The sequence below is a fragment of the Ruegeria sp. Alg231-54 genome (assembly GCF_900143525.1).
In the GTDB taxonomy this organism is placed as follows: domain Bacteria; phylum Pseudomonadota; class Alphaproteobacteria; order Rhodobacterales; family Rhodobacteraceae; genus Ruegeria.
On record NZ_FREZ01000002.1, the window covers coordinates 343,949 to 400,323 of the forward strand.

Consider the following 56,375-nt stretch of genomic DNA (forward strand, 5'->3'; position numbering starts at 1 on the left):
TGGTGTCGAATAACGCTGTGGCGGTTGTGGTGACACCGATTGCCATCGGTTTGGCGCAGGCAGTGGGCGTTGATCCGCGCCCTCTGGTCGTGGCGGTCATGGTGGCAGCCTCGGCTTCATTTGCGACGCCGATCGGATATCAGACCAACATGATGGTTTACGGCCCCGGTGGGTACAGGTTCACAGATTTTCTGAGAGTTGGCGTGCCGCTGAATCTGACCGTGGGTTTGCTGGCTTCGCTGTTGATCCCTCTGATCTGGCCGCTTTGAGTTTGGCACGGAACCGCTGGTTTTCCGGCGAAGTCCTTGTAAAATCAAAACCTCATACAATGTTTTGAATAAGTGATTTTGCGAAAAGGAGCACACCAATGCTCAAGAACGGATACACCGCACTTACGGTTGCGGCCACATCAGCCATGCTGAGCAGCGCGGCCATCGGCGGAACGATCGAAGGTACAGCCGCATATCGCGAACGCATCGCAGTTCCTCCGGATGCGACACTTTATGTGCAATTGCAGGACGTCTCGCGCGCAGACGCACCGTCGGTGACCCTGTCGGCAAAGCGCTATGCGCTGACCGGAGTGCCATCACAATTCGAGCTGAGCTATGACGACGCCCTTATTCGAGAAGGGATGCGCTATGTGGTGCGTGGTTCGATCTTTCAGGGCGACAAGCTGTTGTTCACAACCGATACTGCCTATCCTGTTTTGACCAATGGGGCCGGGAACACGACCGATCTGATGCTGGTCAAAGTACAGCCGCCCGGGGCAGCCGTGCTGGAGAACACCAACTGGACCGCAACCGGCCTGAATGGCGCAGCACTTGAGACGGAAAAGCGCCCCGCGCTTTCATTCGCCAAGGATGGCGCGTTCTCGGGCAGCGGTGGATGTAACCGGTTTTCCGGCCAAGCCGAGATTGCGGGCAATAATATTGAATTCCCCGACAACATGGCTGCCACCCTGATGGCTTGTCCGCCGCCACTGGATGAAGTTGAGCGGCAGTTTCTTAAAGCCCTGCAAGGGGTGACAGCATATGCCTTCAAAGGCGATACGCTGGTGTTGCTGGACAGTGCAGGGCAATCCGTCGTGCAGTTTGCCCGTGAACAGTAAAGCTTAAAGGGCCGTCACGCGACGGCCCTTGAGCGCCCTGCATTGCGTCCCGAGAAAATGCAGCCGCCCAGAAATGAACCTTCGAGCGCGTTGTAGCCGTGATAGCCGCCGCCGCCAAAACCCGCAACCTCTCCGGCTGCGAACAGGCCGGGAACGACCTGACCGTCTGCGCCCACCATCTGACTGTCCAGATTGGTCTGAAGCCCACCCAGCGTTTTGCGCGTCAGCACATGCAGTTTCACCGCGATCAGCGGGCCATTGGCCGGATCAAGGAACTTGTGCGGCTTGGCTGTCCGGATCAGCTTGTCACCACGGTAGTTGCGCGCGGCCAGAATGGCGGCCATCTGCGCATCCTTGGTGAACGGGTTGTCGATCTGGGAATCTCGCGCCTCGATCTGGGCGCGCAAATGCGCCTCATCGATCAGCCCTCCGCCCAGATGGTTCATCCCGTTAACAAGCTCGGTCAAGGTATTGGCGACGATGAAGTCTTCGCCGTGCTCCTTGAACGCCTCGACCGGAGCGGTGGCCTTGGACCCGGTCAGAATGCGTTGGAACAGAACCTCTTTCCAACCACCGTCCGTCATGTCGGGGTTCTGTTCAGACCCGGACAGGGCGAACTCTTTTTTGATCACCTTCTGGGTCAGAACGAACCAGCTGTATTCATAACCGGTTTTCAGGATTTCCTTTAACGTCCCTAGCGTATCAAAACCCGGCAGGCATGGCGGTTTCAACCGGTTTCCCTCGGCGTCGAACCACATTGAGCTTGGGCCGGGCAGAATGCGAATACCGTGCGATGGCCAGATCGGATTCCAGTTACGCACGCCTTCGTTGTAATGCCACATCCGGTCGCCGTTGATCACATGACCGCCAGCCTTTTCGCTTATGCCGACCATGCGACCATCGACGTGGAATGGCACACCTGCGACCATGTCCTTTGGCGGCTCGCCCAGACGGTCGCGTGGCCAGTTTTTGCGCACCATTTCAAAGTTGCCTCCGATGCCGCCTGATGTGACGATGACGGCTGGGGCGTAAAATTCGAACTCGCCGACCTCATCACGGTTGGTCTTGGCGCCCTGGGGTGCGGTGTCGTCTGCCAGAACTTCGCCCGAGACGCCTTTGGCAGCGCCGTTCTGCATGATGATGTGGCTAACTTGATGGCGGAATTTAAGCTCGATCAACCCGTTGCTGACATGGTCACGCACCCGGCGTTTGAAATGCTCCAGAACACCTGGGCCGGTGCCCCAAGTGATATGAAAGCGGGGCACAGAATTGCCGTGACCATCCGCATATGATCCACCGCGTTCGGCCCAGCCGACAATCGGAAACCAGCGCAGGCCCATGTCATGCAGCCAAGGGCGCATCTCTCCGGCGGCGAATTCAACATAGGCCTCGGCCCATTTCCGGGGCCATGCGTCCTCGTCACGATCGAACTGCGCACTGCCCGTCCAGTCTCGCAAGGCAAGGTCGTAGCTGTCCTTGATGCCCATGCGCCGCTGTTCCGGCGTGTCGACCATGAACAGGCCGCCGAGACTCCAAAACGCCTGACCACCGAGGAAATGCGCGGGCTCCTGATCGACCACGATAACCTTCTTGCCACGGTCACCCAGTTCGGCGGCTGCGGCCAACCCGGCAAGCCCAGCCCCCACGACGATGGCATCAGCGGTATTATTGGTCATGTCATGTCCTTTCAGCGGCGGCGGAACCAAAGGATGAAGGGCAGGGCCACAACATACATCGTAATTCCGTATACAGCCGACGGCAGGGCCAGCGGGCTGAACCCGCTTTCCGTCCCGGTGATCAGTGCGGCCAGTGTAATCCCAAGTGTCGAGTTTTGTATGCCGGTTTCGATGGAAACAGTCTTGCTTTCGTTCCACGACAGGTTTGCGGCACGTGCCAGCCCCAACCCGATAAGCAAAAGCGCGACGTTCAATGTAATCAACCCACCGCCCATGACGCCGAGGTTGTCGACAAACAGTTGCCAGTTTCCAGCCAAAGCAGCCACAACGATCAGCACGAACAGAAGGGTCGCAAGCTTGGACAGCGCGGGCTCGATCCGCTTTGCAAAATCTGTTGCAAAGCGGCGAAGTGTGACGCCAAGCGCCACGGGTAACGTGGTGATCAGAAACATGGCGATGGCAAGCCCTGAGATGGACACCTCGGGTGCTGCATCGCCCATGAAATAGGTCACTGACCAAGCGGCAAGAAAGGGCACGGTGACCATCGAAAACAGGCTTATGACGGCCGTCAAACTGACCGAAAGGGCGACATCACCTTTGGCCAGTTTCGACAGGATGTTGCTGGTCACACCGCCGGGGCAAAAACTGAGGATCATAAAGCCGACCGCGATCTCGGGCGGCAAAGCAAACACTATGACCGTGATGAAGGCTGCGACCGGCAGCAGCACAATCTGACACAACGCGCCGATGGCGAAAGGATAGCGCCGGCTGAGTACGCGGCGGAAATCAGCGACCTCGAGCCCAACGCCCAGAGACAGCATAATAATGGCCAGCGACAACGGCAGGCCGACATTAATTAGAAGATCCAAGAACAACTCCTCCCAAAGCCGTTCGGGCCACCCTAAGCGAGCGGTCGCGGATCAGGCAATAACGTCGTTGGGTCACCCATAGCGTTCGGCAAATCTGCGGAGGATTTCGGCCGGTTGCGTAACGTCCGCCGCGTGACAAATGTCGATCAGGCGCTGGGCGTCTTCGGGCGGAAAATAGCCGTGGTTCTTGTAGATATTGATGCGCTGCTCAAAATCGCGCGCGTCCGCCTCGGGGTGGAATTGCGTGGCATAAACATTCTGCCCCCAGCGGATCATCTGAAACGGGCAGGGGTCCGAGGCCAGCAGGTGGATGCACCCGTTCGGCAGCGCCTGCACGGCCTCTTTGTGGCCCACAAAGGCGTCGAATGTTCCGGTCAGCCCTGCCGTTAGCGGGTCTTGCGCTCCGTCTGCAGTCAGGTGGCAGGTCGAAGGTCCGACAGGTTCACCGTATTTCTCTTTGCCGACGTCACCGCCAAGATGGGCGGCCAGAATGCCCAGCCCATAACAACAGCCCATGAAGGGATGATCCTGTGCGATGATCTGCGGCATCAATCCCATTATGGCGCCTTCAATTCGCGCGTCGGCTTCGGATTTGGTTGCGGGGTCGTCACTGACGCATCCCGGTCCACCACCAACAATCACCCCAGCATAGTCAGTGACATTTAAATCGTCGGGCAAAGCCTCACAATCCAAACGGATTCGATGGGTCTGGTCGGGAGTCAGCCCCGTTTTGTCTAGGATCGAGGCATATTCGGCATCCGACGCATCGGTTTCCGGGCGCAGTTGCAGGATCAGAAAGCGTTTCATGAAAGGCCTTTATCCGTCACAGTGGCCAGAACACAAGGATGGCGGGAACGGAAACCGCAATGATCAGGATTTCCAGCGGCAGCCCCATGCGCCAATAGTCGCCAAATTGATACCCTCCGGGTCCTAGAACCAGTGTATTGTTCTTGTGCCCAATCGGTGTCAGGAACGCGGCCGAGGCTGCGACGGCGACGGTCATCAGAAAAGGGTCGGGCGAAACCTCAAGCGTGCGGGCCATCTGGATACCGACCGGAGCTGCAACAATGGCTGTGGCCGTGTTGTTCAGCACGTCTGACAGGGTCATGGTGACCACCATCAAAACGGTCAGAATGGCCCACGCCGGCAGCCCGTCGGTTAATTGAATCAACGCATTCGCAATCAGTTCTGTACCGCCTGACGTCTCCAACGCGCTGCCTAGCGGGATCATCGAGCCCAGCAGAACGACAACGGGCCACTCGATATGATTGTAGATATCGGCAATCGGCATGATCTTGGTCAGAACGTAGGCGACAACGACCAGCCCCAAAGCGATGGGCAGGTAGATCAGCCCGACACTGGCCGCCAGAACAGCTGCACCAAACAAGCCAATGGCAAGCCACGCTTTTTCGTTGGCGGTGACGTTCAGACCGCGTTCAGCAAGTGGCAAACACCCCAGCCATTCGGTCACATCGGCACTGCGGTCACGTGGGCACAGCAGCAACAGAATGTCGCCTGCCTCAATCTGAGTTTTGCGGACCTGTTCGGTGATGCGACGGCCCTGACGTGAAATCCCCATCAAAACGGTGCTTTGACGCCAGGCCAGCCCCAACCCTTGCGCAGTGCGACCGGTGACGCGTGCGTTTAGCGGCACAACTACCTCAATCACTTCAAGACCGTCCCCTTCGGCGGTCAGCAATTCCTGACGGCGGGTATCCGAGAAATCGAGGTTCAGCGCGGTGCGAAATTCGTCTAGCGCCTCGGGGCGGGCCTCCAACACCAAAGCGTCGCCCGGTTTGATTGTAGCATGGGCCGACCGGCCATAGCGCCGTTTGCCATCTCGAATAAGGCCGATGATGGCCACGTCGGATTTCTCGGCGGCCTCATAAAGCTCGCTGACACGTTTTCCGATTTGCGGCGACTCTGGCGGGACCGTCAGTTCCGCGATGTATTCGGCAAGGGTTTCCGAGGCCTCTTCCTGTGTTCCGCGATTGGGAATCAACCGCCAGCCGACCAGTGCGACAAATGCCAGCCCGGCAATCGCTGCCAATCCACCAACGGGGGCGAAATCGAACATTCGGAACGGTTCACCCAATGTCTCAGCCCGGATCGATGCGATGATGATGTTAGGGGGCGTTCCAATCAACGTGGCCATGCCGCCCAGAATAGTGGCAAAACTCAGCGGCATCAGGGTCAGGCCGACCGGTCGCCCCGCCTTGCGCGCGGTTTGGATATCGACCGGCATCAGCAGCGCCAGCGCGGCCACGTTGTTCATAAAGGCCGACAGAACAGCGCCAATCCCGCCCATCAGTGCGATGTGCGCGCCAAGCCCGCGCGAGGCATCGACCAGTGTGCGGGTGATTAGGAAAACAGCGCCGGAGCGCACCAACCCGGCCGAAACAACCAATACCAAAGCGACGATGATCGTGGCGGGGTGTCCGAACCCGGCAAAGGCGTCATCGACCGGCACAACACCCAGCGTAACTCCGATCAATAGCGCGGTGAAGGCCACAAGGTCGTATCGAAACTTCCCCCAAAGCAGCATTCCAAACACAGTGGCGAAAAGGGAAAAAAGAATAATCTGGTCTGTCGTCATGCGGCCACCATACCCTTCGCGGCGACTGTCGCAAGCCGCTCTCTTGATCCTTGGCCCCGCAAACGTCTATATGAGCGCCGAATACGCAATCACGATGACGAGGACGCAACATGGCAGGCCATTCCAAATGGGCCAACATCCAGCACCGCAAGGGGCGTCAGGACGCCGCGCGGTCCAAACTGTTTTCCAAACTGTCGAAAGAGATCACCGTCGCTGCCAAGATGGGCGACCCAGATCCTGAAAAAAACCCTCGGCTGCGTTTGGCCGTGAAAGAAGCCAAGTCACAGTCGGTTCCAAAAGATGTCATCGACCGCGCGATCAAGAAATCGACGGCGGGCGAAGGCGATGAATACGAAGAGATCCGGTATGAGGGCTATGGCCCGAACGGTGTGGCGGTGATCGTCGAGACGATGACCGACAACCGCAATCGCACAGCATCGACCGTGCGTTCGACCTTTTCCAAGAACGGCGGCAACCTGGGTGAAACCGGTTCAGTTGGCTTCATGTTCGAACGCAAGGGCGAAGTGGTTTATCCGGGTTCCGTCGGCGACGCGGACACCGTGTTCGAAGCCGCAATCGAAGCCGGCGCTGAAGATGTCGAAAGCTCGGAAGAAGGGCATATCATCTGGTGTGCAGATACCGACCTAAACGAAGTGTCGAGCGCCCTTGAAGCTGCGCTGGGGGAAACCGATTCCACCAAGCTGATCTGGAAGCCTATGACGACAACCGAGTTGGGTCTGGAAGACATGCAAAAGCTGATGAAGCTGGTAGATGCGCTGGAGGACGACGATGACGTTCAACGCGTGACGACGAATTTCGAAGCCACGGACGAAGTCATGGCTCAGCTCTGATCCGCATTGCAAGAAAAGCACGAAAAACCCGGTCTTTGGCCGGGTTTTCATTTTTGACGCAGGGGGTTCTTGGCCGGTTGCGTGGAACTGATTACCATGGATTGATCAAACCCAAGTGGCGCGCCCTTTTGCGAGCCGAGGAACCCAAGCGCGCATATGACTGACAAGTCACTGGACACATCGAAAAGAAACGTTCCGGTCCTGGCTGGGCAAAGCATTCTGTCTCAGGTGGCGTGGACCCTAGGCAGCCCATCCGTGGTCTTGCCATTTCTGGCCGTGTCGCTTGAGCTTCCGATGTACATAGCCGGCGCGCTGGTGTCGGTGCGGATGGTTGGCAGCATGATCTCGGATGTTTTCCTCGCGTATCCCATCGCAGCGCGTGACCGCAAGAAACGTGCAATCGCGATGACTGAGGTCGCAATCGGTGCCTGCCTGATTTTGGCTTTGTTGGTGGCCTCAACAGGTGTCGTTCCGGTCATAGGTGTGGCCTTTGTCGCGGCATTTTTCATGATCGGTTTGATCGAAGAAATTCAGTCGCTGATGTATACCGATCTGCTGGGCGATCAGGTGCGCTCCAAATCGCGGATGATCATGCATTATCTGCAGCTGGGGGTGGGTGGATTGGGCGCAATCGGATTGGCGTTGCTGATTCACGAGATCACCAAAGAAAACCCACCGTTTTCGCGCCATTCCGCAGTCATCGCCGTTTCGGTAACATTCTTTGTCCTATCCGGCCTGTCGATTCTAATGATGTCCGAAACCGCTGGTCCCACCCAGGAACAGGGCGCGCAACGGGTCAAGAAGCGAAAGTTCCAGGATAACTTCACCGATATCGCCGCAATGTTCGATCAGCACTGGTTCCGCCGTTACATGATCATGCGCATGCCGCTTGTCGTCGTATCCCTGTCCGTACCGTTCTTTGCGCTGATCGCAGCCGAAGCGCACCACGATTCGGCCAGAGGGCTGACGGCGATGATCGTTTCGTCGGCGTCGGGGTATCTTGTATCTGCGCCTCTGTGGCAATTGGTGAACATGAAATCGCATCGCGCTGTGATGGTCACTGGGAACCTGATGGTGGCACTGACGGGCGGCGCGCTTTTGTCCGTGCACTTTCTGGGCATGGACCATGACGTTCACCTACACGCCATTGCCTTGTTCGTTGTCACTGTTGCGGTGACAGGGATCAGCAGTGCCCGCAAGCTGTACTTCCTGGACGTTGCCCCAAAAGATCAGAGGGTCAAAGGTGCCGCAGCGGTCAAGAGCATTTGCCGGATCTCTGGCGTATTGCTCTCGGCCGCGTTGGCAGGCGTTGCGCATTTGCACGAGGTCGCCTGGGCAATCGCCTTCATCGTCGCCACAAGCGTTTTCGCGGCGGTCGCCTGCTACCGTGTGGTTGTACCCAGTGAGAAAAAAGCGGTTCAGTCCTAGTCTGCCGTGTCAACTGGAAGCAGGGCACCATTGGCGGCGCGCTTGACTGCGTCAGTCAGCGGGGCCAACGCCGTGGAGAGCACACGACCCACCTGCCAGGTTAGCCCTACGTCAAGCCGCGCGCCCGGTACCAAAGGGCATAACCGGCCGTCTTCCAGCGCTGGGCGCGCAAGACTTTCCGGATTCATTCCCCAGCCAATCCCCGCAATAGCCGCTTCTACAAATCCCTGAGAGGACGGCAGGAAATGCGAAGGGGGTGATAGCTGTTGACCTGTCTGCCGGGTAACCCAAGCTTTTTGCAGGCCATCCTTGCGGTTGAATGTCAAACAGGTGGCGCGGGACAATGTGTCGATATTTACACCGCCCGTGAACCATTTGCGCATGAAATCGGGGCTGGCCGTGGGGATGTATCGCAGGGCGCCAAGGGCTACGGCGTCGCTGCCTGGCACTGTATCACCTCCGACCGTTATGGCGGCGCTGACCTCTCCGCGCCTCAGCCATTCCGCCGAATGATCCTGATCATCAACGACCAGATCGAACAGCAGGCCGTCGACCTGAGACATGACATTGATGAACCACGTCGCCAGGACGTCGGCTGGCACGGCGACGCGCACGCGCGCGGGGCCGTTGGTTTGATCAAGCGTCAGTTCGCGGGCCAGATGCGTCTCAAGTAACCCGATGTCCTCGGCGTGTTGAGCGATGCGCAAACCCATCGGAGTACCCGTGCAGGGCGTTCCCCGATTGATCAGGGTTGCGCCGACAAGGTCTTCCAGCGCTTTGATCCGCTGTGAAACCGCGGAAGGCGTAACCGCAAGTTCTGAGGCGGCCGCGTCAAAACTGCCATGACGCAGGATGGCAGACAACGCAGTCAGGTGGTTTGGATCCAGCAGCATTAGACAGACTTAATTCAGGTCAGTTTCTTTAATTTGATAGATGCCTGGTAAGCAAGTAGTCAACGCCTCAGACTATTGGAGGTTTCATGTCCACATCCTTGATCGCAGGCTTTGTGCTTGGCTTCAGCCTGATCCTCGCCATTGGCGCGCAAAACGCCTTTGTTCTGCGTCAGGGATTGCGGCGTGAGCATGTGTTCCCATTGTGCCTGACTTGCGCGGTGTCTGATGCCATTCTCATAGCCGCGGGCGTTGCGGGTTTCGGAACATTGGCGCATGCAATACCTTGGTTCGAGACTGTCATGCGATATGGCGGGGCGATCTTCCTGATATGGTACGGTTTGCGCAGCCTGAATTCGGCCTGGCGCGGCGGAGCGGTGATGGAGATCGGCGAGGGTAAGCGCGTAAGCCTGAAATCTGTTTTGCTGACCGTTCTTGCGTTCACATGGCTGAACCCGCATGTCTATCTGGATACAGTTGTGCTGATTGGGTCGATCTCGGCGCAGTATGATGACCGGCTGGCATTTGCGCTTGGGGCAATGACGTCCAGCTTTGTGTTCTTCTTTTCGCTGGGCTATGGGGCAGGGATGCTGTCCCCGATTTTTACAAGACCACGGGCGTGGCAGGTGCTGGATTTAATAATCGGCGTGGTCATGCTGGCAATTGCTGCAAAGCTCGTATTGATGTGACGGGTTGCCTCTGCCAAGTATTCGGTGTTCAACCGTTAACATGTCAACTTTAACCGCCCAATACCGCCCCATGGCTGGCATGCTCTGGATGTTTTCGGCAGGCCTGTCGTTTGTGGTCATGACGGCATTAGTGAAGTCGCTGGGCTCCACGATGGACCCTACGCAAGCTGCGTTCCTGCGCTTTGCCTTCGGCTTGATCTTTCTGTTGCCTGCGTTGCGCCTGGTGTTGAAAACCCACCTTACACGCAGCCACATCATATTGCTGGGGACGCGCGGTGTCGTCCACGCATTTGCAGTGATGCTGTGGTTCTTCTCGATGACCCAGATCCCGCTGGCCGAGGTTACGGCGATGAACTACATGACGCCGGTCTATGTCACGCTGGGGGCCGCGTTGTTTCTGGGCGAGAAGCTGGCCATCCGTCGGATCGCCGCGATTGGCGTGGCACTGGTTGGCGTTCTGATCATCCTAAGGCCGGGTTTTCGTGAGATTTCGCCTGGTCACCTCACCATGTTGGGCACGGCCCTGACATTGGGTGGGTCTTATCTGATCGCCAAAGTGCTTGTGCGTGATCTACCGCCGTCGGTCGTTGTGGCGCATATGTCGATCTGGGTGACCATAGCCTTGATCCCCTTTGCGATTGCAGTTTGGACCACGCCCAGCTTGCGCGACCTTGGCGTGCTGTTTCTGGTGGCCAGTTTTGCCACGGCGGGCCACTATTTCATGACGATCGCACTTAAGGCGGCCCCGGTCGCGGTCACACAGCCGGTTACGTTCCTGCAGCTGATCTGGGCCACCTTGTTGGGCGCGCTGGTTTTCAATGAAAGCATCGACATCTGGGTAGTCGCGGGTGGTACGGTGATTCTGCTAGCGGTCAGTTTCATTGCCTGGCGCGAAGCGGTTTTGAACCGCAGCAGCTTGACGACCCCCAGTATCGCACCCAAACTCTGACCGTTGACGGTCGCGTGAAACGTTATTGATTGACGGGTCAATAAAAACCCCTTAGCGTTTTCTCACTATACGTAGTGAGGGGATAGCGATGCCGAAACTCGGAATGGAGCCAATCCGCCGTGACGCGATCGTCAAGGCAACAATTGCCGAGCTCGGGTCGAAGAAATCCCTTGATGTAACTGTCAGCCAGATTGCCAAACGGGCAGGTATGTCCAGCGCGCTGGCTCATCACTATTTCGGTGGCAAAGATCAGATCTTTCTGGCTGCCATGCGCCGCATCCTATCGGACTTTGCCGACGAAGCCAGGCAAGAGCTGAAGAATGCCGTCCCGCAGGAGCGCGCGCAGGCCATTATCCGGGCCTGTTTTGCACCATCATGTTTCACACCGGATGTCATCGCTGCGTGGATGACGTTCTACGTGCTGGCCCAAACCAATGACGACGCCTTGCGCCTGTGGCAAATCTATCAGGCGCGTATCCGGTCGAACCTGACACACGCCCTGCGCCCATTGCTGGGCGATCCGGCCGAGGCGGCCGAAAACATGATCGCCCTGATCGATGGGCTGTATATCCGCGCCGCACTCAGCGCGCCGGAAGAACCGCAACTGGCGGTCAATCACGCGATGCGTGTCCTCAACACTCTGCTCGAGGCTGAAAAATGACAAAACCGAACATTCTGATCCTGATGGTGGATCAGCTGAACGGGACCCTCTTTCCAGACGGTCCCGCTGACTGGCTTCACGTTCCGAACCTGAAGAAGCTGGCTGAGCGGTCGACCCGGTTTGCCAATGCTTATACGGCTTCGCCTCTGTGCGCGCCGGGGCGGGCCAGTTTCATGTCCGGCCAGTTGCCCTCGCGCACGGGTGTCTACGACAACGCCGCCGAATTCCGCAGTGATATCCCAACATATGCGCACCATCTGCGGCGCGCGGGCTATTACACCTGCCTGTCCGGTAAGATGCACTTTGTCGGCCCTGACCAGATGCACGGGTTCGAGGACCGCCTGACCACTGATATCTATCCAGCTGATTTCGGTTGGACACCGGATTATCGCAAACCGGGCGAGCGTATTGACTGGTGGTACCACAATATGGGTTCGGTGACGGGTGCAGGTGTGGCCGAAATCTCCAACCAGATGGAGTATGACGACGAGGTTGCCTACAACGCCAAGGCCAAGCTTTATGATCTGGCGCGCGGCAAGGATGACCGCCCGTGGTGCGTGACCGTCAGCTTTACCCACCCGCACGACCCTTACGTGGCGCGCCGCAAGTATTGGGATCTGTACGAAGACTGCGAGCACCTGCAGCCCGAGATTGCGGACGTTGGTTATGACAATCAGGACCCGCACTCCAAGCGTATCTTTGATGCCAATGATTGGCGCAGCTTCGACATCACAGAAGAAGACATCCGCAAGTCGCGCCGCGCGTACTTTTCCAATATCTCGTATCTGGACGACAAGATCGGTGAAATCCTAGAGGTGCTGGAAACAACCCGGCAAGAGGCGATCATCATGTTTGTCTCGGATCACGGCGACATGCTGGGTGAACGGGGTCTGTGGTTCAAAATGAACTTCTACGAGGGATCGGCACGCGTGCCGTTGATGATTGCCGCGACGGATATGCCGGCAGGCCGTATCGACACACCGGTTTCGACAATCGACGTCACGCCAACCCTTGGCGCACTGGCGGGTGTAGATATGGCCGAGATCGCGCCGTGGACCGATGGCGAAGACCTTGTACCACTGGCCAATGGCACCGAACGGACTGCTCCGGTGAAGATGGAATACGCGGCCGAAGGCTCGTATGCGCCGCTGGTTTCGCTGCGCTACGGCAAGTGGAAATACAATCGCTGCGCATTGGACCCTGATCAGCTGTACGATCTTGAGGCTGACCCGCATGAGTTGGAAAACCTTGCGGAAAACCCCGAACACGCAGGTACGCTGGAAACTCTACGCGCGAAATCTCAGGCGCGTTGGGACTTGGATCAATTTGACGCGGATGTCCGCGCCAGCCAGGCGCGCCGTTGGGTTGTTTACGAGGCGCTGCGGCAGGGCGGGTATTACCCATGGGATTACCAGCCACTGCAGAAGGCATCCGAGCGCTACATGCGCAACCACATGGATCTGAATGTCGTCGAGGAAAACGCCCGCTTCCCACGCGGCGAGTAACCTCTTCACCTTTTTGAAAATACTCCTGCCGAACGGTTCAAAACGCAGTTCGGCAGGATATGGAGACCTGAAAATGGAAGCAGATTTCGTCATCGTCGGCGCAGGATCAGCGGGTTGCGCAATGGCGTATCGCCTGAGCGAGGCCGGGGCCTCGGTACTGGTGATCGAACATGGCGGGACCGATGCGGGTCCGTTCATTCAGATGCCAGCGGCATTGAGCTATCCGATGAACATGCCGATGTATGATTGGGGTTACAAGTCCGAGCCTGAGCCGCACCTGAATAACCGGGAACTGGCTTGCCCGCGCGGCAAGGTTATTGGTGGATCGTCATCGATCAACGGCATGGTTTACGTACGTGGCCACGCGCGTGATTTTGACACCTGGGCCGAGATGGGTGCCGATGGCTGGTCCTATGCGGATGTGCTGCCCTATTACAAACGCATGGAGACCTGGCATGACGGTGGGCATGGTGGTGATCCGACATGGCGCGGCACCGATGGCCCGCTGCATGTCTCGCGCGGACCGCGCGAGAACCCGCTGTTTCAGGCTTTCGTCGATGCAGGTCAGCAGGCGGGATACGAAGTTACCGGCGACTATAACGGTGAAAAGCAGGAAGGCTTCGGCCCGATGGAGCAAACCGTCTGGAAAGGACGGCGTTGGTCGGCGGCGAATGCCTATCTGAAACCTGCGCTCAAGCGCGACAACTGCGATATCGTGCGCGGACTGGCCACAAAGGTGGTCATGGAAAATGGCCGCGCAATTGGAGTGGAATTGATCCGAGGTGGCAAGACTGAGGTCATCCGCGCCCGGCGCGAGGTGGTTCTTGCCGCGTCCTCCATCAACTCTCCCAAGCTGCTGATGCTGTCAGGCATCGGTCCGGCAGCGCATCTGGCCGAGCATGGAATCGACATCGTGGCGGATCGCCCGGGGGTCGGTGCGAACCTTCAGGACCATCTGGAGCTTTACATCCAGCAGGCATCCCTACAGCCTATCACGCTGTACAAACACTGGAACCTGATCAGCAAAGGTCTGATCGGGGCGCAGTGGCTGTTCACAAAAACCGGTCTGGGTGCATCCAACCAATTCGAAAGTGCGGCTTTCATTCGGTCCAAACCGGGCGTGGAATACCCAGATATTCAATATCACTTCCTGCCAATTGCCGTTCGCTATGATGGCCAGGCGGCGGCCGAAGGTCATGGGTTCCAGGCGCATGTCGGACCGATGCGCTCGCCGTCGCGCGGGGCGGTGACGCTGCGGTCAGCCAATGTCGAAGACAGGCCAGTGATCCGATTCAACTACATGAGCCATGAAGAGGATTGGGCAGATTTTCGCACCTGTATTCGCCTGACGCGTGAGATTTTCGGACAGGATGCGTTCAAACCTTATTCCGGTAAAGAAATACAACCGGGTGCAGATGTGCAATCTGACGAAGCGCTTAATGCCTTTATCGCCGAACATGCTGAAAGTGCTTATCACCCCTGTGGAACCTGCCGTATGGGCCGGGCGGATGACAAAAATGCTGTGGTCGATCCGCAGGGACGCGTGATTGGTGTGGATGGCTTGCGTGTTGCCGACAGCTCGATCTTTCCGCAGATAACCAACGGCAATCTGAACGCGCCGTCGATCATGGTGGGTGAGAAGATGTCCGACCATCTGTTGGGCAAGGAAGCCTTGCCTTCCGCCAATGACCGCCCTTGGATTCACCCGCAATGGGCTGTTGCCCAACGGTGAAAGACGGCATGATTTGATCCGCGTCAAAGCTTGACGGGGTCGGGGCGAATAGACTTGAATCGTAACGACATATTTTCAGGAGCGAACAGGAATGTCCCACACCCCGCACGAACTGGCCGAAGAGTTTCCGGACAAGGTTGAGCTGATGAGCCAGCTTAAGCAAACGGACGCTCATTTTTCGCGGCTGGCGGACGAGTATCATGAGATCAACCGCGCGGTTCATCGTGCCGAAACCAATGTCGAACCGATGGATGATATTGCTGAGACAGATCTGCGTAAAAGACGTGCGGTTCTGAAAGACGAGATCTGGGCGATCTTGTCTAAGTCCTGAGAAATGGCGGGGGCTCTGCCCCCGTCGCGGCAAGCCGCGCCTCCCCCAGGATATTTTTTGGCCAGGTGAAGATCAGGTGACTTCATAGGGCAAGGTGCCGCGGGTATGGGCGTCGATCGTCAGGCGTCTTTCCAATGGCGGGACCGATCGCTGATGACAATTCGGCCGCTCGCAGATGCGGCAGGATATGCCAATTGGTTCGTAAGCGCTGGCGTTGTTGAAATCCAGATTATCGGCATAAACCAACGCCTCGGCGTGGCGCACCTCGCACCCCAAGGCAATGGCATAGCGACGGACTGGTGCGCCGTATGAGCCGCCCGACTTCGACACGTCCCGAGCCAAAGATATGTACTGAACACCATCGGGTGTTTCTGCCAGCTGCCGCAGGAAGTGGCCGGGCGTTTCGAAAGCGCGGTGGACGTTCCATAGGGGGCAGGCGCCGCCGAACCGGGCAAATTGCAGGCGCGTGGCCGAGTGTCTTTTGGTGATCGTTCCGGCCTGATCGACGCGAACGAAAAAAAACGGAATACCTTTTGCGCCAGGGCGTTGCAGGGTCGACAACCTGTGCGCCACCTGTTCGATTGATGCGCCAAACCGGTTGCTAAGCAGTTCAAGGTCGTGACGGTATTCCTGTGCTGTAGCCAGAAATTTGGCATAAGGCATCAACGATGCGCCGGCGAAATAATTTGCCAGCCCGATCTTGGCAATGGCGCGGGCTTCATCACTGTGAAATTTGGCAAAATCTAACGTTGCTTCAAGAAGTTTGTCCTGGCTGATCAGTGCAACCTGCAACAACAACTGAAACACCTGAGTTTGTGGTGCGGTTCTGGACGAAAGCTGCAGTGTTTTGTTTTCTGGGTCGTACTTTCGGGTTTCATCGATATCCGGGAATTGGACCCGGATGCCGCGCTCCGCGAGGCTGTCCAAGGCTGCAGCGCGTATGCCACCGGCATCCTCGGCGCGCCCGGCAAATCGTTCAGCTGCGCGGTCCATCGCGTCGATATAGTTGTCGCAATAGTGGAAGAAGTCCCGCACTTCCTCCCATGGGCTAGCCTGGATTTGCGCGTCTTCGCGCCCCAATGCTTCGTCAAGGGAGGCCAGGCGTTCATGCGTCTGACGATAGGTGCGGTGCAGGGCAATGAAGGCCCGTGCCAGAGCGGGTGCGTTTGAAGCCGTGAGGCGGAGATCGGCGAGCGGCGGAACAGCGTCGTCAAAGACCGGATCTGCCAATGCCTCGCGCATGTCCGAGACTAGGCGTTCACTGTCGCCGGTGCTCAACTCAGTGACATCCATTCCGAATTCCTGCGCCAGCGCCAGAACAACCGTGGTCGATATTGGGCGGTTGTTGTTCTCCATCTGGTTCAGATAGGGCAGGGAAACACCCAGTTTGGCGGCAAATTCTTTTTGGGTCAGTGACAGGCGCGTGCGCATTTCGCGTAGCTTTGCACCTGCATAGAGTTTCTGAGTCGCCATGTTGGGCCTTTGCAACTTTCCTAATTCGGCAAGCTAACTTTGCAAACCGTCATAGGCAAGCCATTCAAAGGCCCAGTTGTCGTTCGCGTCGAATGACGGACAATATTGCGCATACTGCCAGGACCGAGGTTGCCAGCATCAACCAAAGCAGGGGCATTGCTCCAGTTTCATGGGTTAGCAAGGCTCCTGCAAGCGCGCTGAGGCCTGCACCGCCGCCCAACATGATGGCGCCACTCAGCCCGGATGCCGTCGCGGCCAGATGCGGTCGCACCGAAAGCGCGCCTGAGGTTGCGTTGGGAATCGTCATGCCATTTCCAATGCCAACAAAGGTCATGAATCCGAAAAAGCTGAGCGCTGTTCCGAAACCGGCCAGAAACAAGATGGCGGACATTGCAACGCCTGCTGCGTTCAGCCAGCAGCCCCAAAGTACCATTCGATTGACGCCGAAGTGAACGGAATAGCGACCGCTGAAGAAGTTACCAAAAAAGTACCCAACGGCTGGGGCGCCAAAGTAAATGCCGACCTCGGCGGCGCTGAGGCCGAATAGTTCGGTGCCGATAAAGGGAGCGCCGCCCAGATAGGCAAAGAAGGCGCCAGACGACAGTGCTGATGACAGCGAATAGCCCCAAAATCGCGGGGAACCCAACAGTTCGGGGTATTCCCGGAATTGTTGAACCAGTGTTTTGCCGCTCTTGGCTGAGGTTTCGCCAAAATCTGAGTAAGTTAATATCAGTGTCATGACGCCAAGAGCAAAGGGCAGCCAGAAGTTGGCTTTCCAGCCAAAGCTCTCCTCTAGCAGACCTCCGATCGCGGGTCCGATCATGGGAACGATGGCCATGCCCATCGTGACGTAACCGATCATCGACGCGGCCTGGTCCTGATCATATAAGTCCCGAACTGCCGCACGGCTAAGAACCATCCCGACCACGATGATGGCCTGGCACATCCGGAAGACAAGAAAGACATGAATGTTGGGTGCGTAGATGCACCCCAGCGTAGCCACCAGAAAAAGAGCCAACCCCCAAAGTAGAACGGGGCGGCGCCCCGCCTTGTCGGCAATTGGTCCAATCAGGATTTGAAGCACCGCATTGACCAGCAGGTACAGGGCAATCGACAGTTGCATGACCTTGTAGTCGGCCTGAAAGTGCAGTGCCATATTGGGCAGGCTCGGCAAAAACAGATTGAGGCTGAGCGCGGACAATCCGGACAGCAAAACCAGCGTGGTAATTTTAGGAGGCGAGCGATGCGCCGACGAAGAACTAAACTGCATAGTTCACGTGTATAGTCACCACGGATAAGAATGCCATCCATCACGCGTTTTGCGAGTGAAAATTAGCAAGTTTACAATTTTCACCAAGATGATTGGATAAGATTTGCAAATTTGCCGAAAGATACTTTGGTCTCGCGGCATCTGCGTATAGTGTCCGGCCAGATTTTACAGGGGATCATAGTTATGAAAGACATCCTTTCCGAACTTGAAGACCGTCGCGACAACGCGCGGCTGGGTGGTGGACAAAAGCGCATCGACGCACAGCACTCGCGCGGCAAACTCACTGCGCGCGAACGGGTCGAACTGTTGCTGGATGAAGGCAGCTTTGAAGAATTTGACATGTTTGTCAGCCATCGGTGCACCGATTTCGGGATGGAGAAGCAAAGGCCAGCGGGTGACGGTGTCGTTACTGGCTGGGGTACGATCAATGGTCGCATGGTTTATGTGTTCAGCCAGGACTTTACAGTCTTTGGCGGCTCGCTTTCGGAAACCCATGCTCAGAAGATCTGCAAGATCATGGATATGGCCGTTCAGAACGGTGCACCGGTGATTGGCATTAACGACTCGGGCGGGGCGCGAATTCAGGAAGGCGTGGCGTCGCTGGCTGGTTATGCCGAGGTGTTCCAGCGCAACATCATGGCGTCAGGCGTGGTTCCGCAGATCAGCGTGATCATGGGGCCCTGTGCTGGTGGCGCAGTCTACAGCCCGGCGATGACCGACTTTATCTTCATGGTCAAAGACACCTCGTACATGTTTGTGACCGGCCCCGACGTGGTCAAGACGGTCACAAACGAAGTCGTTACCGCCGAGGAACTGGGTGGGGCGTCGACCCATACCAAGAAATCCTCGGTTGCTGACGGGGCGTTTGAGAACGACGTCGAAGCATTGGCCGAGGTGCGCCGTTTGGTTGATTTCCTGCCGCTCAACAACCGCGAAAAGCCGCCAGTGCGCCCGTTCTTTGACGAACCCGACCGTCTGGAATCCTCGCTGGATACGTTGATCCCCGACAACCCTAATACGCCGTACGACATGAAGGAACTCATCACCAAAGTGGCGGATGAGGGTGATTTCTACGAAATTCAGGAGGATTTTGCCAAAAACATCATCACCGGGTTCATCCGGCTAGAAGGACAGACTGTGGGCGTTGTAGCCAATCAGCCGATGATTCTGGCGGGTTGTTTGGACATCGACAGCTCGCGCAAGGCCGCGCGGTTTGTGCGGTTTTGCGATTGCTTCGAAATTCCGATCCTGACGGTGGTGGATGTGCCTGGCTTCCTGCCGGGGACGTCGCAGGAATATGGCGGAGTGATCAAGCACGGTGCCAAGCTGTTGTTTGCCTACGGTGAAGCCACGGTGCCAAAAGTTACCGTCATCACCCGTAAGGCTTATGGTGGTGCCTATGATGTTATGGCGTCCAAGCACCTGCGCGGTGACTTCAACTATGCCTGGCCTACAGCCGAAATCGCGGTGATGGGCGCAAAGGGCGCGACCGAGATCATTCACCGTGCCGATCTGGGCGATGCCGAGAAAATTGTACAGCACACGCAGGACTACGAGGACAGGTTTGCGAACCCGTTTGTTGCGGCCGAGCGTGGCTTTATCGATGAGGTGATCATGCCTCAATCGACCCGCCGTCGCGTTTCGCGGGCCTTTGCCAGCTTGCGGAACAAGCAGCTGACGAACCCGTGGAAAAAGCACGACAACATCCCCCTTTAAGGGAATGTGCCAGGAAATCTGCCCGGCCAAAACGGTTTGGACAGCGTCTCGGACAAACGGTCAGGGCAGATTACTTGGGTGCAAAATTGACTTTGAGGCCACAACTGCTAATGAGTTGCCCGATCAGACATAGAACAGCGCGGGCCGAGAGCCAGGCGCGCGCGATCCCGGAGAGAGGAGCTCGCCTGTGGCGGGTCCGGGATCGCGCCTTAGCTGTTGTACTGTCGGTTTTTGCGGTCCCCGTTCTGGCTGATTCCGAAAACCTGTTGCCGGTTCCGTCCGGACAGCCAGTGCATCTGAGCGACGTTCTGTTGGACAATAACCCTGGTGAGCTTTGGGTGCGGTTTCGCTTTATTGCGCCCAAGATCGGTTCGGACATTGGCCGGATCGGGTACGATATCGCCTCGGTCGATATGGAGCATCTGTGCCAGACGCTGGCGGTTACTTATGTGGCCAAATACGAACTGGACGCTGCACGGGTGGTCATTTCCCTGTCTGACCGGCCCATCAAATTCGGCCGTACATCCCCTGATGCCACGCAGTTCTTTGAAGCCTACCGGCTGGAACAGTCCCGGTGTATCTGGGAGGGGCTTTGACCATGAATCGCGCTATTCATCCCGTCAGGGCATTTCTGAACAGCTACGCGGCTTTGGAGGTGCGCACCATGACATCATCCTGTGACGGATGTGAATATCTGATCCCCATGACCCCTTGTGCAACTGAGGTGGAACCATGCTGAAACATCGCGGATTTCCCGGGCGCCTGCCGGGTACTGACTTTCAGTTCATTATTCGTCGGGCCAATCCCAAAGGCGTGACGCCCCTGACCCGCCGCGAGCGGTTTCGAGATCGTAAACCCGCGGACAAGCGCGCGGATGCGGCCTTTATGGAAGCCCTGTGGGCACATTTTGGCGAGCAACCGTTTGAGAGGGGCAATTTGGATGCTGGCCGTCTTTGCTGGCTGTTCGAACGCGAAGTCATTCCGGCCGAAGATCCGTTTGATCCGGCTAGTTACGACGCGCTTTTGGTCATTGATCCGAATGCGGGCCGGATTTCCTTCCCCGAAATTTTTGACGGGGTGCGCTGATCGTGCAATCCGCTGTCGCACATAGCACATTGGGGCATTCCCGACCCAAAACCCTGCCCGTATCGGGGCAGGGTTGGTGTGTGTGGTCAGAAGTTCAGCTGCGCCGCCAACTGAATGCGGTTGCTGTCAAAGGTGCGTCCGGTCGGTGCATCGTTTCGCTCACCATAGAAGTATTCGGCGCTAAGGGTCAGATTGTCGGTCGCTTGGTAAAAGGCGTTCACGTGGATCGTTTCAACTTCGGTAAAGGACAGGGTCCCGGTCGAGGTCGGCAGGTCGTAATTCTCTTGCCCATAAGCGATGCCGACGTTCCATTTGGGGCTCAGTTCCTGGCGGAATTCCACGGTAAATCCATCCACGTCGTTGGCCTGTCCGTTGACGATGGCGTCACCGGCAGCGATCAGGTAGGGGCCCAAAGCCTCGCCGTCGACATAGTTGACCTGAAACAGACCGCCTTGCCAGGGCCGGATGCCTGCCGAGAGGGTATAGCCGGTCTGATCCACTTCGACCGCGCTGGATTGCGCCTTACCATACAAAGCCGAGGCGCGGGCCAGGTAGGTACCGTTGTTGTATTCGATAGAGCCGGTCAGGACGGGGTCATTCGAATCCGAGCCGCCAACGTTTTCCTCGATCGCCACCGCAAAGGTTGTGTCAGAGCCCAGCGTGTTCGTATAGCGCACTTGAGGGACGCGAGCGAAAGGAATGCCAACGGGGCCGTTGAATTCAACGGTCGTGGGATAGGTGTCCAACGGCTGGAAGTTGGTCCAGAATTGACCGATCAACCAGTTATCACCAATACGGATATTGGCGTGGCGCAGGCGCAGTTCAGCAGGCCCATCCGTCCCGCCGGAAAACAGGTCCAGTTCCAGCTGGCCCGCAATATCGCCGATGGCAGACGGCGTATTGGTCCGAAGCCCGATGCGCGATTGGCGCACCGTGGCCCCAAAGGTGCCGCTGGTGGCGTTTGCTGGCTCGCCAATTCGGGTCGCATCGGCAAGATCGCCCAGTTCAAAGTCGGTGTCGTAGAAGAAATCAGCCTTAACGTACCCATAAACATCAAGAGTGGTGTTTCCGATTCGAAGATCGCCAGTGCCAGCGCCGGGATTTGCGGCCTCGAGGGCTTCGACGCGAGCACGCAGGGCATCAAGTTCCGTTTGCGTCTGGGCGTCTTGGGCGAAAGCAGCCGCGCCGGACATGCCAAGCGCGGACACGGCAAGCAGCAACGCCGTTTTTCTCTTTGCAATCATGTGGATATTTCCTTGTGTGCGAGTGTGCACGGGTACCGTTCCACGCAAGAGAACTTGAGGGAAATCACGAGAACGGGATGGGAAGCGCCTAGTTTCTCAAGGAAACGTGTAAAACTTTCGGACCGTTTTCACCCTAAGGTGAACAGATCAGTTAACCATTTGCGTTTGAAAAGACAAATTTTGGCGCCCTTTTTCGCAACCCGTGATGTTGCAGGCGCAGAAACAGACCAATTGCTGAGGAAAAGTAACAGAAACGTGACGGCATTGGTCTCGCGTTTCACCCCCAAAACTGCATCTGATCTCGGCGCGAATCTGCGCGCGCGTTCGCCCAATGGGCGATTTCCAGCCGGAATCCTGACCGGAAACAATACTTTGTTTACGCATTTGATTGTGCCAAGCAACCTGACCAAGCCGTGCGGCTCTACTTTGCCTGCGTCGCACAAGCACCTACTATTCCGTACCCCTTCCTTCCGCGGGCAGGCTTGTGATGTTCACAAAGTCCTGCCCGCGTTTTTCTTTGCGCAATATCCAAGCGTAAAGCGGCACAAATCTGCGCAAAACTCTGTTCAGGACGGCCTGTTATTGAATAACAAGGTCGAAATCGGACATCTGCCCCGGAACGCATCAAGAATTCCAAAGGGGCAGATATCATGCGAATCTCGAAACTCGTTCTTGCAATGGCGACCTGCGCAGGCCTTGCCGCCTGTGGTGACACGACGGGCGAACAGGCGCTGCTTGGCGGCGGCGCAGGCGCCGTCGGGGCGGCTGTTGTCAGCGCCGACCCGCTGTTCGGCGCGGTTGTCGGCGCGGCGGGCAACGTCCTGTACTGCAAGACACAAAACAACTGTAGGTAATACCGGGTTTTTCGGGGCGCGCGTCGCCCCGACCGTAATCGCGCATCACGCCGCCGTGGGGAACGTTCCCTGCGGCGGCGTTTTGCGTTCTCAGAACATCAAGACAAAGGACGTTCCATGTTTAACAAGATCCTGATCGCCAACCGGGGCGAGATCGCCTGCCGGGTCATCAAGACAGCCCGCAAGATGGGTATCGGCACCGTTGCCATCTATTCGGATGCAGACAAGAACGCCTTGCATGTGTCGATGGCGGATGAATCGGTGCATATCGGCCCGCCGCCTGCGAACCAGTCCTATATCGTGATCGACAAGGTCATGGATGCCATTCGCCAGAGTGGGGCCCAGGCGGTGCATCCTGGTTATGGCTTCCTGTCGGAAAACTCGAAATTCGCCGAGGCGCTTGAGGCTGAAGGCGTTGCATTTGTTGGTCCACCGGTTCGGGCAATCGAAAGCATGGGCGACAAGATCACCTCGAAGAAGATCGCGCAAGAAGCCGGTGTTTCCACCGTTCCCGGTTACATGGGGCTGATCGAAGACGCAGAAGAGGCCGTCAAGATTTCCAACGAAGTCGGCTATCCGGTCATGATCAAGGCCAGTGCCGGCGGCGGCGGCAAGGGCATGCGGATCGCGTGGAATGACGAAGAAGCGCGCGAGGGGTTCCAGTCGTCCAAGAACGAGGCGGCAAACTCGTTCGGTGATGACCGTATCTTTATTGAAAAATTCGTGACCCAGCCGCGTCACATCGAGATTCAGGTTCTATGCGACAGCCACGGTAACGGCATCTATCTGGGCGAGCGTGAATGCTCGATCCAGCGTCGGAACCAGAAAGTGGTCGAAGAAGCACCGTCACCTTTCCTGGACGAAGCGACCCGTAAGGCGATGGGCGAACAGGCCGTGGCACTGGCCAAGGCTGTGGACTACGCCAGCGCCGGCACGGTTGAGTTCATCGTCGATGGCGAAAAGAACTTCTACTTTCTGGAAATGAATACGCGTCTGCAGGTGGAACACCCGGTCACCGAACTGATCACCGGTGTCGATCTGGTTGAGCAGATGATCCGTGTCGCAGCAGGTGAAAAGCTGTCGATCACACAGGACGACGTGACCCTGACCGGCTGGGCCATCGAAAACCGCCTGTATGCCGAGGACCCCTATCGCGGCTTCCTGCCGTCGATTGGTCGTCTGACCCGCTATCGTCCGCCGCAAGAGATTGCCTCTGGCCCGCTGTTGGTGAACGGTAAATGGCAAGGTGAAGCGCCCGAAGGTGAAGCCGCTGTGCGCAACGATACCGGCGTCTATGAAGGCGGCGAGATCAGCATGTACTATGACCCGATGATCGCCAAACTGTGCACCTGGGCCCCGACCCGCGAAGCGGCGATTGAAGCGATGCGCGTTGCGCTCGACAGCTTTGAGGTTGAAGGCATCGGCCACAACCTGCCTTTCTTGTCGGCTGTGATGGACCACCCGAAATTCGTCAGGGGCAACATGACCACGGCCTTTATTGCTGAGGAATATCCCGAAGGGTTCGAAGGCGTCGAATTACCCGAGGCAGACCTGCGCCGGATCGCCGCGTCCTGTGCCGCCATGCACCGCGTCGCGGAAATCCGCCGGGCCCGCGTGTCGGGTCGGATGGATAACCACGAACGCAAAGTTGGTGACCGTTGGGTCGTTTCCGTTCAGGGCAACGAATTCGCGGTTCAGGTGGGCGCCGACAAGGAAGGTGCGACGGTTCGCTTCGAAGATGGAGCGACTTTGCGTGTGGCCTCGGACTGGACGCCGGGCGATCAACTGGCAGTTTTGGACGTCGATGGCAGCCCGCTGGTTTTGAAGGTCGGAAAAATCTCGGGCGGATTCCGTATTCGCAACCGGGGTGCAGACCTCAAGGTCCATGTCCGGACGACACGTCAGGCCGAGCTGGCGCGTATGATGCCCGAAAAGCTGCCGCCGGATACTTCGAAAATGCTGCTCTGCCCGATGCCCGGCCTGATCGTGAAGATCGATGTCGAAGTGGGCCAGGAAGTGCAGGAAGGTCAGGCGCTGTGCACTGTTGAGGCGATGAAGATGGAAAACATCCTACGCGCCGAAAAGAAGGGTGTCGTGTCCAAAGTCAACGCAGGCCCCGGCGACAACCTCGCCGTGGACGACGTGATCATCGAGTTCGAGTGATCATGATCGCGCTTTCCCCATATCTCCATGGTTTCCCGGCGGCTCGCGCCGGCAGCTTTGGGCGTGGCGAAAGCGCTCAGCCGCCCTCGCGTCGTTCGCGGATTTCGCGTTCGCGCAGGGGTGTTTTGTCGATGGAACGACCGATTTCACGTGTGCTCCACGGCGAAGGTTTGCGCAGTTTGACCACGCCGTCCTTGTCGACGAACACCATCTGGAAACCGCGCGGGCGCAATTGTGACCGGATCGGAGATCGGGCGGACGGATCGGTATCGGTCAGCACGACCACATCCCGGTCGCGCATGGCTTCTTCGCCTTCCAGAAGCATGTCGATTTGCTGCCGGAAACGCGGGTCGGCTGGGGTATCGGCAAAGACAACGATGGGCCGACTGACCCATAGGTATTCGCTCAGCTCGCTGTCACCAGCGGGGCGGACAAAGTCGTCATCGGCGGGCGCAGACCCATCTGCCGCCATCGCGACCAGCGGGAATAGTGCCGAGAAAACAAGGGCAAGCGTTCGTGTCATAGGGCCTCCTGTTCGTTTGAATATAGCCTCTGCGCCGGTGAATGCGACCGGCGAAATGCACGCAGGCTTCAAAATATCGCGTTTACACCTGCCGCGACGCGCGGCACCGAACGTTAAAACGCGCAGGCAATGCCTGTTCGCGACCCGAATTGAGAAAAGGAATACGCAATGACCGATACGAAAGACTGGCAGGCGCTGGCCGAGAAAGAGCTGCGCGGACGCCCGTTGGACGACCTGACCAAAGAGACTTTGGAAGGTATCGATGTCAAACCTCTTTACACGCAGGAAGACACCGCTGAACTGCCGCATATGGGGTCGTTGCCGGGGTTCGGGCCGTTCACGCGTGGTGTGAAGGCGACGATGTATGCGGGCCGCCCGTGGACGATCCGCCAATACGCTGGTTTCTCGACGGCCGAAGAATCGAATGCGTTCTACCGCCGCAATCTGGCGGCCGGTCAGCAGGGTGTGTCGGTCGCTTTCGATCTGGCGACGCACCGCGGCTATGACAGTGACCATCCGCGCGTTGTCGGTGACGTGGGCAAGGCCGGTGTGGCTATCGACAGCGTCGAGGACATGAAGATCCTGTTCGATGGCATTCCGTTGGACAAGGTTTCGGTTTCGATGACCATGAACGGGGCGGTGATCCCGATTTTGGCAAGCTTTATCGTTGCGGGCGAAGAGCAGGGGCATGACAAATCCGTCCTGTCCGGCACTATTCAGAATGACATTCTGAAAGAGTTCATGGTGCGGAACACCTACATCTACCCGCCCGAGCCTTCGATGAAGATCATCTCAGACATCATTGAGTTCACGTCGAACGAGATGCCCAAGTTCAATTCGATCTCGATCTCAGGCTACCACATGCAAGAGGCTGGGGCGAACCTTGTGCAGGAGCTGGCCTATACGCTGGCTGACGGGCGCGAGTATGTACGCGCCGCGACGCAGGCTGGGATGGACGTGGATAAGTTTGCAGGGCGTCTGTCGTTCTTCTTTGCTATCGGCATGAATTTCTTCATGGAAATCGCCAAGCTGCGCGCCGCGCGTACGCTGTGGCACCGGGTGATGACCGATTTTGGCGCGAAATCCGAACGCTCCAAAATGCTGCGGACTCATTGCCAGACTTCGGGCGTGTCGCTGCAGGAACAGGACCCGTATAATAACGTGATCCGTACCGCCTATGAAGCGATGAGCGCGGTTCTGGGCGGCACCCAGTCGCTGCACACCAATGCTCTGGACGAGGCGATTGCGCTGCCCACTGACTTCTCGGCCCGAATTGCGCGGAACACGCAGCTGGTGCTGCAGGAGGAAACCGGGGTGACTGATGTCGTCGATCCGCTGGCTGGTTCGTATTACATTGAAAGCCTGACCAACGAGTTGATCGAAAAAGCCTGGGCCTTGATGGAAGAGGTTGAGGAAATGGGCGGCATGACCAAGGCCGTTGCCAGCGGTATGCCCAAGCTGCGAATCGAGGAAAGCGCCGCCCGCCGTCAGGCCATGATTGACCGGGGTGATGAGGTCATCGTCGGTGTCAATAAGTACCGCAAGGAACAAGAAGACCCGATCGACATTCTGGATGTCGACAACGTCGCCGTGCGCGAAGCTCAGGTCGCGCGGTTGGATCGTATCCGGGCCACCCGTGACGAGGCCGCCTGCCAAGCGGCGCTGGACGCGCTGACAAAGACCGCCAGTGAAGGTGGAAATCTGCTGGCCGCCGCCGTCGAAGCCGCCCGCGCCCGTGCATCCGTAGGAGAGATCAGCATGGCAATGGAAAAAGAATTTGGCCGCCACCGCGCCGAAGTGAAAACGTTGGCCGGTGTCTATGGCGCAGCCTACGAAGGCGACGAAGGATTTGCCGCGATCCAGAAGTCCATCGAGGAATTCGCTGAGGCTGAAGGCCGCCGCCCGCGCCTGCTGGTGGTCAAGATGGGGCAAGATGGGCATGACCGCGGTGCCAAAGTGATCGCAACCGCCTTTGCGGATATCGGGTTTGACGTGGATGTAGGCCCGCTGTTCCAAACCCCGGCAGAGGCTGCGCAGGACGCCGTGGACAACGACGTGCACGTCATCGGTATTTCGTCGCAGGCAGCAGGGCATAAAACATTGGCACCGCAGTTGGTAGAAGAGCTAAAGAAAGCCGGTGCCGAGGATATTCTTGTTATCTGCGGTGGGGTGATCCCGCAGCAGGATTATCAATTCCTCTATGATCACGGCGTCAAAGCGATCTTTGGCCCGGGCACCAACATCCCCGAAGCCGCTCAGGACATCCTGCGCCTGATCGGTGAAGCGAAAGGCTGAGGCTTTCAAAGATTTTCGCCGAAAAATCTTGTGATCCACCGCCTTTAAGGAAAACATGCGACCAGATCCGATAGGGTCTGGTCGTTTTTCATAGGAGGCGCTGCGTGTTACTGGATCATCTGGCGGTTGCGGGCGAAACGCTCGAAGAAGCGTCTGCCCATATCGAACAGGCCTTGGGTGTGCCGCTGCAGGCCGGCGGCAAGCATGAAAGGTTTGGCACATATAACCGCTTGCTGGGGTTGCGAGATGGCCTGTACCTTGAGGCCATCGCGATTGACCCTCAGGCACCGAACCCACAAAGAACCAGATGGTTCGATCTGGACCGGTTCAAGGGCGCGCCGCGCCTTACCAACTGGATTTGCCGGGTGCCTGACATTTCAGCCTCGTTGACCGTTTTCCCCGACGGCGTTGGGCATCCGATTGATCTGGCCCGCGGCGCGTTGAGCTGGCAAATGGCGGTTCCGCCAAACGGGCGTCTGCCCTTCGATAATCTGTTCCCGGCGCTTATTCAGTGGCACGGAGATTTGCATCCGGCAAATATGTTGCAGGATAGCGGATGTCGCTTGCGTCGGTTGGTGGTGTTTCACCCGGACGCGCTGGACCTTGCCAGGCTGCTAGGCGAAATGGGCGCTGTGGTTTTCGACACAGGCCCGGCCGCATTGCGGGCAGAGTTCGAAACACCGCATGGGAAACGCGTTTTGGAATGAAAATCAGACAAGCCAAAGCAGCGGATGCCAAAGAGATAGCTGCGATCACCAATGCAATCATCCGCGACACGCTGGTAACATTCACAACTGACGAACGCAGCGCGGACAGCATTGCACGTGACATCGAAGCGCGTGGTCCGGCCTATCTTGTGGCAGAACAGGACGGCCAGATTCTTGGGTTTGCAACCTATTGTCCGTTTCGATCCGGTCCGGGATACGCGCAGTGTCGCGAACTGACCATCCAACTGGCCACTGATGCGCGTGAACAAGGTACGGGGAGCGTTTTGATACGGGCGCTTGAGGCTGTCGCCCGGGCAGAGGGAACTCATGCACTGGTGGCGGGGGTTTCTTCGGCAAATCCGGGGGCAGTTTCTTTTCACGCGGCCGTGGGCTTTGTCGAGGTCGGACGCATGCCCGAGGTTGGGTTCAAATGGGGGAAACGTCTGGACCTTGTGCTGATGCAGAAAATTCTTGCCACAGACGGTTTGGTTGCACCTGACAGTCCCGCTTTGGGACGCTAGGGTGCGCTCATGTCGATCTGGATCCGTATATCCGATGCGCTGAGCGCGCTTGCCCAGGGTGAAAGCCTTACCGCAGTCTTTGAAAAGCTGCGCTCGCCACCTGAACGGTCGGTAGCCTTCACCATCGCAGTGATCGCATTGGGTGCAAAAATGGCGAAGGCTGACGGGCAAGTGACGCGAGATGAAGTCACGGCGTTTCGCGACGTGTTCCAGATCGCCCGCGATGATGAGGAAGGCGCGGCGCGCGTGTTCAACATGGCCCGCACGGATGTTGCGGGCTATCAGGACTATGCCCGCAAGATCGCGCGCATGTTTTCTGAGGACAGCACCACGCTGTGCGATTTGATGGAGGGGTTGTTCCACATCGCCATGGCGGACGGGTTCTATCACCCCAACGAAAACGAGTTTCTGGAAGAGGTCAGCCATATTTTCGGCCAGACCGATGCGCAGTTCATGGCATTACGTGCCCGTTTTGTGCCTGATGCGCCCAATGATCCTTACACGGTTTTAGGGGTGCCACGGGACATGCCGTTACCCGATATTCGCAAGGTTTGGCGGCAACTTGTGCGCGAAACACATCCCGATGCGATGTTGGCGCGCGGAGTTCCCGAAGAGGCCGTACGTCTGGCTGAAAAGAAGATGATCGACATCAACCGCGCCTGGGACGAAATCAACGGCGCACAGGCTTGAGATATGCGCCTGGCGACCTATAACGTTGAATGGTTCGCCAATCTGTTTGACCGCCATGACGAACTGATTGCTGATGACAGTTGGTCGGGTCGCCATGATGTCACCAAAGCGCAGCAGATTGAGGCTATCGCCAAAGTTTTGACGGCGATCGATGCGGACGCAGTGCTGGTTGTCGAAGCACCAAACACAGGGAAATATCAGAACACGGTCCGCGCGCTACAAAACTTTGCCGAGGCTTTCGATTTGCGCACCAGCGAAGCCGTGATGGGATTTGCCAACGATACGCACCAAGAACTGGCCTTGTTGTATGACCCGCGCGTTCTGACGGTGCGACCTGATCCAAAAGACGGAGGGCAACAGGCGCCGCGGTTCGATCAGGTGTTTAACATCGACCTGGATATTGACGCATCCGAGGATCAGGTGCAGTTTTCCAAGCCGCCTATGGAACTGGCCGTCGAAACCAAGGCAGGTGAACGGTTCCGCCTTATCGGCGCGCATCTGAAGTCCAAGGCGCCTCATGGGGCTGAGACCCGCGATGCGGCGATTCGCATCTCGATCGCCAATCGTCGGAAACAGCTGGCTCAGGCGATCTGGCTGGGCAGGCGGATCAAGGCCCATCTGGCGGCTGATGAACAGGTGATCTTAATGGGCGATCTGAACGATGGTCCGGGGCTGGACGAATTCGAAAACTTGTTTGGTCGCTCATCGGTTGAAATCCTGCTGCAATCGGGGGTGTTTGACCCCAACGCGGATACGGCCTTCGGGTCAGAACCGGGTGAACGCCCGTCGACCGCGCGTTTTTATCGGCCCCGAGATCGCGGGTATCTTGAGGCGTTGCTGGACTATATTATGATCAGCGATGGGTTAAAGGATCGTCGTCCGGACTGGCGCATATGGCATCCGTTTCGCGATCCGGCTTGCCGTGATGCGCAAGATCTACATGAAGCGTTGCTAACCGCGTCTGACCATTTCCCTGTCACTCTGGATATCGAGCTGTGACCTTCCAACCGACTTTTAGTTGCCCTATGTTTTGGATATGAGACGTTTCATTCCAATCTGCGCGCTGACCGTCACTATTGCCCTTCCGGCCTCTGCCGAGGATGAGGGGAACAAATCCCTGATGGAGCAAGGGGCAGAGCTGTTCTTTGAAGGCCTGCGCCAGGAGATGGAGCCTGCATTGGATGAACTGCTGGGACTCGCTGAACAGTTTGGCCCTGCAATGCAGTCATTTATTGCGGAAATGGGGCCCGCCTTGGCCGAGCTGGCAGATGAGATTGAGGATTGGAGCGCCTATGAAGCACCCGAGATCCTGCCTAACGGCGATATAATTATCCGCAAAAAGCCGCCGCAGGACCCAGAGATACAGCCAGAGATCCCTGAAGGCCCGCCCGAGGGCGAAACCGAGATTTGATATCTAGCCCCGGATGATGACGCGGGTTTCGGATTTCAAAGCGTTGCCGAGTGACGTTAGCCGTGCCTCGGCCACTTCGTTGAACAGGGGGCGTGCTGCAGTTGGCAAGAACAGGTCCAGTTGTTGCTTCTTGGGGTAAAATTTCAAAGTCGCCATCGGCGCATCGTTCTGCATCCACAGCATTGCACCAAACCGCATGGCTTTTCCCAAAATCTCGGCCTGTTTCTGGTCTTTCTCGTCTAGGAGCTCGTACAGTGCGGTGAACCGGTTGCCCTCGCGTTTGTTGCGATACCGATGTTGCAAGGCCAGCCCGATAAAGACTCGTTCCGAGTGCTTCAAACCGCCCAGATTGGCTCGTGTGACGTAGTCGAAACAGACCTCGGCGCGATAGTCAGGATGTGCGCGCCAGCTGACGTCGTGCAACAGACAGGCCGCCTTTATCAGGCGGATGCGCGCAGGCGGGGCTGATTTGAACAGCGGCATCACGAAATCGAGCAGATGTTTTCCGAAACCGGGCAGGCGGGCGTCCTTGGCTTCGGAAAAACGGCTCGCCTCGATCAACGGATCGCGGTCCCGCAGGTTTTGTGGCATCTGCTCGTAAAGCAGACCCTCGCGGATACCATAGCTGGAAATGGCGATATCATTGGGTTTGAACGTGCGGATCAAGCGTGCCAGCACATCCATCGCATAGGGAATCAGCGCCATCCGTGATCCCGACACACCGGCTTTGCTGCGCAGCTTTTCCGGGTCACCTTTTTCGATGAATTTAATGGTCTCGCGCACCTGCTTGGTGGTCATGCGATATTCATGCAGAACGTTCAGGGGATAACCCCGACGCAGCATGTCCAGGCGCGCAAATGCTCGCCAGCTTCCGCCTACAAGGAACAGGCGATCGCGTTGCGGCCCCATCTGGTCGCGCAGATACTCCATCGTGGCTTTGATGTGCGCCTTGCGTGCACGCCGGCCACCTTTGATGTCCCGCAGTTTCAGCGGCCCCAGCGCTGAGGTCAGGCGCCGGCCGACACCGCCGTCTCCTATCTCGGCCAATTCCATTGAGGACCCGCCGATGTCACAGATCAGGCCATATGCGCCGGGCCATCCAAGCAGGACACCCTGCGCGGATAGGCGAGCCTCTTCATCGCCGTTAATGACCGATACGGTCAGGCCGGTTTCGGCTTTGACCTCGGCACAAAACTCGGGGCCATCCTCGGCCTCGCGCACGGCTGCGGTGGCGACGACATGCAGGCCGGGCAGGCCAAGGTCATCGGAGAGTTGGGCAAACCGGCCCAAAGCGGCCAGAGCGCGTTTGCGACCCGTTGGGTTGAGCCGCCCTGTGTCCGAAAGGCCCGCACCGAGCTCGCACATCACTTTTTCGTTGTAGAAATAAGCCGGTGAGCGCGCGGCACCGTCAAAAATCACCATCCGGACTGAGTTTGATCCGACGTCAACCACGCCCACGCGTGACAGAGCTCGGGCTTGGTGGTCATCAAAGAGGGGCTTTCCGAACGGACCCCAGTCAGGGATTTCGGTAACGACAGTCTGATCCATGTCTCTTCCAGATATTCCGCGTGCAGAATGCGAGATGACCCGGCGTGGGTCAATTCCCAGATTGGATATCATCTAAATCTGCGCTCAAAACACGCACCGCCAAGGCGCGGGTAATGTCGCGCTTTTCCGATAACGCAAGCTGGTCCAGTTGCGCCACAACACTGGCGGCAGTTTCAAAGCGCCGGTCCATATGTTTGACCAAATAGGCGATAACCTCAGGGCTGGGGTTCAATTGCCGGTCCACGAACAGCTTGGCCAGAACCGCGCCCAGCAATGCATCATCCGGAGGATCCAGTGCCACGTGATGCGCGCCCTCGATCCGGCTTTGGAGATCGGGCAACGGAAGTTGCCAGAAATTAGGGGCAAGCCGTCCAGTCATAAGAAGGGCGTTACCTTCGGCCAACACAAGATTGTGCAAGTGAAACAGTGTTTTCTGTTGTTCTAAGTCGTCCGCGATCATCGGGACGTCTTCAACCGCGACAGGCGCGCGTGCCAGATCCGGCACGTCTTCGTGACGCACATCCGTGGCCTTAAAAATCCGACCACCGGTTTCCGCCGCCCAGACATGTGCCAGATGGGTTTTACCTGCGCCCGCAGGGCCGCTCAGAACCAGTTTGTTGCCGGGCCAGGACGTGGCCGAGATCATTGCAACCGCAAGTGCATTCGCGGGAGAGACGAAAAAATCCTCACGCCCCAGCGCAGTTTTCGCCGGAAGATCAAAGCTTAGCTGAAGGGCCATCTTACAGGTCTTCCTGATCCGCGCTTTCGAGGCCGGTATACAGGCGGCTGCCCATATAGACCGATGTTGCGTACCGCGCCAGCACTCCCAGCGCTGCGGCAACGGGCACCGCGATCAGCATCCCGACAAAGCCGAACAAGGCACCGAAAACTGACAGAGCCAGCAGCAACCATACTGGGTGCAAACCCACTGAGCTACCTACAAGCTTTGGCGTCAGGAAATTGCCTTCGGTTACCTGACCCAGCGCAAAGATCCCGGCAACCAAACCGATCTGCGCCCAATCCCCCCAGAACTGAAACAGCGCCAGACCGATGGCCAGCGTGCCGCCGATAAGCGCGCCGAGGTAGGGAATGAATGTGACCAGACCCGCGATGAAACCGACGATCAGTCCGAACTGCAGGCCGACCGCCATCAGTGCCACGGCGTAATAGGTGCCAAGGATCAGGCAGACCGTGCCCATGCCGCGCACGAATGAGGCCAGAACGGCGTCAATTTCACCGGCCAGTCGTTTGATCGTCGGGGCGTGATCGCGGGGCAGTAGATCACCGATCCGGGCGATCATGCGGTCCCAGTCCAGCAGCATGTAGACGGCCACAACCGGAACAATGACCAACAGAACTACGACGTTGATCGCCGAACCCAATGAGGCTGCTACGGATTGCAATACATCGCCTGTTTTGGACTTCAGCGTTTCGCCCAAAGAGACAAGGAATTGATGCGAGTTGGATTCGCGGTCCAGAAGAGAGGGGAACTGTTGTTCGATGAAACTGCGCAGCTGCTGGAACAGGCTTGGCATAACCTCGACCAATTCGATCAACTGGGTAATCAGCGCCGGAACGACCATTAGGATCGCCAGAGCAAAGCCCAGAATGCCGACAACTGTGATGATCGCCGTGGCCGCCATGCGCGACAGGCCCAGATTTTCCAAACGATCTGCGAGCGGATCAAGGAAATAGGCGATCGCACCGCCAATCACAAACGGTAGTAAAACGTCGCCAAGCGCCCATAGGCAAAGCACAAAAATGACAGCCGCGACGCCCCAGTATCTGAGTTGATCCTTTACCGGCAAGGCCATGCTCGTCCCCTTGTTCTTGGCTCTTACCGGTGTTCTTGGCGTAAGCGGCCACGTGATGCAAGCGGTTCATGCCATGGAAATTTCCAAGGATTATGAGCTGAGCGTCCCAAGCTCGGGTGTATCGACGGTGGCATTTTCATCGGGCCAGTTGGTGCGCCAGATTTCGGCGGACCAATGTCCGCAATGAACAGACGGTCGATCAAAGCCGGGCAGGGGCGGCAGTAGCGGTTCAACGACCACGTCATGACGCGGAACTGCGAAATAAGGGAAGGAATAGCGTTCTTTGCCAGATTTATTGACCACCCGATGCGGAGTGGATTTAAGCTGTCCGCCGGACCAAAGCTCAAGCATATCGCCGATATTCACGACAAAACCGCCGTGAGGGCAATCCGGGGTGATCCAACCGCCATCGCGGGTCTGCACCTCAAGCCCGCCGACGGGGTTGGGGGCGATGATGGTCAGGGCATCCGTGTCCTTGTGCGGATGAATGCCAAAGCCTTCCTCATCCGGGGCCTGCGGCGGATAGTGCAACAGTGTCATGTTGGTCATGGGGGTTGCAAAAGCCGCTTTCAGGACGTTGGGCTTCAGACCCAGCCCAATTTCAAGCGCGCCCAGCAGCAGTTCGGCCACGTGGTCCAGTTGCGACCAATATTCCAGTATCACATCCTGCGCGCCCGGTACCTCCGCTGGCCAGAGGTTCGGGCCATAAAGGGCACAGACATCGCGAACCGGGTGATCCTCGGAAACCTCGAAATGCAGCTTGTAACCTTCGTATTTGTCCGCTTTGCCCGAGCCATCATTGGGCGTGAAGAAACCCATGGGGATATATCCGCGATAGTTGTTGCGGGTGATGGCCTGATCCCACTTGCTCTGTTCATCGATGTCAAAGATTGCGCGCGTCTTGGCACGGACCTGATCAACGGTGTCAGGTGAAACCCCAGTGCCTGTGATGGAGAGAAAGCCGATGTCGGTGCAGGCGTCCAATATCCGCTGAACGGTTGCGTCATGGCCCGGATGAGCCGTGTCCTTCAGTGGAGAGATGTCGATCGTCGGGATTGATTGCATCAGTGAATCCTCACGCCTTGCCGATCCAGCTCGGTGTGAACAGGGGCGAGGTTCATCTCGTGCAGGTCCTGATTGCTTTTCAGCGACAAGGCTGCGGCAATTCCCGCACCTTGACCCATGACCGCGCAACAAGCCATGTTGCGGGTTGCAGCGTGGGCAACTTTGTCCGCACCATGCGAGCGGCCCGCAACCAATAGGCCTTTGACGCCTTTGGGCAGCATCGAACGGTAAGGGACCTGCATGTAACGTCCCGTTGTGGGCAGGATCAGGATGCCATAGCCGTCGATGAATTCGGGATAGATACCGATCGTGTCCTCGAACCGGCCCTGATGGCGGGCATCAACTTCGGTCATGTTATAGACCGCGTCAATCTTACGTGTGTCACGGATTCCGATGGTCATCCCAAAATTGCGCAGCCGCGCGTTTTCACACCCCGGCATAAAGCGACGAAGCGCCTCGATTGCCAGCATGGATTGGTGGCGGCCTTCAATCTCGCCCTTTGTCAGACTGTCGGGGTCGGTCCCGTCGATTTCGCCCAGATGGATGAGGTTCATATAAGTGAGCTCGCCCGTGTCGTGCATTGCACCCCATGTGCCCGCGATGGTGTTCAGATGCGGCGGGATCAGGCCCTGATCGATGGCCTGCTGGAACGGCTTGTGCACGAAGGGAGAGAACATGTCGTCTTCTTTGCCCGAAGTTTCGATGTTCCACTCGCCGCCGCCGCCCCAATCCTTGTAGGTCTGCGGATCGGCTTTGACACCTTCCATGAACGCGCGCTTGTCGACACCGGCCAGATGGAACATGACCGAGGCTGCCATCATGTCTTCGCGGGCGGTTTTGTGGGTTGGCGCGCCTGCGCGGTGGGCTACATCGGCGTCGCCGGTGGCGTCGATCACCACCTTGGCCAGGATTGCTTCACGCCCAGCTTTGGATTCGGTGATGATGCCTGTGATCCGGTCTCCCTCCATGATCGGAGCGACGAATTGCCGGTGCAGCATCGGATGAACGCCTGCCTCTTCAACCAGCTTGTCGGCCACTAGCTTGAAACCCTCGCTGTCCAACTCATAGCTCAGCGACTGGCTCTCTGGTACGGCCGCACCCATGTCCTTGGCGCGGGTCTCGAACTCCATGCCGATTCCGCCAGCTTCGACCGTCTGTTTATGGCGATACCAGGCGAAGCCCTCAACGCCCACGGCGGTGATGTTGCCACCCATGCAGCCGAAGCGGTCGACCAGCGACACCTCGACCCCGGCCCGGGCCGCGGCCAGCGCGGCGGCCAGCCCTGCCGGTCCTGACCCGACCACAAGAACGTCTGTCTGATGAACAACCGGTATTTGACGCGCGGGTTCCTGAATGGTTTGCATGGGTGCCCCCTGGAGTTGGTATTTCAGTCACAATTGAAAACCCTGACTGGCGGGTCAATCAAAAAACCGACCGGCCCGAGGTCGCAAAATAACCAATGCATGATTGCCCCCGGCGGGGCTTTGGCATAAGCAACTTTGAAGTCCAAATTTACCTTCAAAGGTTCACCAATGCGCCTCAGCCGTTACTTTCTGCCCGTTCTCAAGGAAAACCCCTCCGAGGCCCAGATCGTCAGCCACCGGCTGATGCTGCGCGCCGGGATGATCAAGCAAGCTGCTGCCGGAATTTATTCCTGGCTGCCGCTGGGTTTCAAAGTGCTGCGTAAGCTGGAAAACATCATCCACGAAGAGCAGGCGCGCGCTGGCCATATCGCGATCCAGATGCCCATCATCCAATCGGCGGACCTGTGGCGCGAATCCGGGCGCTATGATGATTACGGTCAGGAAATGCTGCGCATGAAAGACCGGCATGACCGGGATATGCTGTTTACACCGACTGCCGAAGAACTGATCACCGATATCTTTCGTGGTCATGTGAGCAGCTACAAAGACCTGCCGCTGACGCTGTACCAAATCCAGTGGAAGTTCCGCGATGAGATCCGCCCTCGTTTTGGTGTGATGCGCGGACGCGAGTTCTATATGAAGGACGGTTACAATTTTGACCTGACCAAAGAGGACTCGCTGCACGCCTATAACCGCCATCTGGTCACCTATCTGCGCACCTATGAGCGCATGGGCCTGCAAGCCATCCCGATGCGCGCCGATTCCGGCCCCATCGGTGGCGACAACACGCACGAGTTCCTCGTTCTGGCCGATACCGGTGAATCCGAGGTGTTCTATGACACTGCAGTCACCGATCTGACCTTTGGTGATCGTCAGATCGACTATGACAGCCGCGAGCAGTGTCAGGCCATTCTCGAGGAGTTCACCTCGAAATACGCCCGCACCGATGAGACCCATGACGAGGCGCTGTTCAACCAAGTCCCCGAAGAGCGACGCCGCTTGGCGCGCGGGATCGAGGTTGGCCAGATCTTCTACTTCGGCACCAAGTACTCCGAAGCCATGGGTGCAACTGTACAAGGCCCCGATGGCAAACCCGTTCCTGTTCATATGGGCAGCCACGGTATCGGCGTCAGCCGCCTGATCGGAGCGATCATCGAGGCCAGCCATGACGATAAGGGCATCATCTGGCCCGAAGGCGTGACACCGTTCCATTGCGGTATCGTCAACCTGAAACAGGGTGATGATGAGGCCGACGCCGCCTGTAACAAGATCTACGGCGCGCTGACTGCGCTGGGCCTCGACCCGTTGTATGATGACCGTAAGGAACGGGCAGGGGGCAAGTTCGCCACCATGGACCTGATCGGTCTGCCCTGGCGCATCACCGTTGGCCCGCGCGGTCTGAAAAACGGAGTGGTTGAATTGACCTGTCGCCGTACCGGTGAAAGCGAGGAGATGTCCCCCGAAGCCGCCGTTACCAAGATCGCCGAGATCTATGAGCGCATCGCCTGATACCCCAGACGCGCCGCTGATCTCGGTCATCACCGCGACCTATGACCTGCTGTCGCAAGGGCGACAGGACAGTTTTCGCGAGGTGATCGAGTGCATGGAGCGTCAGAATTGCGACCGGGCTGAGCATATCATTCAGGATGGGGCGTCGAGTGATGGTACAGTTGAATTTCAGCAAGAATTGACCGCGGATGCGCCCCGTACCCGATTGATCAGTGAACCGGATGCCGGTTTGTATGACGCGATGAACAAGGGTGCGCAGGCAGCGCGTGGGGAATATCTGTTGTTCCTTAACTCGGATGACTCGCTGGCGTCCGACGACATTTTGAACATTGTCGCTGATCGGCTCGTGTCGACACAGCCGGATTTCCTGTTCGGCTCGACCCTGCGCCGGATCGAGGATGGATCAGAAAGCCGAGAGAAACGGATGTCGCTGACAGCGATTCTGCAGCGGATGCCGTTCTGCCATAACTCGGTGTTGCTGAAGCGGGATGTGTTTTTGTCGCTGGGCGGACATGACACTCAGTTTAGCGTCGCGGCCGATTACGATCTGATGTTGCGCCTTTTGACCAAAGGGTATCAGGGTGCCCGCATCGAAGATCCGATATCCATGTTCTGGGGCAGGGGCGCCACGAGCGACGATGCCGCAACAGCGGAAGACTACGCCCGTGTCTGGATGAATTACTACGGCGGGTACAGGTCGGCCGATGGCCTGACACAGTCCGATTTCGTTCGGTATTACCTAAGCGGTCACATGCCCGCGGCGCTGATCCTTGAGCGCTTGTTAAAGCCCGGAACGTCGGATGCCATCAAAGCCGCCGCGCGCCACAGTCTGTGGAAGACGACGCGCCGATCTGCTCAGTTCTGGCGCAGCTTTTAGGCGCGTCAGGCTGTCGGTCGGGCAGTCAGAACATCTCCGTCAGCCTCATGGCCCCGTGCCACGACGATCGGACGGCCCAGTTGTCGCACCAGATCCCTGAATTCAAGGCCCAGGAAACGCAGGCCGCAAACCCGGTCTCCAGTGGTTTGATCGGTAAGGCACATCCGACCATCCCGGAACGCCAGACAATATCCCTTGTCGTTCAGGATGTCGGTCAGACCGGCCCAGCTTGCCGCGCTGGCAAAGATCGGAAGGATGGTTGCGCGCAGAAGAACTGCGGATTCACAATCCAATTCTGTTGATTTTTGTCGGACCGAAAATGCGTCCGGTTGTTCAGTTTCAATTCGAATACTCATGAGCGACCCCCGCTCTGTAAAATGAATTCCCCCATAGTCAGGGTGACAAAGTTTCCAAAAATAAGCAAAACGCGAAATAAAATTGCGCCAAAAATGTTGCATTTTGAGGTCAGTTTGCCTCGCTATGCTCACATTAACTTCATACCTGAAACAATACCGGGCTGTCTGTGAAGAGCGTCACAACCGGTGGTATATTTTAGCAGAGGATGATCTCCTTAAGTTCGAGTGACCGTTTGACCGGTGGCGTTGTTGATTCGCAATTTCGGGGCTCTGAGAGCGAATTTGACCGCGCCGAAATTACTGATAAACCGAGCAAAACGATGAAAGGGCCCGCGCTGTGCTGAGTTTCGCAACCGTCGTGTATTCTAGGGACTTTCCCCTGCTTGAACTTCAGGCGCTGTCTTTTGCCCGTTTTGTCGATCCGGACATGGTTTCGTCGATTCACGTGATCATGAATGACTGCGATGAAGATACGCTCAGGGCAAAAATCGAACCCCTTTTGGCTTCATACGGCCCACTGCGATCCAAGGTTCAGGTCCTGGGCGGCGATGACCTGTTGTTGCAGTCCGGCCAGTACGCGCGGCGATCCTTGCCGGATCGGATCCTGATCGAAAACCGGTTTCGTATTCCCGGCATTCGCAGGCAGGGATGGCGCGGGTCCAACGGGTATCGCAGTCAGCAAGTTCTGAAGCTGGGTGCCGCGCGCGTTGCGGCGTCCGAGAACATGGTGATCCTGGACACCAAGAACGTCTTTCTGCGTAGCTTTGACCCGACTGAGTTCTTTGCTGACAACGGTGCGGCGCGGATCGCTTTCATCGACGTCCAAAGCGATTACCACCGCAATTGGCTGGTCGAGAGCCTTGATGCACTGGGCGCGTCAGGTACCGACCTCAACGGGTTAAGGACCACGACATTTGCGACCCCTTTCGCGATGCGCCGATCCTTGGCCTTGGCGCTGCTGGATGAGATCAACGATCGGTATGGCTCGGTGCAGGCGTTGTTTGGATCGCGCAGGCGGCCGTCCGAGTTCATGCTGCTGAATGCGTTCTGCCTCAAATCGCCCGACGGCTACGCGCCGTGGTTCGAGGATCACGCGCAATACAATATCGGGCTCTGGCCGACCTATTCGCCCGAGGAAATGGCATCGCAGCTGGCGATGCTGGATGATCCCGCTGCATTGACGCTGGGCCTGCATAACCGCGCCTTGTCGCTGTTGCCCGGTGATCTGCGGGATCGTGTGTTTTCCGAGTTGGAAATCAGGGGCATTTGTGCCCGGCCACGCGCCGAAGAGGTGCTAAACCGCGCGGCGACACTGACCGGCTGACAACCGGCTTGACCATCCGGTGAAATGCCGAAAGGGTCGCGACAACAAAACATCCGGAGCAGGCATGGCCAGAACACCCCCGCCCTTTGCCCCATTTGAGTGGAAAATCGCCTGGCGTTACTTGCGTGCGCGCCGCGCCGAAGGTGGCGTGAGCGTCATGACGTGGATTTCCCTGATCGGGATCACGCTGGCCGTCTTTGCCCTGATTGCCACTCTGGCCGTCCGTTCTGGATTTCGGTCCGAATTCGTCGGCACGATACTGGGCGCAAACGCCCATGTGACTGTGTACTCCGCCGGAGAGTTTGATGCGCAAGGGCGCGTTGACCGAACGATCGCGGAATATGAAGAGATGACCAGCCGGATCGCGCAGGTTCCGGGTGTGGAACGCGCGGCCCCGCTGGTTAAAGGGCAGGTCCTGATTACCAATCGCGACCGCAGCAGCGGAGTCGAGGTTTTTGGTATCCGCCCCGACGACTTGCACGATCTGCCCGGCGTCGCGCAAAGCGAACAGGCCGTCGGTGATCTGACCCAATTTCAGGACGGTGAGGATGTGATTGCCATCGGGTCTGGTGTGGCGCGCAGCATTGGGGCGACGGTCGGGGACACCGTCAAACTGACCTCACCCAATGGGGTGAAAACCGCCTTTGGGACGTCTCCACGCGTGAACGCTTATCAGGTGGTTTATGTGTTCTCGGCCGGGCGGTATGACATCGACCGCACCCGCGTCTACATGCCGTTCACGCAAGCTCAGAGCTTTTTCAACCGCGACGGTGTGGCCGACGAGATCGAAGTGATGGTCGAACGCCCCGAAGAGATGACCCCGGTTCTGATCCCCATCCTCGAGGCGGCAGGCGGGCGCAGTCAAATCTGGACGTGGCAGGATGCTTCGGGCGGATTTCTGCGTGCGCTTGAGGTTGAGGACAACGTGATGTTCATCATCCTGTCGATCCTCGTCTTGATCGCGGCGATGAACATCGTGTCGGGCCTGATCATGCTGGTGAAGAACAAGGGGCGCGATATAGGTATCCTGCGCACCATTGGCCTGAGCGAGGGGTCGATCCTGCGGGTCTTTTTCATCTGCGGTGCGTTCACAGGCATCATCGGCACCGTTATGGGAGTGATCCTCGGCTGCCTGTTTGCCATCTATATCGACCCGATATTCTCATTCGTGAACTACGTCATGGGCGGCGGCGTCTGGGATCCGTCCATTCGCGGCATCTATTCCTTACCCGCCGAATTGCACCTTTCAGATGTTCTCAAGGCAATTGGGCTGTCGTTGGGGCTGTCGTTCATTGTCACCTATTTCCCGGCCCGCCGCGCGGCGCGGCTGAACCCGGTTGAGGCGCTGCGCTATGAATGATCTGACGATGCGGCTGAACGGTTTGACCAAGACCTACCTCAAGGGCACTCCAGGTGAGGTGCAGGTGTTGCGTGGGGTCGATCTGGAATTGCGCGCAGGTGAGGCTGTGGCTTTGGTCGCGCCATCCGGGGCAGGCAAATCGACACTGTTGCACATTGCCGGACTGCTGGACAAACCGGATGAGGGGACCGTAGAAATCGCGGGCCAGAATGTAGCGGGCAGGGGGGATCGAACCCGTACCGCACTAAGGCGGCAGGACGTTGGGTTCGTGTACCAGTTCCATCATTTGTTGCCCGAGTTTACCGCGCTGGAAAACATCACCCTGCCGCAACTGGCTAACGGTGTATCCGAGAAGGCTGCACAGGACAGGTCGATGGCCTTGCTCGACCGCGTTGGAGTGGCGGCACGTGCCAATCACCGCCCCGCCGCCCTGTCAGGGGGCGAGCAGCAACGTGTTGCGTTTTGCCGGGCCTTGGCGAACAAGCCACGCGTTTTGCTGGCGGATGAACCGACCGGTAACCTAGATCCCGAAACCTCGGATCAGGTATTTGGCGCTTTGATGTCGCTGGTCCGGGATGAAGGGCTTTCAGCGTTGATTGCCACGCATAACATGGATCTGGCCGCGCGGATGGACCGTAAGCTGAGACTGGAGGCAGGTGTTCTTAAGCCAGTTGAGTGATGGCGACACCGGCCGCCATCACGGCTATGCCCCCGGCCCGTATCCATGTCAGCGGCGTGACCTGAGCACCAAACAGGCCAAAATGATCGATGGCCGCCGTGCTGATCAGCTGTCCCAGCAGAACAAAGAACACTGCGTTGCCGACTCCGAAATGGGGGGCGACATGCGTGATCGACAGAACATAAAACGCAATCAATACACCGGCCAGCAACAAGTGTTTCGGGGCTTGGGCCACCTTGGATAGCGCTTCCATTCCTGGGAACAGCAGCATGACCAGGGCAGACGCCACGAACGCGATGGCAAACAGGACTACGCCGGCGGTTGTCGGGGACCCGATCAGCTTGCCCAGTGCGGCATTCAAAGCCGCCAGAATCGGAACGCCGATCCCGGCCGCCAGCATAATGGCTGCGTATTGTGTCATTGCCCGTATCCTCCCGCTTCGTTGATCTGGATCATTGCGCCAAGCCGCCCGGCGGGCAAGCCTGCAAATGTCAGTCGTGACAGGAGGATGCGATGATCAGACCGATGTTCGGGGCAGTTTGTTTAGGTGTGGCTACGCTTTCGTCTCATGCCATGGCACAGAACGTTGAAACCGGCGCTGAGCTCTATCAGCACTATTGCGCAACATGTCATGGGATTGATGCGACGGGGCATGGGCCAATGGCCGGTGTGTTGGTGATACAGCCGACTGATCTGACACAGCTGGCATCCGGGGATGGCGTGTTCCCTACAGCCCGTGTTGTGGCGCGTATCGACGGGCGTGATCCCTTGGTCAGTCATGGCAGCCCGATGCCGGTTTATGGCCCGTATTTCGAGGGGCAGGATACCACGATGAAAACCCCAGACGGTCAGCCGATCCTGACCAGTCAGCCGATTGTGGATCTGGTGGCTTATCTGGAGACGCTGCAATAAGGCTTAACCTTCGCGGCAAATCCCTTCGACCTTCGCTCCGCTCCACGGAATGACAACGGCACGCTCGCGCTGCGCGCCGGGCAGCGGTGACAAGTCGAAATGCGCGCCCAACATGTCATGCAAGCGCTGGGTCCGCGGCGCGGTAGGGTCCAACGCCCTGCAGCAGACGTATTCCTCGACGATCGCCCCCTGTTGTTCGAATCCATAGGACAGGAAATCAGGCGATGTCTGCAGGTCGAACAAGTAAGGGTCCTTGCTTCCGCCATGTTCGGCGGCGGCACGCAGGGGGTGATAACCGGTGGACCGGCGGTTCTGCCATTGCCAGACGTGGGTCAGTTCGTGTGCAAGCAACATCCCGGCAATCAGGTCCATCTGTTCCGGGAAATCGGACATATAGTCCTCAAGGTACCAGTCCTTGTTAAAATAGACCTTATTGAACAACGCAACAGCGGCGGGTTTCGCGGTTACGACCCCTTCTTCGGTTGGTGGCAGGATACGTTCCCGACAGGCCAGGCGCGGCCGGTCTTTGCGGTAAAACGTGATCGGCGTTACCGGCGCACCTTCGACAAGTCGCACGCGATCCAAATCCAGCGTGTCGCCTTGAACGGCACTTGCAAATGCGCGTTCCTGATCCGTCAAAGGGCGACCACAGGCAGCAAGCAAAATTAATAGCGTCATCAAAATACGAAAAGCCATAATCAAAGCCTAATGCGAAGTGCCCGCGCTGCAACCCGTTTTCACAGGCTCATCGCCAAAACCCTGCTGATTTCGGTCAGCGACCGGCCTGATTGATCCATCCATGTATTAAAAGCCTCTTGCACCGCAGCCATCGCCTTTTTCGATGTTGGGGCCTTATCGACCACCCCTTCGGCAATCAGTCGCGCGGTCACATCTTGCGAGAGGATATAGCTGTCGCGCCCTGCAAATCGCATGGCGTATTGGGCCGAAGCCCCGCCCAGACGCGACCCTCGCTTGCCCAGCATCGCCAGCAGCCCGGCAAATTCTTCCGATGGCCAACCCCCAAGAACCTGACCCGCACCGCCTTCATCACGAAGCTCCAGCAAAAAGGCGGCATTGTCACGAACGGTCGCGATCTTGGTTCCGTTGCGCACAATGCGGGTATCCTGCAGCAAGGCGTCGAATTTCTCATCATCCATGAAGGCGCAGCGTCCGGCATCGAAACCGTCAAATGCGATTTCAAACCCGTCCCACTTGTTTTCGATGACCTTCCAGTTGAACCCCGCCTGAAAAATAGTCTTGGTAATAATTGACAGCCAGCGATCTTCCGGCATCTCAGCAAGCTCGGCCAGGCTTTTGGGTTTGCTCAATTTTTCATTCAACGCATCCGGGCCACCATGGCGATTGGCAGCCATTGCAAAAATTTCATCGAAATGATGCATCAATCATGTCCTCCACCGGTAAAGTTGCCTGTTGAATGCTTCGTTGCAAGGTCTCAAAGAGAGCGAGTTTTTGGACATTTAGCGCGTCTGAGATCAAAAAATGCAGAAAAATCGAACATCGGGAAAAGAAATACTCGACAAAACAGGGGATTCGGGTTTGTGATTGACTCGTCAATCAAAGACCTGCGCCAGATATTTGTGTTAAGCAAAAACGCGCGCGATCAGTACAACGCAGCGGGTGGGGACTTGCAGCTTAGTACAAGGCGAAAAATTCCGCCTTTGTTCAAAGTGTTCACTTCCCTTTTGCGGCTAATATTGTGCATGTTGCGACATGGTTTTGTCGTCTGTCCAACCTTCCGGCGCGCACCTGTGCGCTGAGGTGGACGAAAAACAAAAAAAGACAGGGAGAATGTCGATGAAAAAACTTAGTGTCAGCCTGTTGGCTATGATGGTAGCCGGTTCCGCTTACGCCGCCGATATGGGTGCCGTGGACGAGCCGATCAAACTGGCGATCAACGAATGGACCGGTCAGCACGTAACGACCCAAGTGGCAGGCGAGATGCTGAAAGCCGCGGGTTACAACGTCGAATATGTGACCGCTGGTATGATGAACCAGTTCCAGGCAATCGCGGATGGCGACATCACTGCGACGCTGGAAATTTGGTCGTCAAACGTCTCGGATGAATACGCCAAGAAAATCGACGAAGGAACCGTCGTCGAGATCGGCGATCTGGGTCTGGATGCCAAGGAAGGCATCGCCTATCCGGCGCACGTGGCCGATCTGTGCCCGGGTCTGCCGGCATGGGAAGCGCTGAAGGATTGCGCGCAGGTCTTCGCGACCGCTGAAACTCTGCCCGGTGGCCGTCTGGTCGACTATCCTGCCGATTGGGGTACGCCCGGCGCCGACCGTATGACCGGTCTTGAACTGCCGTTCAAAGCTGTGCCTGCCGGTTCCGAAGGCGCTCTGATCGCCGAATTGCGCGCTTCGACCGAGCGCAAGTCGCCGCTGCTGATCACTTTCTGGCAGCCGCATTGGGCGATGTCGGCCTATGACGTTCAGTTCGTTGAATTGCCTGCCGGTGAAGAAGCCTGCTTTAACGATCCGGCCTGGGGTCCAAACCCGAACGCCGTGAACGATTGCGATTTCTCGCCCTCGCGCATCTTCAAGGCCAGCTGGAACGGTATGGAAGAGAAATGGCCCGCGGCCTATGAAATCCTGTCCAACTATCAATTGGCGGTCGAGGACCAGCAGCCGATGATGGGCGCGATCGACGTTGACGGCGGTAAGGTCGAAGAAGTTGTCGCTGAATGGATGGCTGCGAACGAAGACAAATGGCGTCCGGTTGTTGACGCGGCAACGCAGTGAGTTCGCATAAGTGACTGACGCGAATACGCCAGCCATTACCTGCCAGAATCTCTGGCAGGTTTTTGGTCAAGGCGCAGACAAAGCCCTGACCGACGCGCTGTCTCGGTCAGGGAATGATGCAGACCAAGCCGCCGCCGATCTGCGCGAACACGGGTTCATCCCGGCTGTTCAGGACGCAAATTTCGAAGTCAAAGAGGGCGAGCTCTTCGTCATCATGGGCCTGTCGGGGTCGGGCAAGTCCACACTGATCCGCTGTATCTCGCAATTGCTGCCGGGCACGGGCGGCGAAATCCGTGTCGACGGCGAAAACGTTATCGGTGCGTCGAAGAAAGCGCTGACCGAATTGCGGCGCAAAAAACTGGGCATGGTGTTCCAGCATTTTGGCCTGTTTCCACACATGACCGTTGCGGACAACGTGGCCTATCCACTGCGCGTATCGGGCGTCGGCAAAAAGGAACGGATGGCCCGCGCGCAAGAGGTCATCACTCTGGTCGGATTGGAGGGTCGCGAGGACAGTTACCCGCGTCAGCTTTCCGGTGGTCAGCGTCAGCGCGTGGGGATTGCACGATCTTTGGCGGTGAACCCGGACATCTGGTTTCTGGACGAGCCCTTCTCGGCCCTTGATCCACTGATCCGCCGACAGCTTCAGGACGAATTCCTGCGCATTCAGGCGACGCTGAAGAAATCCATCGTGTTTATTACTCATGATATTCAAGAGGCGCTGAAACTGGCCGACCGCATCGCCATCATGCGCGACGGTAAGATCGTTCAGATCGGTACGCCGACGGATATCGTATTACGCCCCGTAGATGACTACGTGCGCGAATTCTCGAAAGACGTGGCCAAGGGTCAGCACGCCAAAGTCGCCTCGGTCATGCGGGACGAATCTGAACGTGGCCCGGATGATCCTGGCCTGACAACCTTGATGACCCTGGACGCCGCGTTGGCGCATTGCATGGAGCTTTATGAGCCCGTTCCTGTGCGGGATGAGGCAGGCAATATTGTTGGCACGGTTCATCCTTCTGATCTTGCCGCTGCTCTTCAGGTGGATGAAACATGAGTGTGCGGCTCGACGTCCCGATACTTGGTAAATTGCGTGTTACAGATGGGGCCATAGCGGCCTTGATAACAGTTTTCGTTGGTTATCTGTGTTTGCGTTATGAGGCAGATGTGCCGTGGCTGGTGCAATGGCCTGCGGAATGGGTTGTTCCCGCGACGGAGTGGGTCGGTGCATTCCTCGACTGGTTTCTGAACGGCATCAAACCAGCGATGCGGTTGTTTTCCGATTTGATGGCATATCCCATGAACGGGGCCAATTTCGTATTAGGCAATACACCATGGCCGATCCTCATCGGTCTGGTAACGGCACTGGGTTGGTATCTGGGCGGCCTGTCGATGGCGGCGTTGGGGTTTTTTGGCCTGTGTTTCGTGTTCGCCTCCGGATATTGGGCCGAGAGTATGAATACCCTGGCATTGGTCGCTGTCTCGGTTCCCGTTGCGCTGATCGTCGGCGGTGCCATTGGCATCCTTGCCAACGAAATGCCCCGCGTCAGGTCCTTTGTTCAGGCGGTGTTGGACGTGATGCAGACGGTCCCGACTTTTGCCTATCTGACCCCGCTATTGCTGCTGTTTGGTTTTGGCCCGGTTGTGGGTTTGATTGCGTCGGCCATCTACGCGGCCCCGCCCATGGCGCGCAACGTGATGCTGGGTTTGGAACGGGTCGAGCCCGAGATCAAAGAGGCCGCTATCATGTCCGGTGGCACGCGGTTTCAGCAGTTGTTTCAGGTCGAAATCCCCGCAGCGGCGACGCAGATCATGGTGGGCGTAAACCAATGCCTGATGGCCGCCCTTTCGATGGTCATCATCGCCGCAGTTATCGGCGGGTTCAACGATATCGGCTGGGAAGTTCTTCTGACCATGCGCAAGGCTCAGTTTGGCGAGTCGCTGATGGCTGGTCTCGTCATCGTGGTTTTTGCTGTGGTGATCGACCGGATGAGCGGCACGCTGGCGACCGAGCGTAAGCGCTATGATCCACGCGTTGTCTGGGCGGTGTTGGGCTTTGCGGTCCTGTTCACTGTCGCCTTCTGGGCATGGCTGCCGAACCCGTCCGAACTGACCCTGCTGGACCCGATGGCTGAGGCCGTCGATGGCGGCTTAACCGCGTTCACGCAGGCCAACGGTCCATGGCTGGATGCGCTCAAGAACAACTCGTTGTTTTATGTGCTGCTGCCCTTGCGGATCGGGCTGGATCAGGCCGTTTTGCCGTTCACATGGGGTTTCCAGTGGACAGTTGGCATGAGCTTCGGCCTTTTCGCGGCCGGCGCGGTCATCGCCGCGCTGATGGCATGGCGTGGTCACCTGACGGGCGGTTTGGTCGTGTTGATCTTGATCGGCATGTTGGAAACCGGCATCGCAAACCTGCCATGGCCCTTCGTCCTAACCGGCACTGCGGCGCTCAGCTATGTCGCGGGCGGCTGGCGTCTGGCGGTGCTTTCGGTGGGGTTGCTGTGCACCATCCTTGTTTCCGGTCTTTGGGAGCGCGCCTTGCTGTCGCTTTACCTCAGCGGGGCTGCGGTGTTTTCCTGCGCCGTCGCAGGCGGCTTGATCGGATTGGCCAGCGCGGTATGGGCGCCGGTCTGGAAGGTTGTTCGTCCAATTTGCGATATGCTGCAGACGATCCCGCTATTCGTTTTCCTGATCCCGGTGCTGATGGTGTTCCAGATTGGTGAGTTCTCGGCCTTTCTGGCGATCTGTGCTTACGCAATCGTCCCGATGATCCGCTACACGCGGCACGGGTTGGTAAACACGCCGGACGAGATGATGGAGGCCGCAATTTCAAGTGGCGCGACCGAGTGGCAGATCATGCGCGACGTGCGCGCGCCATATGCTGCGCCGACGATCCTGCTGGGGCTGAACCAGACCATCCTTTATGCCTTTGCAATGCTGGTGATCGCGGCGCTGATCGGGACCACCGGTCTGGGCCAGTCGATCTATCTGGCACTGGGGCAGGCGGATGTGGGTCTGGGCATCTCGGCCGGTGCCGCTATGGCGATTCTGGCGCTTGTTGCCGACCGTATCGTGCAGGGTTTTGCCGAAGAACGGCGTAAAGCGCTGGGACTGTGAAATGGGGCAGGGGCGGCGCGTCCGCCCCTTTTGCCCTGCACTTGATCTTAGACAAAGACCGGACAGCGTTCGGGACGTAGACCGCGCGTAACACGTTCGGAGAATACTATGACCGGTTGGGCCTTCTTCCTCGCAGCACTGATCACCTTTCTTCTCAGCCACGCCATCCCGGTGAGGCCGGGTGTTCGCGGGCGGCTGATCGAAACATTGGGGCGTAAGGGATATTTTGCGGCATATTCCGCATTGTCCCTGTTGGTTCTCGCGTGGCTAATCGTCGCCGCTGCACAAGCGCCGTATGTTGAAATCATACCACCGCTTGCCATCTTTCGCTGGGCGCCACTCTTGGTGATGCCAATCGTGTGCTGGCTGGCTGTCGCCGGCATATCGATCCAGAATCCGTTCTCGTTTGGCGGGATGGGGAATCGCGCTTTTGACCCCGAAAAACCGGGCATCCTGCGGACCACGCGCCACCCTGTTCTTGCGGCTTTGATGCTGTGGGCGGGGGCGCATCTGCTGGCCAACGGTAGCCTGTCTCACGTGATCCTGTTCGGGCTTTTTGCAGGTTTTGCGGCTTTCGGAATGGCTCTGATCGACCGCCGCAAACAACGCGATATGGGTATGGAATGGATCCGGCTGTCTCGTAAAACAGCCCGCCTGTCGTTGCGCAGTCCACTGCCGTGGCCGCGCCCTTGGGTCTGGCTGGTTGCAATTGCGATCTTCGTGGCGCTGCTTTATCTGCACGCGCCTGTGATCGGATTATCGCCGCTGCCATGACCCAAGAGAGTGGTCGCGCCGGTCCTTGCGTGCTATCTGGAATATCACAAATCTGTACTAAGGGGTCCTTGGATGCATCTGGCCTATGTTACTACCACCGACCGCGGCGCAACCGACCGCCTGTTAAGTGCGGTTGCCGAACACCTGCTCGCCAAAGGCGCGAGCCTTGCGGGGGTGGTGCAAACCAACACTGAATGCGCGGATAGCAGCAAGTGTGACATGGATGTTCGCGTTCTGCCCGAGGGAGAGACCATTCGCATCTCGCAATCCCTTGGTGAACAATCGCGCGGTTGCCGTCTTGACCCGGCTGCGTTGGAACAGGCTGTTGGGTATGTGACCTCTTCGCTGGCTGACGCGCCGCAATTGCTGATCATCAACAAATTCGGCAAGCACGAGGCTGACGGGCGCGGTTTCCGCCCCGTGATTGCCGAAGCTCTGGCGCTGGATGTTCCCGTCCTTGTTGGTGTAAACGGTTTGAACAAAGAAAAATTCGACGCGTTCACAGGTGGCGCTGCCGAACAGATCGCACCTGATCCAGAAAGCATCATTGCATGGTTCGACCGCGTCACTGCGCAACGTGAGGCTGCGGCCTGACAAAGCTCCCGTAGGGTAAGCTTCTGTTTTCCTAACTTGTTTCGTGTCGCATGTGCTGCAATCCTCTTTTCCGGAGGAGACAGTGCATGTGGACCAACTGGGCCGGAAACCAGCACACGGATACGCCAATAGCGCGCCCGACGTCGATTGCTGAACTGCAAAAAGAGATCGCACAGCCCCAAACCCTGCGGGTCTTGGGTGCCGGTCATTCTTTTACGCCGATCGTGGCCGGTGGTGACCGGATTGTGGACTTGTCGGATTTGGGCCTGCCAACACTTGGGGATGCCCGGCAGGATCAGGTGTGGGTCAACGCCAATGCGCGGTTGCGGGATCTGTCCCCGGCACTGGCGGACAAGGGGCTGGCGTTCCGCAACCTTGGGGATATCAACGCGCAGTCACTGGCTGGTGCGGTGTCGACCGCGACCCATGGAACTGGGCGTGAACTTCCCTGCCTTGCGGCAGAAATCACTGCTGCCCGAATGGTCGGGGCAAGCGGCGATATTCTGACCACGGATGATATCCCGCTTGAGATGGTACAGGTCAGTATGGGGATGCTGGGCGTTCTGACCGAAGCGCAGATTTCGGTCGTGCCAAAGTATAACTTACGTCGGCAGGTCCAGCTTGCCTCGGTCGAGGAGAGTCTGACCACGATGCACCAGAAATGGGCAGAGAACCGGAACTTCGAATTCTTCTGCATCCCGTTTACCGGAAAAACTGTCGAACTTCGTCACGCCATCACCGATGCAGCCGAAAGCAAAGCACCGCGCGATTTGGATATGATCGCTGTAAAAGTACTGAAACTTGCACGCAGCGCGGGGCAGATCAGCGAAGGGTTGCGCCTTGCGATGCTCACGCTACTGACGCTGGCGCAGTCGGACGAGGATTATGTCGGCGAAAGCTGGCGGGTATTGTGTAGCGACCGGCATATTCGTTTCAAGGAAATGGAATACCATCTGCCGCCTGACGTAGCTGGGGATGTTCTGCAAGAGGTTTTGACACGACTGCATCACGACCACAAAGACATCTACTTTCCGATCGAGGTGCGCCAGACTGCTGGTGATACGGCCTGTCTGTCTCCGTTCCAGGGTGGGCCACGCATTTCCATCGCCATTCACACCGACGCAGCCGAGGATCATAAACGGTATTTCGAAGCCATTGAGCCGCTATTTGTCGAAGCAGGGGGCCGCCCTCATTGGGGCAAGATGCACAATCTGACTTACAAAGACCTTTCCGTAATGTATCCGGATTTTGATCGGTTTTGTGCGCTGCGCGAACGGCTCGATCCACAGGGTAAGTTTTTGACGCCCGCGCTTGCTCGGCTGTTTCGACCATGAACGCGGCAGCCCTGAAAGCTCTGTCAGGTACCTTGCGATCACACGGGGTCGACAAGCCCGTCGTCGTAGTGGACCTGGACTTGTTGGACGCCAATTGTGTTGTCGCGAACAGGGTTGCTGACGCTGGGCTGGCCCGCAGGCTGGTCGCCAAGTCTCTGCCCTGTCTTCCTTTGTTGGATTTCATTCGCAAGCGCATCTCGACCTCTGGCCTGATGACGTTTTCCGAACCGATGTTGCAGGCGCTTTTGACGGCCGAGTCCGATACGGACCATCTGATCGGAAAGCCCTTGCCCGTTAGTACGGCTGCAAGGCTTCTTTCCACCAATCCCGATGCGGCAAGGCGCGTTCAATGGTTGATCGACACCCCAGCTAGGCTTGGAGATTATCTGGCTTTGGCTTCAGATCGCCAGACGTCACTGCGTTTGTCTTTGGAGTTGGATATCGGCCTGCACCGTGGCGGACTAAATTCTCAGAATGTCGCAGAACTTGCCCAACAAATAACGGCGCACCCATATGGGCAGCTTGCCGGGGTCATGGGGTACGAGGCGCATTTGGCGAAACTGCCCGGCATTCTGCGCAACCGCGCGGCGCGGGCTAGCGCAGATGCGTTTAACGCAGCCGTCGCCGCTTTGCCGCATGTTGAAGGTGGGTTGTGTCTGAACACTGGCGGCAGCCTGACCTTTCAATCCTACCTTACCGTGGGGTCCGCGAATGAGGTCGCATTCGGCTCGGTCCTGGTGAAGCCCGGCGATTTTGACCACGCCACGACGCAAGCGTTTGAACCAGCCGCGTTCATCGCGACGCCAGTTCTGAAAGTAATGCCGGGTAACGCATTACCGGGGCTGGAGTGCTTGCCCCGACAAAAAACAGATATTGCGATCTTTGGCGGCCACTTCTTTGCCCAGCCGGTTTACCCTGCGGGGTTTGGCTACTCAGCGGTCTTTGGCCGTTCCAGCAATCAGGAAGTGTGGACAGGCCTGCGTTCGGCAGACGTATCGCCGGGCGACATAGCCCTGCTGCGCCCTAGTCAAAGCGAGGCTGTGCTGAACCAGTTAGGCACCATGCTTGCCATCCGAGGCGGGCAGGTGGTTAGCGAATGGCCATGCCTGCCTAACTAGACGTCGGTTAATCTGCAAACAGGGCTTCGGCGGCGCGGCGCGCCTCGGGGTCGCGCTTGATCTCTTGGTTGTAAGGAAGCTCGGCCAGTTCGGGGACCGACTGACGCAAGATCGCCGCGTTCAGCTCTCCGTTCCTGCGCAGGGCAGGAGCAATGCCCATACTGCGTGAGATCAGATATCTGTCATTGAACGGATTGAGCGTAAAGTGACGCGGCATCCCGTTCAGCATGGCACCCATTGTGTTTGGAAGGATGTTCTCAAGAAATGAAAGGTCATACGCGTTGGGGCGCGCTTCTGGCGGCAGTGTGTCAAGCCAACTCATCACCTCACGCTGCCAAAAAACGGCTGGTTGAATGCCTTCAGGAGCCCTCAAGCGCAGACGCCGAACCAGATGAAGAAACCGAAACGCATCCTGCCTTTTCCACTGATTTGCACGGTTCATGTCCATGACGTTGCCACGCATAGAGATCTGGGCATCAGGGAGGAACGCATGCGCTGCCAATTCACGATATCCCATCGTCGACGTTTGCCCGCCCGTGCGTAGGCCGTATAGTTTTTCCTCTAGGCTCGGTGCATCCGAGGGGTCACGTTTTTCGGTCAACTTCATGCCGTCAATCAAATCGGGTTCGAATCCAAGCTTCAGCCCGATTTTCTGGGCGAGCAAACAATCCAAGGACGAAAGATAATTTATTCGGTGCGTATAGAACGCACTGACATGTCCAAGGTGATCCTTAGCTGAAGCGACCAGCGCCCGGCTGTCATATCCACCTGTAATTGGAATGACGGACTTGAAGGACCGCGCAAGCGCGCCGACCGTAGCCCCAAGACGCGTCACAATATCAGATGCAACGGCGTCAATGTCCGCAACCGCAGTAAACGGCACATCCGATCGGGGCCAATGGCGATATTGCTGATACCGGTCCAGGGTCAGCGAATGATTTGGCCGCGCCAGCCGCAAATCGCGATCACCAGTGATGCCCAGTGAAAAGTTGGTTGCCCCAGACATGACGTCCTCGACCCGGATATAGCGACCTGGCTCAATGGGTCGGTCCAGCGCCATGCAAGGTGATGAGCCGATAAGGCCGGTCTTTGGATCATAGAAACAGGACAATTCCAGGGTAGGATCGAAGTACAGCCTTTGCTCGCGTCCAAGCCTGCCGAATATGACAAAGCGCCCGGCCAGGTTTTCAAGCCAGTGTTCCAGATCGCGCCAAGTCGGACTGGCACCAAGATCGACCAGTGTATCGTCTGCTATGACCGTTCCGGTGTCGACCGCGATCCCCAGAATCAACAGTTGTAGGTTGGCGTTGGCGCAATCGGGTTGCGCAACGTTTAGCCGAGGACTGTGATGAATTTTGAACGGGGTGAACTCAACTGTATTCCAACCTTCGGGCGCTGCCACAGTGTCCGATCTGACCGCGTATTGATGGGGAAAAACATCATCGAACGGAATGCCAATATCCTGCGCTTCACGTATTGCCTGTAGCATTTATTCTCCACATCGGATTGATCCGCAAAGCCCTGACTTCGCTGGGTATCCGGCTGTTCGTTGTTTGCGATCAGATTAACCTGAGGCGATTTGCACTTCCAGTGACAAGACCGCTGATCCGTTGCGTAGCGTCCTGCCAATGTCAACAATTTGCAACAGAGCCTCGCAATCGAAGGCCAGTGCAATCGAAAATGCTTGGATCGAGGGATCTGTATGTGATTGGAAAGTGGTGGGCGACCCTGGAATCGAACCAGGCGTGCGTCTCCGCGAGGGAGTTACAGTCCCCTGCCACACCTTGCGGCCTGTCGCCCACTGTCAGGCGTTGCACCTGACGTGGAGGCGTGATTACTAGCGCCTTGAAGAAGCGTCAACAGGAAAATTTGGCTTTGACGCAGGAAACCGAATTCCCGGCCCGGAGGCCCACGAAATGAAGAAACCCAAGTGGGTCGTTGAAAAGGAACAGGCGCGCAAAGCTGCGGCGTCTGAAACCGTTTGGCTGTTCGGTTTGCATGCCGTTCGGGATGCTTTGATGAACCCGAACCGGCAGAAACTGAAACTGATTGTGACGCGGAACGCACGGGACAAACTAGCAGAAGCGATTGAATTTGCAGGGATTGAGGCCGAAATGGTCGATCCGCGAAAATTCACCGCGCCTATTGATCCCGGTTCAGTCCATCAGGGGGCTGCACTTGAGGTCAAGCCGCTGGATTGGGGCGGGCTGGCTGAAAATTGCATTGGGCGTGAGCATCCCAGGGTCATTTTATTGGACCGCGTTACCGACCCGCACAATGTTGGGGCGATTCTTCGCTCGGCCGAAGTGCTTGGAGCCAGTGCCGTGATCGGTACGCGACACCATTCGGCGCCGGAGACGGGCGCGCTGGCCAAAACCGCCAGTGGAGCACTGGAGCGCCAGCCCTATCTGCGTGTGCGCAATCTGGCGGATACTATTGTCGAGCTGCAGAACATGGGCTTTGTGGTGTTGGGTCTGGACGGTGAGGTCGAACAAACCATCGAGACGGCGTTGGGCGGCAATCTGGATCAACCTGTCGCGCTGGTGCTGGGGGCCGAAGGGCCCGGCCTGCGGCAAAAGACCAAGGAAACTGTCAATCAACTGGTGAAAATCGACGCATC

54 protein-coding genes and 1 tRNA gene (2 of these 55 running past the window's edge) are annotated in these 56,375 nt (G+C 57.6%); 35 read left to right on the forward strand and 20 right to left on the reverse strand.

Annotation, left to right across the window (positions count from 1 at the left end; genetic code table 11):
• Positions 1 to 269, forward strand: the 3' portion of a protein-coding gene (locus DHN12_RS06220; RefSeq protein WP_108859379.1) for an SLC13 family permease. Its footprint begins 1,510 nt before the window's first position; only the last 269 of its 1,779 coding nucleotides appear in the window; its start codon lies beyond the left edge, outside the window; its stop codon occupies positions 267 to 269.
• A gap of 98 nt (positions 270 to 367) precedes the next feature.
• Positions 368 to 1,108 carry a YbaY family lipoprotein gene (locus DHN12_RS06225; protein WP_108859380.1) on the forward strand — a complete coding sequence of 247 codons (741 nt, stop codon included), beginning with the start codon at positions 368 to 370 and terminating at the stop codon, positions 1,106 to 1,108.
• 14 nt (positions 1,109 to 1,122) lie between these two features.
• On the opposite strand, the gene DHN12_RS06230 is transcribed toward DHN12_RS06225, so the two are convergent.
• The 4 genes from DHN12_RS06230 to DHN12_RS06245 all read right to left on the reverse strand — a co-directional run bounded on the left by DHN12_RS06230 (position 1,123) and on the right by DHN12_RS06245 (position 6,249).
• Positions 1,123 to 2,784, reverse strand: a complete 1,662-nt coding sequence (locus DHN12_RS06230) for an FAD-binding dehydrogenase (RefSeq protein ID WP_108859381.1) — start codon at positions 2,782 to 2,784, stop codon at positions 1,123 to 1,125.
• An 11-nt stretch (positions 2,785 to 2,795) separates the two neighbouring features.
• Entirely contained in the window at positions 2,796 to 3,653 is an 858-nt protein-coding gene (locus DHN12_RS06235; RefSeq protein ID WP_108859382.1) for a bile acid:sodium symporter family protein, read from the reverse strand.
• A gap of 72 nt (positions 3,654 to 3,725) precedes the next feature.
• The gene (locus DHN12_RS06240; protein WP_108859383.1) at positions 3,726 to 4,460 is read right to left on the reverse strand and encodes a glutamine amidotransferase; all 735 of its coding nucleotides are present in this window, start codon (positions 4,458 to 4,460) and stop codon (positions 3,726 to 3,728) included.
• A 16-nt stretch (positions 4,461 to 4,476) separates the two neighbouring features.
• Complete coding sequence (locus tag DHN12_RS06245) at positions 4,477 to 6,249, reverse strand: SLC13 family permease (RefSeq protein WP_108859384.1); 1,773 nt, start codon at positions 6,247 to 6,249, stop codon at positions 4,477 to 4,479.
• 110 nt (positions 6,250 to 6,359) lie between these two features.
• Here DHN12_RS06245 and DHN12_RS06250 point away from each other — a divergent pair, with 110 nt between their 5' ends.
• Complete coding sequence (locus tag DHN12_RS06250) at positions 6,360 to 7,100, forward strand: YebC/PmpR family DNA-binding transcriptional regulator (RefSeq protein ID WP_108859385.1); 741 nt, start codon at positions 6,360 to 6,362, stop codon at positions 7,098 to 7,100.
• 156 nt (positions 7,101 to 7,256) lie between these two features.
• Positions 7,257 to 8,528 carry an MFS transporter gene (locus tag DHN12_RS06255; protein WP_108859386.1) on the forward strand — a complete coding sequence of 424 codons (1,272 nt, stop codon included), beginning with the start codon at positions 7,257 to 7,259 and terminating at the stop codon, positions 8,526 to 8,528.
• Here DHN12_RS06255 and DHN12_RS06260 read toward each other — a convergent pair.
• Positions 8,525 to 9,421 carry a LysR family transcriptional regulator ArgP gene (locus tag DHN12_RS06260; protein WP_108859387.1) on the reverse strand — a complete coding sequence of 299 codons (897 nt, stop codon included), beginning with the start codon at positions 9,419 to 9,421 and terminating at the stop codon, positions 8,525 to 8,527. The genes DHN12_RS06255 and DHN12_RS06260 overlap by 4 nt on opposite strands.
• Positions 9,422 to 9,507: 86 nt before the next feature.
• On the opposite strand from DHN12_RS06260, the gene DHN12_RS06265 reads away from it, so the two are divergent.
• The 6 genes from DHN12_RS06265 (at position 9,508) to DHN12_RS06290 (ending at position 15,285) form a co-directional block, all read left to right on the forward strand.
• The gene (locus tag DHN12_RS06265) at positions 9,508 to 10,107 is read left to right on the forward strand and encodes a LysE/ArgO family amino acid transporter (RefSeq protein WP_108859388.1); all 600 of its coding nucleotides are present in this window, start codon (positions 9,508 to 9,510) and stop codon (positions 10,105 to 10,107) included.
• Between the two features lie 40 nt (positions 10,108 to 10,147).
• Positions 10,148 to 11,056, forward strand: a complete 909-nt coding sequence (locus tag DHN12_RS06270; RefSeq protein WP_108859389.1) for a DMT family transporter — start codon at positions 10,148 to 10,150, stop codon at positions 11,054 to 11,056.
• An 88-nt stretch (positions 11,057 to 11,144) separates the two neighbouring features.
• Positions 11,145 to 11,717, forward strand: coding sequence for a transcriptional regulator BetI (gene betI / locus DHN12_RS06275; protein ID WP_108859390.1), 573 nt, complete (start codon positions 11,145 to 11,147; stop codon positions 11,715 to 11,717).
• Positions 11,714 to 13,222 carry a choline-sulfatase gene (betC, locus tag DHN12_RS06280; protein WP_108859391.1) on the forward strand — a complete coding sequence of 503 codons (1,509 nt, stop codon included), beginning with the start codon at positions 11,714 to 11,716 and terminating at the stop codon, positions 13,220 to 13,222. The genes betI and betC overlap by 4 nt, the downstream gene beginning before the upstream one ends.
• A 73-nt stretch (positions 13,223 to 13,295) precedes the next feature.
• The gene (gene betA, locus DHN12_RS06285; protein WP_108859392.1) at positions 13,296 to 14,954 is read left to right on the forward strand and encodes a choline dehydrogenase; all 1,659 of its coding nucleotides are present in this window, start codon (positions 13,296 to 13,298) and stop codon (positions 14,952 to 14,954) included.
• A gap of 91 nt (positions 14,955 to 15,045) precedes the next feature.
• The gene (locus DHN12_RS06290; protein ID WP_108859393.1) at positions 15,046 to 15,285 is read left to right on the forward strand and encodes a YdcH family protein; all 240 of its coding nucleotides are present in this window, start codon (positions 15,046 to 15,048) and stop codon (positions 15,283 to 15,285) included.
• Positions 15,286 to 15,357: 72 nt separating this feature from the next.
• On the opposite strand, the gene DHN12_RS06295 is transcribed toward DHN12_RS06290, so the two are convergent.
• Positions 15,358 to 16,758, reverse strand: coding sequence for a short-chain fatty acyl-CoA regulator family protein (locus DHN12_RS06295; RefSeq protein WP_108859394.1), 1,401 nt, complete (start codon positions 16,756 to 16,758; stop codon positions 15,358 to 15,360).
• A 64-nt stretch (positions 16,759 to 16,822) separates the two neighbouring features.
• Positions 16,823 to 18,028 carry a multidrug effflux MFS transporter gene (locus tag DHN12_RS06300; protein ID WP_058275653.1) on the reverse strand — a complete coding sequence of 402 codons (1,206 nt, stop codon included), beginning with the start codon at positions 18,026 to 18,028 and terminating at the stop codon, positions 16,823 to 16,825.
• A gap of 183 nt (positions 18,029 to 18,211) precedes the next feature.
• On the opposite strand from DHN12_RS06300, the gene DHN12_RS06305 reads away from it, so the two are divergent.
• The 3 genes from DHN12_RS06305 (at position 18,212) to DHN12_RS06315 (ending at position 20,830) form a co-directional block, all read left to right on the forward strand.
• A complete protein-coding gene (locus DHN12_RS06305; protein WP_108859395.1) occupies positions 18,212 to 19,744 on the forward strand; it encodes an acyl-CoA carboxylase subunit beta in 1,533 nt (510 codons plus the stop codon).
• 110 nt (positions 19,745 to 19,854) lie between these two features.
• Positions 19,855 to 20,340, forward strand: coding sequence for a DUF6497 family protein (locus tag DHN12_RS06310; RefSeq protein WP_234416564.1), 486 nt, complete (start codon positions 19,855 to 19,857; stop codon positions 20,338 to 20,340).
• Positions 20,341 to 20,476: 136 nt separating this feature from the next.
• Entirely contained in the window at positions 20,477 to 20,830 is a 354-nt protein-coding gene (locus DHN12_RS06315; RefSeq protein ID WP_108859396.1) for a hypothetical protein, read from the forward strand.
• Positions 20,831 to 20,916: 86 nt separating this feature from the next.
• On the opposite strand, the gene DHN12_RS06320 is transcribed toward DHN12_RS06315, so the two are convergent.
• Complete coding sequence (locus tag DHN12_RS06320; protein WP_108859397.1) at positions 20,917 to 22,074, reverse strand: DcaP family trimeric outer membrane transporter; 1,158 nt, start codon at positions 22,072 to 22,074, stop codon at positions 20,917 to 20,919.
• 650 nt (positions 22,075 to 22,724) lie between these two features.
• Between DHN12_RS06320 and DHN12_RS06330 the strand changes: the two genes are divergently transcribed.
• Both DHN12_RS06330 and DHN12_RS06335 read left to right on the forward strand, forming a co-directional pair.
• Entirely contained in the window at positions 22,725 to 22,928 is a 204-nt protein-coding gene (locus DHN12_RS06330) for a hypothetical protein (RefSeq protein WP_058275656.1), read from the forward strand.
• 117 nt (positions 22,929 to 23,045) lie between these two features.
• A complete protein-coding gene (locus DHN12_RS06335; protein ID WP_108859399.1) occupies positions 23,046 to 25,091 on the forward strand; it encodes an acetyl/propionyl/methylcrotonyl-CoA carboxylase subunit alpha in 2,046 nt (681 codons plus the stop codon).
• A gap of 76 nt (positions 25,092 to 25,167) precedes the next feature.
• Here the strand turns inward: DHN12_RS06335 and DHN12_RS06340 are convergent, their stop codons facing one another.
• Positions 25,168 to 25,614 carry a DUF4174 domain-containing protein gene (locus DHN12_RS06340; RefSeq protein WP_108859400.1) on the reverse strand — a complete coding sequence of 149 codons (447 nt, stop codon included), beginning with the start codon at positions 25,612 to 25,614 and terminating at the stop codon, positions 25,168 to 25,170.
• 168 nt (positions 25,615 to 25,782) lie between these two features.
• On the opposite strand from DHN12_RS06340, the gene scpA reads away from it, so the two are divergent.
• The 6 genes from scpA (at position 25,783) to DHN12_RS06370 (ending at position 31,238) form a co-directional block, all read left to right on the forward strand.
• Positions 25,783 to 27,909: a methylmalonyl-CoA mutase gene (scpA, locus tag DHN12_RS06345; RefSeq protein WP_108859401.1), complete on the forward strand. Its 2,127-nt coding sequence runs from the start codon at positions 25,783 to 25,785 to the stop codon at positions 27,907 to 27,909.
• Positions 27,910 to 28,013: 104 nt separating this feature from the next.
• Positions 28,014 to 28,616 (forward strand): VOC family protein, encoded by a 603-nt coding sequence (locus DHN12_RS06350; protein ID WP_108859402.1) that lies wholly within the window; start codon positions 28,014 to 28,016, stop codon positions 28,614 to 28,616.
• The gene (locus tag DHN12_RS06355; RefSeq protein ID WP_108859403.1) at positions 28,613 to 29,137 is read left to right on the forward strand and encodes a GNAT family N-acetyltransferase; all 525 of its coding nucleotides are present in this window, start codon (positions 28,613 to 28,615) and stop codon (positions 29,135 to 29,137) included. The genes DHN12_RS06350 and DHN12_RS06355 overlap by 4 nt, the downstream gene beginning before the upstream one ends.
• A 9-nt stretch (positions 29,138 to 29,146) precedes the next feature.
• Positions 29,147 to 29,827, forward strand: a complete 681-nt coding sequence (locus DHN12_RS06360) for a molecular chaperone DjiA (protein ID WP_058275662.1) — start codon at positions 29,147 to 29,149, stop codon at positions 29,825 to 29,827.
• Positions 29,828 to 29,830: 3 nt separating this feature from the next.
• A complete protein-coding gene (locus DHN12_RS06365) occupies positions 29,831 to 30,826 on the forward strand; it encodes an endonuclease/exonuclease/phosphatase family protein (RefSeq protein WP_108859404.1) in 996 nt (331 codons plus the stop codon).
• A gap of 37 nt (positions 30,827 to 30,863) precedes the next feature.
• A complete protein-coding gene (locus tag DHN12_RS06370) occupies positions 30,864 to 31,238 on the forward strand; it encodes a hypothetical protein (RefSeq protein WP_108859405.1) in 375 nt (124 codons plus the stop codon).
• Positions 31,239 to 31,241: 3 nt separating this feature from the next.
• Here DHN12_RS06370 and DHN12_RS06375 read toward each other — a convergent pair whose 3' ends face one another.
• The 5 genes from DHN12_RS06375 to DHN12_RS06395 all read right to left on the reverse strand — a co-directional run bounded on the left by DHN12_RS06375 (position 31,242) and on the right by DHN12_RS06395 (position 37,029).
• Positions 31,242 to 32,786, reverse strand: coding sequence for a Ppx/GppA family phosphatase (locus DHN12_RS06375; RefSeq protein ID WP_108859406.1), 1,545 nt, complete (start codon positions 32,784 to 32,786; stop codon positions 31,242 to 31,244).
• 49 nt (positions 32,787 to 32,835) lie between these two features.
• Positions 32,836 to 33,525: a DnaA ATPase domain-containing protein gene (locus tag DHN12_RS06380; RefSeq protein WP_108859407.1), complete on the reverse strand. Its 690-nt coding sequence runs from the start codon at positions 33,523 to 33,525 to the stop codon at positions 32,836 to 32,838.
• A gap of 1 nt (position 33,526) precedes the next feature.
• A complete protein-coding gene (locus DHN12_RS06385; protein WP_108859408.1) occupies positions 33,527 to 34,600 on the reverse strand; it encodes an AI-2E family transporter in 1,074 nt (357 codons plus the stop codon).
• A 90-nt stretch (positions 34,601 to 34,690) separates the two neighbouring features.
• Positions 34,691 to 35,665: an isopenicillin N synthase family oxygenase gene (locus tag DHN12_RS06390; RefSeq protein WP_108859409.1), complete on the reverse strand. Its 975-nt coding sequence runs from the start codon at positions 35,663 to 35,665 to the stop codon at positions 34,691 to 34,693.
• Positions 35,665 to 37,029: an FAD-dependent oxidoreductase gene (locus DHN12_RS06395; protein WP_108859410.1), complete on the reverse strand. Its 1,365-nt coding sequence runs from the start codon at positions 37,027 to 37,029 to the stop codon at positions 35,665 to 35,667. Before DHN12_RS06395 ends, DHN12_RS06390 begins: the two co-directional genes overlap by 1 nt.
• Before the next feature lie 168 nt (positions 37,030 to 37,197).
• On the opposite strand from DHN12_RS06395, the gene proS reads away from it, so the two are divergent.
• Entirely contained in the window at positions 37,198 to 38,538 is a 1,341-nt protein-coding gene (proS, locus tag DHN12_RS06400) for a proline--tRNA ligase (RefSeq protein WP_108859411.1), read from the forward strand.
• Positions 38,522 to 39,415: a glycosyltransferase family 2 protein gene (locus DHN12_RS06405; protein ID WP_108859412.1), complete on the forward strand. Its 894-nt coding sequence runs from the start codon at positions 38,522 to 38,524 to the stop codon at positions 39,413 to 39,415. Before proS ends, DHN12_RS06405 begins: the two co-directional genes overlap by 17 nt.
• Positions 39,416 to 39,420: 5 nt before the next feature.
• On the opposite strand, the gene DHN12_RS06410 is transcribed toward DHN12_RS06405, so the two are convergent.
• Positions 39,421 to 39,771, reverse strand: coding sequence for a hypothetical protein (locus tag DHN12_RS06410; protein WP_108859509.1), 351 nt, complete (start codon positions 39,769 to 39,771; stop codon positions 39,421 to 39,423).
• 358 nt (positions 39,772 to 40,129) lie between these two features.
• On the opposite strand from DHN12_RS06410, the gene DHN12_RS06415 reads away from it, so the two are divergent.
• The 3 genes from DHN12_RS06415 (at position 40,130) to DHN12_RS06425 (ending at position 43,134) form a co-directional block, all read left to right on the forward strand.
• On the forward strand, positions 40,130 to 41,095 hold the full coding sequence (locus DHN12_RS06415) for a DUF6492 family protein (protein WP_234416565.1): 966 nt from the start codon (positions 40,130 to 40,132) through the stop codon (positions 41,093 to 41,095).
• A 64-nt stretch (positions 41,096 to 41,159) separates the two neighbouring features.
• Positions 41,160 to 42,455: a lipoprotein-releasing ABC transporter permease subunit gene (locus DHN12_RS06420; protein ID WP_108859414.1), complete on the forward strand. Its 1,296-nt coding sequence runs from the start codon at positions 41,160 to 41,162 to the stop codon at positions 42,453 to 42,455.
• Positions 42,448 to 43,134 (forward strand): ABC transporter ATP-binding protein, encoded by a 687-nt coding sequence (locus DHN12_RS06425; protein ID WP_108859415.1) that lies wholly within the window; start codon positions 42,448 to 42,450, stop codon positions 43,132 to 43,134. The genes DHN12_RS06420 and DHN12_RS06425 overlap by 8 nt, the downstream gene beginning before the upstream one ends.
• On the opposite strand, the gene DHN12_RS06430 is transcribed toward DHN12_RS06425, so the two are convergent.
• Positions 43,118 to 43,555: a DMT family transporter gene (locus DHN12_RS06430; RefSeq protein WP_058275676.1), complete on the reverse strand. Its 438-nt coding sequence runs from the start codon at positions 43,553 to 43,555 to the stop codon at positions 43,118 to 43,120. The genes DHN12_RS06425 and DHN12_RS06430 overlap by 17 nt on opposite strands.
• A 92-nt stretch (positions 43,556 to 43,647) precedes the next feature.
• On the opposite strand from DHN12_RS06430, the gene DHN12_RS06435 reads away from it, so the two are divergent.
• Complete coding sequence (locus tag DHN12_RS06435) at positions 43,648 to 44,046, forward strand: cytochrome c (RefSeq protein ID WP_108859416.1); 399 nt, start codon at positions 43,648 to 43,650, stop codon at positions 44,044 to 44,046.
• Between the two features lie 3 nt (positions 44,047 to 44,049).
• Here the strand turns inward: DHN12_RS06435 and DHN12_RS06440 are convergent, their stop codons facing one another.
• Together DHN12_RS06440 and DHN12_RS06445 are read right to left on the reverse strand one after the other, a co-directional pair.
• Positions 44,050 to 44,724, reverse strand: a complete 675-nt coding sequence (locus DHN12_RS06440) for a hypothetical protein (protein WP_373455750.1) — start codon at positions 44,722 to 44,724, stop codon at positions 44,050 to 44,052.
• 59 nt (positions 44,725 to 44,783) lie between these two features.
• Positions 44,784 to 45,446, reverse strand: coding sequence for a DNA-3-methyladenine glycosylase I (locus tag DHN12_RS06445; protein WP_108859417.1), 663 nt, complete (start codon positions 45,444 to 45,446; stop codon positions 44,784 to 44,786).
• 415 nt (positions 45,447 to 45,861) lie between these two features.
• Here DHN12_RS06445 and DHN12_RS06450 point away from each other — a divergent pair, with 415 nt between their 5' ends.
• The 7 genes from DHN12_RS06450 (at position 45,862) to DHN12_RS06480 (ending at position 53,755) form a co-directional block, all read left to right on the forward strand.
• Positions 45,862 to 46,812 carry an ABC transporter substrate-binding protein gene (locus DHN12_RS06450; RefSeq protein WP_058275748.1) on the forward strand — a complete coding sequence of 317 codons (951 nt, stop codon included), beginning with the start codon at positions 45,862 to 45,864 and terminating at the stop codon, positions 46,810 to 46,812.
• Between the two features lie 10 nt (positions 46,813 to 46,822).
• Positions 46,823 to 47,872, forward strand: coding sequence for a glycine betaine/L-proline ABC transporter ATP-binding protein (locus DHN12_RS06455; protein WP_108859418.1), 1,050 nt, complete (start codon positions 46,823 to 46,825; stop codon positions 47,870 to 47,872).
• Positions 47,869 to 49,935 (forward strand): proline/glycine betaine ABC transporter permease, encoded by a 2,067-nt coding sequence (locus DHN12_RS06460; RefSeq protein ID WP_108859419.1) that lies wholly within the window; start codon positions 47,869 to 47,871, stop codon positions 49,933 to 49,935. Before DHN12_RS06455 ends, DHN12_RS06460 begins: the two co-directional genes overlap by 4 nt.
• Before the next feature lie 108 nt (positions 49,936 to 50,043).
• Positions 50,044 to 50,709 carry an NnrU family protein gene (locus DHN12_RS06465; protein ID WP_108859420.1) on the forward strand — a complete coding sequence of 222 codons (666 nt, stop codon included), beginning with the start codon at positions 50,044 to 50,046 and terminating at the stop codon, positions 50,707 to 50,709.
• Positions 50,710 to 50,781: 72 nt separating this feature from the next.
• Positions 50,782 to 51,303, forward strand: coding sequence for a DUF2478 domain-containing protein (locus DHN12_RS06470; protein ID WP_108859421.1), 522 nt, complete (start codon positions 50,782 to 50,784; stop codon positions 51,301 to 51,303).
• Between the two features lie 86 nt (positions 51,304 to 51,389).
• The gene (locus tag DHN12_RS06475) at positions 51,390 to 52,637 is read left to right on the forward strand and encodes a D-arabinono-1,4-lactone oxidase (RefSeq protein WP_108859422.1); all 1,248 of its coding nucleotides are present in this window, start codon (positions 51,390 to 51,392) and stop codon (positions 52,635 to 52,637) included.
• A complete protein-coding gene (locus DHN12_RS06480; RefSeq protein ID WP_108859423.1) occupies positions 52,634 to 53,755 on the forward strand; it encodes an alanine racemase in 1,122 nt (373 codons plus the stop codon). The genes DHN12_RS06475 and DHN12_RS06480 overlap by 4 nt, the downstream gene beginning before the upstream one ends.
• Before the next feature lie 7 nt (positions 53,756 to 53,762).
• Here DHN12_RS06480 and DHN12_RS06485 read toward each other — a convergent pair whose 3' ends face one another.
• Both DHN12_RS06485 and DHN12_RS24395 read right to left on the reverse strand, forming a co-directional pair.
• Positions 53,763 to 55,244: a hypothetical protein gene (locus DHN12_RS06485; protein ID WP_108859424.1), complete on the reverse strand. Its 1,482-nt coding sequence runs from the start codon at positions 55,242 to 55,244 to the stop codon at positions 53,763 to 53,765.
• Between the two features lie 227 nt (positions 55,245 to 55,471).
• Positions 55,472 to 55,555: transfer RNA gene (locus tag DHN12_RS24395), tRNA-Tyr, on the reverse strand.
• Between the two features lie 116 nt (positions 55,556 to 55,671).
• Here DHN12_RS24395 and rlmB point away from each other — a divergent pair.
• A protein-coding gene (gene rlmB / locus DHN12_RS06490) for a 23S rRNA (guanosine(2251)-2'-O)-methyltransferase RlmB (protein WP_108859425.1) crosses the window boundary here: on the forward strand, positions 55,672 to 56,375 show its 5' portion. 70 nt of this gene lie beyond the right edge of the window; only the first 704 of its 774 coding nucleotides appear in the window; its start codon is at positions 55,672 to 55,674; its stop codon lies beyond the right edge, outside the window.

Coding starts and splice junctions, on each gene's coding strand:
- DHN12_RS06335 (WP_108859399.1), top strand. CDS start 23,046: ATGTTTAACAAGATCCTGATCGCCAACCGGGGCGAGATCGCCTGCCGG.
- DHN12_RS06290 (WP_108859393.1), top strand. CDS start 15,046: ATGTCCCACACCCCGCACGAACTGGCCGAAGAGTTTCCGGACAAGGTT.
- DHN12_RS06300 (WP_058275653.1), bottom strand. CDS start 18,028: ATGCAGTTTAGTTCTTCGTCGGCGCATCGCTCGCCTCCTAAAATTACC.
- DHN12_RS06465 (WP_108859420.1), top strand. CDS start 50,044: ATGACCGGTTGGGCCTTCTTCCTCGCAGCACTGATCACCTTTCTTCTC.
- DHN12_RS06440 (WP_373455750.1), bottom strand. CDS start 44,724: ATGACGCTATTAATTTTGCTTGCTGCCTGTGGTCGCCCTTTGACGGAT.
- betA (WP_108859392.1), top strand. CDS start 13,296: ATGGAAGCAGATTTCGTCATCGTCGGCGCAGGATCAGCGGGTTGCGCA.
- DHN12_RS06310 (WP_234416564.1), top strand. CDS start 19,855: ATGAGTTGCCCGATCAGACATAGAACAGCGCGGGCCGAGAGCCAGGCG.
- DHN12_RS06420 (WP_108859414.1), top strand. CDS start 41,160: ATGGCCAGAACACCCCCGCCCTTTGCCCCATTTGAGTGGAAAATCGCC.
- DHN12_RS06225 (WP_108859380.1), top strand. CDS start 368: ATGCTCAAGAACGGATACACCGCACTTACGGTTGCGGCCACATCAGCC.
- DHN12_RS06320 (WP_108859397.1), bottom strand. CDS start 22,074: ATGATTGCAAAGAGAAAAACGGCGTTGCTGCTTGCCGTGTCCGCGCTT.
- DHN12_RS06395 (WP_108859410.1), bottom strand. CDS start 37,029: ATGCAAACCATTCAGGAACCCGCGCGTCAAATACCGGTTGTTCATCAG.
- DHN12_RS06485 (WP_108859424.1), bottom strand. CDS start 55,244: ATGCTACAGGCAATACGTGAAGCGCAGGATATTGGCATTCCGTTCGAT.
- DHN12_RS06390 (WP_108859409.1), bottom strand. CDS start 35,665: ATGCAATCAATCCCGACGATCGACATCTCTCCACTGAAGGACACGGCT.
- DHN12_RS06380 (WP_108859407.1), bottom strand. CDS start 33,525: ATGGCCCTTCAGCTAAGCTTTGATCTTCCGGCGAAAACTGCGCTGGGG.
- DHN12_RS06385 (WP_108859408.1), bottom strand. CDS start 34,600: ATGGCCTTGCCGGTAAAGGATCAACTCAGATACTGGGGCGTCGCGGCT.
- betC (WP_108859391.1), top strand. CDS start 11,714: ATGACAAAACCGAACATTCTGATCCTGATGGTGGATCAGCTGAACGGG.
- DHN12_RS06365 (WP_108859404.1), top strand. CDS start 29,831: ATGCGCCTGGCGACCTATAACGTTGAATGGTTCGCCAATCTGTTTGAC.
- DHN12_RS06430 (WP_058275676.1), bottom strand. CDS start 43,555: ATGACACAATACGCAGCCATTATGCTGGCGGCCGGGATCGGCGTTCCG.
- DHN12_RS06230 (WP_108859381.1), bottom strand. CDS start 2,784: ATGACCAATAATACCGCTGATGCCATCGTCGTGGGGGCTGGGCTTGCC.
- DHN12_RS06410 (WP_108859509.1), bottom strand. CDS start 39,771: ATGAGTATTCGAATTGAAACTGAACAACCGGACGCATTTTCGGTCCGA.
- DHN12_RS06250 (WP_108859385.1), top strand. CDS start 6,360: ATGGCAGGCCATTCCAAATGGGCCAACATCCAGCACCGCAAGGGGCGT.
- DHN12_RS06425 (WP_108859415.1), top strand. CDS start 42,448: ATGAATGATCTGACGATGCGGCTGAACGGTTTGACCAAGACCTACCTC.
- DHN12_RS06245 (WP_108859384.1), bottom strand. CDS start 6,249: ATGACGACAGACCAGATTATTCTTTTTTCCCTTTTCGCCACTGTGTTT.
- DHN12_RS06460 (WP_108859419.1), top strand. CDS start 47,869: ATGAGTGTGCGGCTCGACGTCCCGATACTTGGTAAATTGCGTGTTACA.
- DHN12_RS06435 (WP_108859416.1), top strand. CDS start 43,648: ATGATCAGACCGATGTTCGGGGCAGTTTGTTTAGGTGTGGCTACGCTT.
- DHN12_RS06470 (WP_108859421.1), top strand. CDS start 50,782: ATGCATCTGGCCTATGTTACTACCACCGACCGCGGCGCAACCGACCGC.
- DHN12_RS06255 (WP_108859386.1), top strand. CDS start 7,257: ATGACTGACAAGTCACTGGACACATCGAAAAGAAACGTTCCGGTCCTG.
- DHN12_RS06450 (WP_058275748.1), top strand. CDS start 45,862: ATGAAAAAACTTAGTGTCAGCCTGTTGGCTATGATGGTAGCCGGTTCC.
- DHN12_RS06445 (WP_108859417.1), bottom strand. CDS start 45,446: ATGCATCATTTCGATGAAATTTTTGCAATGGCTGCCAATCGCCATGGT.
- DHN12_RS06265 (WP_108859388.1), top strand. CDS start 9,508: ATGTCCACATCCTTGATCGCAGGCTTTGTGCTTGGCTTCAGCCTGATC.
- DHN12_RS06370 (WP_108859405.1), top strand. CDS start 30,864: ATGAGACGTTTCATTCCAATCTGCGCGCTGACCGTCACTATTGCCCTT.
- DHN12_RS06405 (WP_108859412.1), top strand. CDS start 38,522: ATGAGCGCATCGCCTGATACCCCAGACGCGCCGCTGATCTCGGTCATC.
- scpA (WP_108859401.1), top strand. CDS start 25,783: ATGACCGATACGAAAGACTGGCAGGCGCTGGCCGAGAAAGAGCTGCGC.
- DHN12_RS06240 (WP_108859383.1), bottom strand. CDS start 4,460: ATGAAACGCTTTCTGATCCTGCAACTGCGCCCGGAAACCGATGCGTCG.
- DHN12_RS06360 (WP_058275662.1), top strand. CDS start 29,147: ATGTCGATCTGGATCCGTATATCCGATGCGCTGAGCGCGCTTGCCCAG.
- DHN12_RS06475 (WP_108859422.1), top strand. CDS start 51,390: ATGTGGACCAACTGGGCCGGAAACCAGCACACGGATACGCCAATAGCG.
- DHN12_RS06270 (WP_108859389.1), top strand. CDS start 10,148: ATGTCAACTTTAACCGCCCAATACCGCCCCATGGCTGGCATGCTCTGG.
- DHN12_RS06480 (WP_108859423.1), top strand. CDS start 52,634: ATGAACGCGGCAGCCCTGAAAGCTCTGTCAGGTACCTTGCGATCACAC.
- DHN12_RS06305 (WP_108859395.1), top strand. CDS start 18,212: ATGAAAGACATCCTTTCCGAACTTGAAGACCGTCGCGACAACGCGCGG.
- DHN12_RS06315 (WP_108859396.1), top strand. CDS start 20,477: ATGCTGAAACATCGCGGATTTCCCGGGCGCCTGCCGGGTACTGACTTT.
- betI (WP_108859390.1), top strand. CDS start 11,145: ATGCCGAAACTCGGAATGGAGCCAATCCGCCGTGACGCGATCGTCAAG.
- DHN12_RS06355 (WP_108859403.1), top strand. CDS start 28,613: ATGAAAATCAGACAAGCCAAAGCAGCGGATGCCAAAGAGATAGCTGCG.
- DHN12_RS06375 (WP_108859406.1), bottom strand. CDS start 32,786: ATGGATCAGACTGTCGTTACCGAAATCCCTGACTGGGGTCCGTTCGGA.
- DHN12_RS06295 (WP_108859394.1), bottom strand. CDS start 16,758: ATGGCGACTCAGAAACTCTATGCAGGTGCAAAGCTACGCGAAATGCGC.
- DHN12_RS06260 (WP_108859387.1), bottom strand. CDS start 9,421: ATGCTGCTGGATCCAAACCACCTGACTGCGTTGTCTGCCATCCTGCGT.
- DHN12_RS06330 (WP_058275656.1), top strand. CDS start 22,725: ATGCGAATCTCGAAACTCGTTCTTGCAATGGCGACCTGCGCAGGCCTT.
- proS (WP_108859411.1), top strand. CDS start 37,198: ATGCGCCTCAGCCGTTACTTTCTGCCCGTTCTCAAGGAAAACCCCTCC.
- DHN12_RS06340 (WP_108859400.1), bottom strand. CDS start 25,614: ATGACACGAACGCTTGCCCTTGTTTTCTCGGCACTATTCCCGCTGGTC.